General features: G+C 68.9%; 51 protein-coding genes, 9 tRNA genes and 2 pseudogenes (1 of these 62 running past the window's edge). 29 read left to right on the top strand and 33 right to left on the bottom strand.

Going from position 1 to position 55550, the window contains the following annotated elements; genetic code table 11:
- A protein-coding gene (locus ACZ3HL_RS27880) for an epoxide hydrolase family protein (protein ID WP_465534632.1) crosses the window boundary here: on the top strand, window positions 1-637 show its 3' portion. Its footprint begins 524 nt before the window's first position; only the last 637 of its 1161 coding nucleotides appear in the window; its start codon lies off the left edge, out of view; its stop codon occupies window positions 635-637.
- On the opposite strand, the gene ACZ3HL_RS27875 is transcribed toward ACZ3HL_RS27880, so the two are convergent.
- Window positions 634-1236 carry a bacterial proteasome activator family protein gene (locus tag ACZ3HL_RS27875; RefSeq protein WP_465534631.1) on the bottom strand — a complete coding sequence of 201 codons (603 nt, stop codon included), beginning with the start codon at window positions 1234-1236 and terminating at the stop codon, window positions 634-636. The two genes, ACZ3HL_RS27880 and ACZ3HL_RS27875, sit on opposite strands and share 4 nt — an antisense overlap.
- A gap of 134 nt (window positions 1237-1370) precedes the next feature.
- On the opposite strand from ACZ3HL_RS27875, the gene ACZ3HL_RS27870 reads away from it, so the two are divergent.
- Complete coding sequence (locus ACZ3HL_RS27870) at window positions 1371-2570, top strand: cysteine desulfurase-like protein (protein WP_465534630.1); 1200 nt, start codon at window positions 1371-1373, stop codon at window positions 2568-2570.
- Here the strand turns inward: ACZ3HL_RS27870 and ACZ3HL_RS27865 are convergent.
- Entirely contained in the window at window positions 2567-3544 is a 978-nt protein-coding gene (locus tag ACZ3HL_RS27865; RefSeq protein WP_465534629.1) for an NAD(P)H-quinone oxidoreductase, read from the bottom strand. The genes ACZ3HL_RS27870 and ACZ3HL_RS27865 overlap by 4 nt on opposite strands.
- An 80-nt stretch (window positions 3545-3624) precedes the next feature.
- Here ACZ3HL_RS27865 and ACZ3HL_RS27860 point away from each other — a divergent pair, with 80 nt between their 5' ends.
- From ACZ3HL_RS27860 to ACZ3HL_RS27850, 3 genes and pseudogenes are all read left to right on the top strand, one after another.
- On the top strand, window positions 3625-5166 hold the full coding sequence (locus ACZ3HL_RS27860; protein ID WP_465534628.1) for a M28 family peptidase: 1542 nt from the start codon (window positions 3625-3627) through the stop codon (window positions 5164-5166).
- An 84-nt stretch (window positions 5167-5250) separates the two neighbouring features.
- Window positions 5251-6038, top strand: a pseudogene (locus tag ACZ3HL_RS27855) (AraC family transcriptional regulator).
- A gap of 64 nt (window positions 6039-6102) precedes the next feature.
- A pseudogene (locus tag ACZ3HL_RS27850) lies at window positions 6103-6684 on the top strand (dihydrofolate reductase family protein).
- 4 nt (window positions 6685-6688) lie between these two features.
- Here the strand turns inward: ACZ3HL_RS27850 and ypfJ are convergent.
- Window positions 6689-7600 carry a KPN_02809 family neutral zinc metallopeptidase gene (ypfJ, locus tag ACZ3HL_RS27845; protein ID WP_465414770.1) on the bottom strand — a complete coding sequence of 304 codons (912 nt, stop codon included), beginning with the start codon at window positions 7598-7600 and terminating at the stop codon, window positions 6689-6691.
- A gap of 539 nt (window positions 7601-8139) precedes the next feature.
- Between ypfJ and ACZ3HL_RS27840 the strand changes: the two genes are divergently transcribed.
- Window positions 8140-8643, top strand: a complete 504-nt coding sequence (locus tag ACZ3HL_RS27840; RefSeq protein WP_465414772.1) for a MarR family winged helix-turn-helix transcriptional regulator — start codon at window positions 8140-8142, stop codon at window positions 8641-8643.
- On the opposite strand, the gene ACZ3HL_RS27835 is transcribed toward ACZ3HL_RS27840, so the two are convergent.
- The 3 genes from ACZ3HL_RS27835 to ACZ3HL_RS27825 all read right to left on the bottom strand — a co-directional run bounded on the left by ACZ3HL_RS27835 (window position 8633) and on the right by ACZ3HL_RS27825 (window position 10912).
- Window positions 8633-9775 (bottom strand): RNA polymerase sigma factor, encoded by a 1143-nt coding sequence (locus tag ACZ3HL_RS27835; RefSeq protein ID WP_465534732.1) that lies wholly within the window; start codon window positions 9773-9775, stop codon window positions 8633-8635. The two genes, ACZ3HL_RS27840 and ACZ3HL_RS27835, sit on opposite strands and share 11 nt — an antisense overlap.
- A gap of 8 nt (window positions 9776-9783) precedes the next feature.
- A complete protein-coding gene (locus tag ACZ3HL_RS27830) occupies window positions 9784-10191 on the bottom strand; it encodes a YciI family protein (protein WP_465534627.1) in 408 nt (135 codons plus the stop codon).
- A 439-nt stretch (window positions 10192-10630) separates the two neighbouring features.
- Window positions 10631-10912, bottom strand: a complete 282-nt coding sequence (locus ACZ3HL_RS27825; protein ID WP_465534626.1) for a DUF3892 domain-containing protein — start codon at window positions 10910-10912, stop codon at window positions 10631-10633.
- A gap of 300 nt (window positions 10913-11212) precedes the next feature.
- Here ACZ3HL_RS27825 and ACZ3HL_RS27820 point away from each other — a divergent pair, with 300 nt between their 5' ends.
- From ACZ3HL_RS27820 to ACZ3HL_RS27810, 3 genes are all read left to right on the top strand, one after another.
- Window positions 11213-11584 carry a helix-turn-helix domain-containing protein gene (locus tag ACZ3HL_RS27820; protein ID WP_465534625.1) on the top strand — a complete coding sequence of 124 codons (372 nt, stop codon included), beginning with the start codon at window positions 11213-11215 and terminating at the stop codon, window positions 11582-11584.
- Complete coding sequence (locus ACZ3HL_RS27815) at window positions 11584-12150, top strand: ImmA/IrrE family metallo-endopeptidase (protein WP_465534624.1); 567 nt, start codon at window positions 11584-11586, stop codon at window positions 12148-12150. The genes ACZ3HL_RS27820 and ACZ3HL_RS27815 overlap by 1 nt, the downstream gene beginning before the upstream one ends.
- 134 nt (window positions 12151-12284) lie before the next feature.
- Window positions 12285-12539 carry a hypothetical protein gene (locus tag ACZ3HL_RS27810; protein WP_465534623.1) on the top strand — a complete coding sequence of 85 codons (255 nt, stop codon included), beginning with the start codon at window positions 12285-12287 and terminating at the stop codon, window positions 12537-12539.
- 6 nt (window positions 12540-12545) lie between these two features.
- Here ACZ3HL_RS27810 and ACZ3HL_RS27805 read toward each other — a convergent pair.
- From ACZ3HL_RS27805 to ACZ3HL_RS27795, 3 genes are all read right to left on the bottom strand, one after another.
- A tRNA-Ser gene (locus ACZ3HL_RS27805) sits at window positions 12546-12634 on the bottom strand.
- 44 nt (window positions 12635-12678) lie between these two features.
- Window positions 12679-13023 carry a DUF4190 domain-containing protein gene (locus ACZ3HL_RS27800; RefSeq protein WP_410647091.1) on the bottom strand — a complete coding sequence of 115 codons (345 nt, stop codon included), beginning with the start codon at window positions 13021-13023 and terminating at the stop codon, window positions 12679-12681.
- A 24-nt stretch (window positions 13024-13047) separates the two neighbouring features.
- On the bottom strand, window positions 13048-13335 hold the full coding sequence (locus ACZ3HL_RS27795) for a DUF2277 domain-containing protein (protein ID WP_034309927.1): 288 nt from the start codon (window positions 13333-13335) through the stop codon (window positions 13048-13050).
- A 113-nt stretch (window positions 13336-13448) separates the two neighbouring features.
- On the opposite strand from ACZ3HL_RS27795, the gene ACZ3HL_RS27790 reads away from it, so the two are divergent.
- Window positions 13449-14393 carry an Ldh family oxidoreductase gene (locus tag ACZ3HL_RS27790; RefSeq protein WP_465534622.1) on the top strand — a complete coding sequence of 315 codons (945 nt, stop codon included), beginning with the start codon at window positions 13449-13451 and terminating at the stop codon, window positions 14391-14393.
- A 57-nt stretch (window positions 14394-14450) separates the two neighbouring features.
- On the opposite strand, the gene ACZ3HL_RS27785 is transcribed toward ACZ3HL_RS27790, so the two are convergent.
- Together ACZ3HL_RS27785 and ACZ3HL_RS27780 are read right to left on the bottom strand one after the other, a co-directional pair.
- The gene (locus tag ACZ3HL_RS27785) at window positions 14451-14669 is read right to left on the bottom strand and encodes an RNA-binding S4 domain-containing protein (protein ID WP_016330720.1); all 219 of its coding nucleotides are present in this window, start codon (window positions 14667-14669) and stop codon (window positions 14451-14453) included.
- Between the two features lie 7 nt (window positions 14670-14676).
- Complete coding sequence (locus ACZ3HL_RS27780; RefSeq protein WP_465414777.1) at window positions 14677-15408, bottom strand: trypsin-like serine peptidase; 732 nt, start codon at window positions 15406-15408, stop codon at window positions 14677-14679.
- A gap of 147 nt (window positions 15409-15555) precedes the next feature.
- Between ACZ3HL_RS27780 and ACZ3HL_RS27775 the strand changes: the two genes are divergently transcribed.
- Window positions 15556-16380: an SDR family NAD(P)-dependent oxidoreductase gene (locus ACZ3HL_RS27775; protein WP_465534621.1), complete on the top strand. Its 825-nt coding sequence runs from the start codon at window positions 15556-15558 to the stop codon at window positions 16378-16380.
- Window positions 16381-16476: 96 nt separating this feature from the next.
- On the top strand, window positions 16477-17139 hold the full coding sequence (locus ACZ3HL_RS27770; RefSeq protein WP_465534620.1) for a hypothetical protein: 663 nt from the start codon (window positions 16477-16479) through the stop codon (window positions 17137-17139).
- On the opposite strand, the gene ACZ3HL_RS27765 is transcribed toward ACZ3HL_RS27770, so the two are convergent.
- The gene (locus ACZ3HL_RS27765; protein ID WP_465534619.1) at window positions 17127-17975 is read right to left on the bottom strand and encodes a LysR family transcriptional regulator; all 849 of its coding nucleotides are present in this window, start codon (window positions 17973-17975) and stop codon (window positions 17127-17129) included. The genes ACZ3HL_RS27770 and ACZ3HL_RS27765 overlap by 13 nt on opposite strands.
- Before the next feature lie 76 nt (window positions 17976-18051).
- Here ACZ3HL_RS27765 and ACZ3HL_RS27760 point away from each other — a divergent pair, with 76 nt between their 5' ends.
- From ACZ3HL_RS27760 to ACZ3HL_RS27750, 3 genes are all read left to right on the top strand, one after another.
- Window positions 18052-18768 carry a CTP synthase C-terminal region-related (seleno)protein gene (locus ACZ3HL_RS27760; protein ID WP_465534618.1) on the top strand — a complete coding sequence of 239 codons (717 nt, stop codon included), beginning with the start codon at window positions 18052-18054 and terminating at the stop codon, window positions 18766-18768.
- Between the two features lie 72 nt (window positions 18769-18840).
- A complete protein-coding gene (locus ACZ3HL_RS27755; RefSeq protein WP_465534617.1) occupies window positions 18841-20103 on the top strand; it encodes an MFS transporter in 1263 nt (420 codons plus the stop codon).
- A gap of 253 nt (window positions 20104-20356) precedes the next feature.
- Window positions 20357-21532, top strand: coding sequence for a GGDEF domain-containing protein (locus ACZ3HL_RS27750; protein ID WP_465534616.1), 1176 nt, complete (start codon window positions 20357-20359; stop codon window positions 21530-21532).
- Window positions 21533-21607: 75 nt separating this feature from the next.
- Here the strand turns inward: ACZ3HL_RS27750 and ACZ3HL_RS27745 are convergent, their stop codons facing one another.
- From ACZ3HL_RS27745 to ACZ3HL_RS27715, 7 genes are all read right to left on the bottom strand, one after another.
- Entirely contained in the window at window positions 21608-26563 is a 4956-nt protein-coding gene (locus ACZ3HL_RS27745) for an RHS repeat-associated core domain-containing protein (protein WP_465534615.1), read from the bottom strand.
- Window positions 26564-26597: 34 nt separating this feature from the next.
- The gene (locus tag ACZ3HL_RS27740) at window positions 26598-27110 is read right to left on the bottom strand and encodes a YbaB/EbfC family nucleoid-associated protein (RefSeq protein WP_465534614.1); all 513 of its coding nucleotides are present in this window, start codon (window positions 27108-27110) and stop codon (window positions 26598-26600) included.
- Window positions 27107-27436, bottom strand: coding sequence for a type VII secretion target (locus tag ACZ3HL_RS27735; protein ID WP_465414797.1), 330 nt, complete (start codon window positions 27434-27436; stop codon window positions 27107-27109). Before ACZ3HL_RS27735 ends, ACZ3HL_RS27740 begins: the two co-directional genes overlap by 4 nt.
- Window positions 27433-29421 (bottom strand): hypothetical protein, encoded by a 1989-nt coding sequence (locus ACZ3HL_RS27730; protein ID WP_465534613.1) that lies wholly within the window; start codon window positions 29419-29421, stop codon window positions 27433-27435. The genes ACZ3HL_RS27735 and ACZ3HL_RS27730 overlap by 4 nt, the downstream gene beginning before the upstream one ends.
- 11 nt (window positions 29422-29432) lie before the next feature.
- Window positions 29433-29849 carry a hypothetical protein gene (locus ACZ3HL_RS27725; RefSeq protein WP_465414801.1) on the bottom strand — a complete coding sequence of 139 codons (417 nt, stop codon included), beginning with the start codon at window positions 29847-29849 and terminating at the stop codon, window positions 29433-29435.
- Between the two features lie 30 nt (window positions 29850-29879).
- Window positions 29880-30731 (bottom strand): ESX secretion-associated protein EspG, encoded by an 852-nt coding sequence (locus ACZ3HL_RS27720; RefSeq protein ID WP_465534612.1) that lies wholly within the window; start codon window positions 30729-30731, stop codon window positions 29880-29882.
- 432 nt (window positions 30732-31163) lie between these two features.
- Window positions 31164-34091, bottom strand: coding sequence for a helix-turn-helix transcriptional regulator (locus ACZ3HL_RS27715; protein ID WP_465534731.1), 2928 nt, complete (start codon window positions 34089-34091; stop codon window positions 31164-31166).
- A 473-nt stretch (window positions 34092-34564) separates the two neighbouring features.
- Here ACZ3HL_RS27715 and ACZ3HL_RS27710 point away from each other — a divergent pair, with 473 nt between their 5' ends.
- Window positions 34565-35659, top strand: a complete 1095-nt coding sequence (locus tag ACZ3HL_RS27710) for a S1 family peptidase (RefSeq protein ID WP_465534611.1) — start codon at window positions 34565-34567, stop codon at window positions 35657-35659.
- 101 nt (window positions 35660-35760) lie between these two features.
- On the opposite strand, the gene ACZ3HL_RS27705 is transcribed toward ACZ3HL_RS27710, so the two are convergent.
- A complete protein-coding gene (locus ACZ3HL_RS27705; RefSeq protein ID WP_034319994.1) occupies window positions 35761-36165 on the bottom strand; it encodes an SsgA family sporulation/cell division regulator in 405 nt (134 codons plus the stop codon).
- Between the two features lie 204 nt (window positions 36166-36369).
- On the bottom strand, window positions 36370-36843 hold the full coding sequence (locus ACZ3HL_RS27700) for an Lrp/AsnC family transcriptional regulator (protein WP_192747544.1): 474 nt from the start codon (window positions 36841-36843) through the stop codon (window positions 36370-36372).
- Between the two features lie 225 nt (window positions 36844-37068).
- Here ACZ3HL_RS27700 and ACZ3HL_RS27695 point away from each other — a divergent pair, with 225 nt between their 5' ends.
- The gene (locus ACZ3HL_RS27695; RefSeq protein ID WP_465534610.1) at window positions 37069-38067 is read left to right on the top strand and encodes a beta-ketoacyl-ACP synthase III; all 999 of its coding nucleotides are present in this window, start codon (window positions 37069-37071) and stop codon (window positions 38065-38067) included.
- Here ACZ3HL_RS27695 and ACZ3HL_RS27690 read toward each other — a convergent pair.
- Window positions 38054-39538 carry an adenylate/guanylate cyclase domain-containing protein gene (locus ACZ3HL_RS27690; protein ID WP_465534730.1) on the bottom strand — a complete coding sequence of 495 codons (1485 nt, stop codon included), beginning with the start codon at window positions 39536-39538 and terminating at the stop codon, window positions 38054-38056. The genes ACZ3HL_RS27695 and ACZ3HL_RS27690 overlap by 14 nt on opposite strands.
- An 84-nt stretch (window positions 39539-39622) precedes the next feature.
- Between ACZ3HL_RS27690 and ACZ3HL_RS27685 the strand changes: the two genes are divergently transcribed.
- Entirely contained in the window at window positions 39623-40123 is a 501-nt protein-coding gene (locus tag ACZ3HL_RS27685) for an FBP domain-containing protein (protein ID WP_465534609.1), read from the top strand.
- Between the two features lie 55 nt (window positions 40124-40178).
- On the opposite strand, the gene ACZ3HL_RS27680 is transcribed toward ACZ3HL_RS27685, so the two are convergent.
- A complete protein-coding gene (locus ACZ3HL_RS27680) occupies window positions 40179-40994 on the bottom strand; it encodes a class I SAM-dependent methyltransferase (protein ID WP_465534608.1) in 816 nt (271 codons plus the stop codon).
- Window positions 40995-41071: 77 nt separating this feature from the next.
- Window positions 41072-41764: a FadR/GntR family transcriptional regulator gene (locus ACZ3HL_RS27675; protein WP_465534607.1), complete on the bottom strand. Its 693-nt coding sequence runs from the start codon at window positions 41762-41764 to the stop codon at window positions 41072-41074.
- A gap of 74 nt (window positions 41765-41838) precedes the next feature.
- Between ACZ3HL_RS27675 and ACZ3HL_RS27670 the strand changes: the two genes are divergently transcribed.
- From ACZ3HL_RS27670 to ACZ3HL_RS27660, 3 genes are read left to right on the top strand one after another with little or no spacing between them, the layout of a single operon-like run.
- Window positions 41839-42465 carry a GNAT family N-acetyltransferase gene (locus ACZ3HL_RS27670; RefSeq protein WP_465415042.1) on the top strand — a complete coding sequence of 209 codons (627 nt, stop codon included), beginning with the start codon at window positions 41839-41841 and terminating at the stop codon, window positions 42463-42465.
- Between the two features lie 9 nt (window positions 42466-42474).
- Complete coding sequence (locus ACZ3HL_RS27665; protein ID WP_465534606.1) at window positions 42475-42891, top strand: VOC family protein; 417 nt, start codon at window positions 42475-42477, stop codon at window positions 42889-42891.
- A 7-nt stretch (window positions 42892-42898) separates the two neighbouring features.
- The gene (locus tag ACZ3HL_RS27660; protein ID WP_465414813.1) at window positions 42899-43660 is read left to right on the top strand and encodes a sulfite exporter TauE/SafE family protein; all 762 of its coding nucleotides are present in this window, start codon (window positions 42899-42901) and stop codon (window positions 43658-43660) included.
- A gap of 205 nt (window positions 43661-43865) precedes the next feature.
- Here the strand turns inward: ACZ3HL_RS27660 and hisC are convergent, their stop codons facing one another.
- Window positions 43866-44921 carry a histidinol-phosphate transaminase gene (gene hisC / locus ACZ3HL_RS27655; protein WP_465534605.1) on the bottom strand — a complete coding sequence of 352 codons (1056 nt, stop codon included), beginning with the start codon at window positions 44919-44921 and terminating at the stop codon, window positions 43866-43868.
- A 97-nt stretch (window positions 44922-45018) separates the two neighbouring features.
- Between hisC and ACZ3HL_RS27650 the strand changes: the two genes are divergently transcribed.
- From ACZ3HL_RS27650 to ACZ3HL_RS27615, 8 genes are all read left to right on the top strand, one after another.
- On the top strand, window positions 45019-45651 hold the full coding sequence (locus tag ACZ3HL_RS27650) for a dienelactone hydrolase family protein (RefSeq protein WP_465414817.1): 633 nt from the start codon (window positions 45019-45021) through the stop codon (window positions 45649-45651).
- A 49-nt stretch (window positions 45652-45700) separates the two neighbouring features.
- Window positions 45701-46180, top strand: coding sequence for a hypothetical protein (locus ACZ3HL_RS27645; protein WP_257483750.1), 480 nt, complete (start codon window positions 45701-45703; stop codon window positions 46178-46180).
- Window positions 46180-47313: a PPE domain-containing protein gene (locus ACZ3HL_RS27640; RefSeq protein ID WP_465534604.1), complete on the top strand. Its 1134-nt coding sequence runs from the start codon at window positions 46180-46182 to the stop codon at window positions 47311-47313. Before ACZ3HL_RS27645 ends, ACZ3HL_RS27640 begins: the two co-directional genes overlap by 1 nt.
- Window positions 47313-48074 (top strand): ESX secretion-associated protein EspG, encoded by a 762-nt coding sequence (locus ACZ3HL_RS27635; protein WP_465534603.1) that lies wholly within the window; start codon window positions 47313-47315, stop codon window positions 48072-48074. The genes ACZ3HL_RS27640 and ACZ3HL_RS27635 overlap by 1 nt, the downstream gene beginning before the upstream one ends.
- Window positions 48075-48093: 19 nt before the next feature.
- On the top strand, window positions 48094-50070 hold the full coding sequence (locus ACZ3HL_RS27630) for an acetoacetate--CoA ligase (RefSeq protein WP_465534602.1): 1977 nt from the start codon (window positions 48094-48096) through the stop codon (window positions 50068-50070).
- Between the two features lie 33 nt (window positions 50071-50103).
- Entirely contained in the window at window positions 50104-51753 is a 1650-nt protein-coding gene (locus ACZ3HL_RS27625; protein WP_465534601.1) for a phosphatidylglycerol lysyltransferase domain-containing protein, read from the top strand.
- Window positions 51754-51818: 65 nt separating this feature from the next.
- A tRNA-Ser gene (locus tag ACZ3HL_RS27620) sits at window positions 51819-51908 on the top strand.
- Window positions 51909-51950: 42 nt separating this feature from the next.
- Window positions 51951-52024: transfer RNA gene (locus ACZ3HL_RS27615), tRNA-Arg, on the top strand.
- Window positions 52025-52094: 70 nt separating this feature from the next.
- On the opposite strand, the gene ACZ3HL_RS27610 is transcribed toward ACZ3HL_RS27615, so the two are convergent.
- The 8 genes from ACZ3HL_RS27610 to ACZ3HL_RS27575 form a co-directional block, all read right to left on the bottom strand.
- Complete coding sequence (locus ACZ3HL_RS27610; RefSeq protein WP_465534600.1) at window positions 52095-53261, bottom strand: SRA domain-containing endonuclease; 1167 nt, start codon at window positions 53259-53261, stop codon at window positions 52095-52097.
- A 105-nt stretch (window positions 53262-53366) separates the two neighbouring features.
- Window positions 53367-53441 (bottom strand) — tRNA-Cys (locus ACZ3HL_RS27605).
- 4 nt (window positions 53442-53445) lie between these two features.
- Window positions 53446-53523: transfer RNA gene (locus ACZ3HL_RS27600), tRNA-His, on the bottom strand.
- A 2-nt stretch (window positions 53524-53525) separates the two neighbouring features.
- A tRNA-Arg gene (locus ACZ3HL_RS27595) sits at window positions 53526-53597 on the bottom strand.
- 3 nt (window positions 53598-53600) lie between these two features.
- Window positions 53601-53689, bottom strand: a tRNA-Ser gene (locus ACZ3HL_RS27590).
- Window positions 53690-53723: 34 nt separating this feature from the next.
- Window positions 53724-53797: transfer RNA gene (locus tag ACZ3HL_RS27585), tRNA-Arg, on the bottom strand.
- Window positions 53798-53919: 122 nt separating this feature from the next.
- Window positions 53920-53988, bottom strand: a tRNA-Trp gene (locus ACZ3HL_RS27580).
- A 321-nt stretch (window positions 53989-54309) separates the two neighbouring features.
- A complete protein-coding gene (locus ACZ3HL_RS27575; RefSeq protein ID WP_465534599.1) occupies window positions 54310-55320 on the bottom strand; it encodes a phosphorothioated DNA-binding restriction endonuclease family protein in 1011 nt (336 codons plus the stop codon).
- Window positions 55321-55550: the final 230 nt, after the last annotated feature.

The raw sequence follows: 55550 nt of genomic DNA, 5'->3' as shown, positions 1-55550 counted from the left end.
CCACGGGGGCGATTGGGGCGCGATCGTGTCGCGCGAGGTGGGGGTCCGGTCACCGGAGCGGGTGATCGGCGCGCATCTGACGATGCTGCCGCACGCGGTGCCGGAATCCGAGGCCGATCTCGCGGGGCTCACCGGTGAGGAACTCGCGCGGGGAGAGGCGGCGCTGGCGCGCGGGCGGGAGTTCCAGACCGGCGAGCTGGGCTACGCGATGATCCAGGCGACCAAACCGCAAACGCTTGCCTACGGGCTCACCGACTCACCGGCCGGGCAGCTCGGCTGGCTGGTGGAGAAGTTCAAGTCCTATTCGGACTCGCGGGACGTCCCGGAAGACGCGATCGACCGCGACGATCTGCTCACCAGCGTGATGCTCTACTGGCTCACCGGCACGGCGAACTCGTCTTCGCGGATTTACGCCGCGCTGGGCCCGGCCTGGGGCGAGGAACCGCCGAAGTCCACGGTGCCGACCGGCGTGGCCGTGTTCCCGAAGGACACGGGCCTGCCGATCCGGCACCTCGCCGAGCGCACCGACAACGTCGTGCACTGGTCCACTCCGGACCGCGGGGGTCACTTCCCCGGGCTGGAGGTGCCGGACCTGCTCATCGACGACCTGCGGACGTTCTTCCGCCCGCTGCGCTAGAGGTACTGGCCCGGCCCGTGCGACTCGCCGCCGGCCGCGTGCCCGCCGAGGGCGCCACCCGCGGAAGGACCGGCCGGGAGCCCGCGCCGCATCTGTTCCAGCTGCACCCGCGCGGCCATCTGCTGCGCGAACAGCGCGGTCTGGATACCGCTGAACAGCCCTTCCAGCCAGCCGACCAGCTGCGCCTGCGCGATCCGCAGTTCGGCATCGGACGGCGTCGAGTTCTCGGTGAACGGCCGCACGAGCCGCTCCAGCTCGTCCTGCAGCTCGGGCGCGAGCGCCTGCTCCAGCTCGCGGATGGAGGTCTGGTGGATCTCGCGCACGCGGTTGCGGCTGGCGTCGTCCAGCGGCGCCGCGCGGACCTCTTCCAGCAGCTGTTTGATCATCGTGCCGATGCGCATCACCTTGGCGGGCTCTTCGACGAGATCGCCGAGCGACTCCTCCGGTGCCGACTCGTCGCCGGAGCCGGGGGAGGCGACGCGTGCGGCGCCGACCGGGGTGCCGTCGGGACCGACGACCACCACATGGTGCGTGGAGTCTCCGCCGCCGTCACCGGGCGTGGTCGATTCGCGGGAAACTGGGTCGGTCATGTGCTCCATCCTGGCCTACGTGGGGCGCGAAGCGCAGTGTGGTTTTCGCCGCCGTCTCCGAGCGTAGCGGGAATCGTCGCGCCCCGTGTTCGGGCAGCCAACCCCGGGTAAAGCGCCAAACCGCACGTCCGTACGGTGTCCCCATGGCGTTCGACGTCGCTCGTATCCGTGGGCTGTTTCCCGCGCTGGGTGACGGCTGGATTCACTTCGACGGCGCCGCCGGAATGCTCGTACCTGAACAGGTCGCTTCGGCCGTATCCACGGCCATGCGCGCTCCGGTGTCCGGGCCGGGTGGGGCGTTTCCGGCCTCCCAGCGTGCGGAAAGCATCGTCGCGGCCGCTCGCCGGGCGGTCGCCGACCTGGTCGGCGCCGATCCGGCCGGGGTCGTGCTCGGCCCCAACGCGCCCGATCTCATCCGCCGTCTCGTCGACGCGATGGCCGACCGCTGGACGATCGGCGACGAGGTCGTCGTCTCCCGGCTCGACGAGGAGGCCAACCTCGCGCCGTGGCGCCGGGCGGCGAAACGCGTCGGCGCGGTCGTGCGCTGGGGCGAGATCGACATCGAGACGTGCGAGCTGCCCGCCTGGCAGTACGAGAACCTCGTCTCCGCGCGCACCAAGGCCGTCGCGGTGACGCTGGCGTCCGGTTCGGTCGGCACCCGGCCCGACGTCCCGACGGTGATCGAGTTCGCCAAACGGGTCGGCGCACTGGTGGTCGTCGACGCGACGTACGCGGCGCCGTTCGTCCCCCTGGACCTCAACGCGCTCGGCGCCGACGTGATGGTGGTTTCGGCGCAGGCTTGGGGCGGGCCGTCGGTGGGGGCGCTGGTCTTCCGCGACCCCGAGCTGCTCGAACGCCTGCCGTCGGTGTCGCTCGATCCGGCCGCGCGCGGTCCGGCCCGAATGGAGCTGGGGCCGCACGCGTATCCGTTGCTGGCCGGGTTGATCGCGTCGATCGACTATCTGGCCGGGTTGGACGACGCCGCGATGGGCTCGCGGCGCGAGAAGCTGGTGACGTCGCTGGGTTCGGCGAAGTCGTACCACGCGGGACTTCTGGCGCAGCTGTCCACGGAGCTGCGTTCGCTGCGGCACATCATGGTCATCGGCGACGCCATGCGCCGGATCCCCGCGCTCGCGTTCGCCGTCGCGGGCAAGAAGGCGCCCGAGGTCGCCGAATACCTGGCCTCCCAGGGGCTCTGCGCCTTCGCCGACGACGGCACGAGTGGTGTCTTCGGGTCGCTCGGCGCCGCCGAAGTCGGCGGCGCCGTCCGCATCGGACTCGCGCATTACTCGAACGTCTTCGAGGTCAATCAGCTCGTCCGGGTGCTGGAAGAGATCCGCTAGCTCTTGGCGGCAAGCAGAACCTTGCCGAAAACCGTGCCTTCTTCGAGCGCGCGGTGCGCCGAGGCGGCTTCGGCCATCGGGACGACCTGGCCGACGATCGGTTTCACCGAACCCTGCTCCACCAGCGGCCACAGGCGCTCGCGGACGTCGGCGACGATCGCCGCCTTCTGGTCCAGCGGCCGCGAACGCAGGCCCGCGCCGAACATGCTCGCGCGTTTGGTCATCAGCTTGCCGATGTCGAGTTCGCCCTTGACCCCGCCCATCATGCCGATGACGACGAGCCTGCCGTCCATGGCCAGCGCGTCGATGTTGCGGCCGAGGTACTTGGCGCCCATGTTGTCGAGGATGACGTCCGCGCCGCCGGTCTCGGCGCGCAGGACCTCGACGAAGTCCTGCTCCTTGTAGTTGATCGCGATGTCGGCGCCGAGCTGGCGGCAGCTCTCCAGCCGCTCTTCCGAACCCGCCGTCACCGCGACCGTCGCGCCGAGCGCCTTCGCGACCTGGATCGCGTGCGTGCCGATGCCGCCCGCGCCGCCGTGCACGAGCAGGACCTCGCCTTCGGCCAGCTTGGCGTGCATCACCACATTCGCCCACACGGTGCACGCGACTTCGGGCAGTCCGGCGGCCGCGAGCAATTCGACTTCGGCGGGAAGCGGAAGCAGTTGTCCGGCCGGGACGGCGACCTTTTCGCCATAGCCGCCACCGGCGAGCAATGCACAAACCTCGTCGCCGATTCGCCATCCTTCGACACCTTCGCCGATTTCGGCGATCGTGCCCGAACATTCGAGTCCGATGATTTCGCTCGCACCCGGCGGAGGTGGGTAATTTCCCTGGCGTTGCAGCAGGTCAGCACGGTTGACGGCGCTCGCGGCGACTTCGATGACGACTTCGCCCTCACCGGCCACGGGATCGGGGACCTCGGTCCATTCGAGAACATCGGGTTCGCCGGGCTCACGGATGGTGATCGCGTACATGCGAACGACCATATCCCGGTGTCGTAAAGTCCGCCGAACGTCGGTTGACCTGTGGCGTAAAGCACACAAGGGTGTCGCCCATGTCATATTCGCGAAGAAGCATTGTTCCCTCGATCGTGGTGGCGGCCACCGCCGCGCTCACGGTCGGAATGGCTCCCGCTGCGACAGCCGCCACGGGGATCGACGGTCCCGCGCTGGCGAAGCAGCTCGTCAAAAAGGTGAACGTGAACAACGTCAACCGGCACCTGATCGCGTTCCAGCGGATCTCGGACGCGACCGGTGGCCGCCGCGCCGCCAGCACCGAGGGCCACAAGCGGTCCGCGGAGTACATCGCCACGAAGCTGGAGCAGGCGGGCTTCGCGGTCACGCGGCAGGAGTTCCCCTTCACCTACGCGGAGACCCTCGCGGAGAAGCTGACCGTCGCGGGCGCCGACGTCCCGATCATCATCATGTCCTACAGCCCGTCGACGCCCGCCGGCGGAATCACCGCGCCGCTCGCCGTGGTCCCGGTCGACGACACCAGCGGCTGCGAAGCGGCCGACTACGCGGGCGGGGTCGCCGGCAAGATCGCGCTGATCCAGCGTGGTGGCTGCTCCTTCGCGCAGAAGCAGGCGACGGCCGCCGAGGCGGGCGCGCTGGGCGCGATCGTCTACAACAACGTCCCGGGCCCGGTCAACGGCACCCTGGGCGACCCGGCCGCTGGCAAGATCCCGACCGGCGGCATCACCCAGGCCGACGGCCAGGCGCTCGCCACCAAGGCAGGCGCCTCGGTCACTCTCGACCTGCGTGCCTTCCAGGAGGAGCGGACCAGCTACAACGTCCTCGCCGAGACCAAGACCGGCCGCAAGGACAACGTCGTGATGCTCGGCGCCCACCTCGACAGCGTCACCGAGGGCCCCGGCATCAACGACAACGGCACCGGTTCCGCCGCGCTGCTGGAGACCGCGCTGCAGCTGGGCAGCAAGCCCAAGGCCAACAACGCCGTCCGCTTCGGCTGGTGGAGTGCCGAGGAGTTCGGGCTCGTCGGCTCGACCCACTACGTCAACTCGCTGAGCTTCGAGCAGCAGCTCGACATCGCGCTCTACTACAACTACGACATGATCGGCTCGCCGAACGCGGCGTACTTCGCCTACGACGGTGACAACTCCGACGGTGTCGGCGAGGGCGCGGGCCCGTACGGCTCGGCCCAGCTGGAGAAGACCCTGGTCGACTACCTGCAGCTCGGCAAGGGGGTCCCGGTCGAGGGCACGGACTTCACCGGCCGCTCGGACTACCAGGGCTTCATCCGCGCCGGCATCCCGGCCGGTGGCCTGTTCACCGGTGCCGAAGGGGTGAAGACCGCCGCACAGGCCGCCAAGTGGGGCGGTAGCGCCGACGTTCCTTACGACAAGTGCTACCACCAGGCCTGTGACAACCTCGGCAACGTCGACCGCGTCGCGCTCGAGCGCAATTCGGACGCCGTCGCCTGGGCGCTGGGCGTGTACGCGACCAGCACCGAGAACATCAACGGTGTCTCGGGTGCCAAGGCCGCGAAGGCGCGGGAGCTTCGCGCGGCCGAGCGGTCGCAGCAGCGGAGCATGACGGCTTCCGTCCACGCTGACGATCACCACGTCGCCGCCTGATCCGAATACACCGAAGCCCCCTTCCTTGCCTGGCGCGGGGAAGGGGGCTTCGGCGATGCTGTGGGCGTGGAGTACGTGTCCAGAGTGCCGCGGCCGCCGCTGGACGGGCTGATCGACGACCTCTACCACCTGGCGGGCGCGCCGCCCTACGCCCGGCTGACGTTGCCGCCGATGCCCGGGGCGTTCCTCATCGTCAACCTCGGACCGCCGTTTCCGCATCCGCGCCGGCACCGAAATCGAGGCGGCCGAGTACGCCGACGGCTGCGTGGTCACCACGCCCACCCGCGCGGTGGAGTTCGGCTACCCGCCCGGGACCCGGTCGGTCGGCGTGCACTTCAAACCGTGGGGGCCGTCGTCGTTCCTTCCGATGCCCGCGGCCGAGCTGTGCGACCGGCCGGTGACCCTGGAGCAGGTTTGGGGCAGGCCCGCCGTCGCCGGGCTGCGAGACCGGCTGGCCACCGCGGGCGGACCGCACGAGATGCTGACGCTGCTCGAGGAAGAACTGATGCGACGGCTGCGCGAGACCGCCGGCCTGGAGCTGGTCCGCCAGACGAGCGGCGTTCTCGCGGCGACCGGCGGGGCGGTGCCGATCGGCGGCCTGAGCGCCGCGGCCGGGGTCAGCGGCACATATCTGGCACAGCGGTTCAAACAGCTCGTGGGCGTCACACCGAAGCGGCTGGCCCGCGCCTACCGCCTCACCGCCACCGTCTTCGCGATCGACCCCGCCGGACCGGTCGATTGGTGCGCCCTCGCCAGCGGGGCCGGTTACTTCGACCAGGCTCACGCCGACCCGGTATCTCGAAGTCCGGCGGCGGTTCCTGCGCGAACATCCCGGCCACGCGCTGGACGGCTGGCCGCTGCCAGCCGATTGATTTCTTACCAGAGCGACGGCGCACGACCCGCTAGTTTCGGGGCACCCCAAGCAGAGGAGGGCCCGTGGGCAAGGTGGTCATGTACGGCTCGGTGTCGGTGGACGGCTTCATCGCGGACGAGAGCGACCAGCCCGGACCGCTGTTCGACTGGTTGACCCGCGGTGACGTTCCCCTGGACGACAGCGGGGCGCTCAAGGTCTCGCAGGCCTCCTACGACCACACCCGGGCGTACTGGGACCAGATCGGGGTGACGATCGCCGGCCGGCACGTCTTCGACCTGACGGACGGCTGGGACGGGAAGCCGCCGAGCGGGATCGACCACGTGGTCGTCGTGACGCACCGGCCGGCGCCCGAGGGCTGGGACCCCGGGGCGCCGTTCCACTTCGTCGGCGGCGTCGAGGCGGCCGTGGCCAAGGCGCGGGAGCTCGCGGGTGACCGCGTGGTCGAGGTCGCCGCCGGTGACGTCGGTGGCCAGGCGCTCGCCGCCTGCCTGGTCGACGAGGTGCGCATGGACGTCGCACCCGTGGTGTTCGGATCCGGCAAACGCTACTTCGGGTCGGTCCGGGCGCAGCACCTGCTGTAGGATCCCGACGTGGTGATTCAGGGCGACCGGGTACTCCACCTGCGCTATCGGGTGCGCCGGTGAAGTCTCAGCCCAGGCTCTTGGTCGCGAAGGTGTCGCACCGCGCCGGCTCGCCGGTCTGGAAGCCGGTGGTGAACCACTTCTTCCGCTGCGCCGAAGTGCCGTGGCTGAACTTCGACTCGTCGACCCGGCCGCCGCCGAGCTTCGACTGGATGTAGTCGTCGCCGATCCGCGAAGCGGTGTCCAGTGCGGAGTCGATGTCCTGCTGGCTGATCTCGGTGATCAGCGGCCGCCCGGATTCGGCCGGGGTGGTCGTGGCGTGGTTCGCCCAGACGCCGGCGTAGCAGTCGGCCTGCAGTTCGAGCCGCACCGAACCGGACGTCGGCCCGCTCCCGGTGCCCTTTTTGGACACTCCGGTGAGGTTCTGCACGTGGTGCCCGTATTCGTGGGCCAGCACGTACGCCTCCGCGAACGGACCGCCCTGTGCGCCGAACCGGGTGCGGAGTTCGTTGAAGAAGCCGAGATCGATGTAGACCTCGGAGTCGCCCGGGCAGTAGAACGGCCCGACGTCCGAAGTCGCGTTGCCGCAGGCCGTGTTCACGCCGCCGTTGAAGAAGTTGGTGACGGCCTTGCGATAGGTCGACCCGGACCGCTGGAACTCCTGTGCCCAGTAGTCCTGGATCGAGTTGATCACGGCGACCGTCGCGCAGTCGTGGTTCCGGTTCGCGTCCGCGCCGGTCCTGCACTCCTGCGACAGCGTCGTGTCGTCCATCTGCTGCCCGGTGCCCACACCGCCAAGGCTGCCCGCAGACGGGTTCAGGCTCACGCCGCCGAACTGGGAGAGGAGGAAGTAGATGACCAGGCCGACCACGCCGAGCCCGCCGCCGCCGAGTGCCACCCGGCCGCCGACACCGCCGCCACCGCCACGCAGGTCCTCGACCTCGGAAGTGTCCAGGCCCGCGCCTTCGTCGAATCGCACGGGGGAAAGCGTAGCCGGAATACCCCGGATACGCCTGGGTGCGGCCACCCGCGGGCGCCGCACCCAGAACTACCGAGGTTGTCTTGTTCCGATCGCCGGTTGGCCGCGATCACCGGGCCGGCGCCGGGCACTGCCGAGGCGGTCGAAGAGGCCGCGAACCCGAAACAGGCCGGAGTGACGCCGAATGCGCGAGAATTGTCGAGCGCATCTTGAGATGCCCGCGTTCATCGCTGTTCGCAGTCGCGACCGACCCGGTCCTTTCCGTTCCGGTCGCGGGGACACAGCAGGCGGTCAACCGCGAGAATCACCCGCCATACCATCACCTGACCCTTCCCGGCTGGGGAGCAGGTCCGGCGACCTTCGAGGAGATCGCCCGCTACTTGCCCGACCATCCGCTGACAAGCAGAATGCGCCTTTTCTCGCCGAGTCTCAACCTTTTCGTAACCCTCCTTCGGGCGAATGTCCCGCCGGGTTTTTCACCGTCCGAAAAGTGACCGGTGGGTATGCGCCTTGTGCGATCAACGCTCTACTCTGCGTGGATGGCGGTGGAGCAGAAGGAAGTGCGCTGGCTGTCCGAGTCCGAGATGGTCGCCTGGCGCTCGTACATCGTCGCCACCATGCGGCTTCGGCAGCGCCTGCATCGCGAACTCTCCGAGCGCCACGACGTCACCCTCGCCGACTACGAGGTCCTGGTCTGCCTGTCGCTCCAGCCCGACCGGCGGATGCGGATGACGGAGCTGGCGAGCCTGCTCGGCTCGACCAAGAGCAGGCTTTCGCACCAGATGGTCCGGCTGGAGGCCGACGGGCTCATCCGCCGCACGCGCGACCCGGCGGACAAACGCGGTGTCGTCGCGGAGATGACGGAAAGCGGCGCGGAGCTGCTGGAGGGCGCCGCGCCGACGCATGTCGAGGGGGTCCGGGAGCATCTGATCGACCTGCTGAGCCCCGAAGAGCAGCGGGTGCTGGGGCAGGCCTTCGGCCGGGTGCTGGATCACCTGTCGGAGATCGACGGCCTTCCGCGCCTGCCGCCGATCACTTCCTGAGGGCGTTGAGCCGCGCCGCCTGACGGGTCAGGTGCGCGCGCTCGGCCAGGTTGGCCGCCTTGGCGGCGGCCTCGCCGTACAGCCGCGCCGCCGCCGACAGGTCGCCGTCGCGCTCGTGCAGGTACGCCGCCACCGCCGCGTGCCGCGGTAGAGAGTCGTCCAGTTCCGCGAGGGCGGCCAGCCCGGCGCGCGGTCCGTCCGCCTCGCCGACGGCCACCGCGCGGTTGAGCCGGACGACCGGGCTGCCGGTCAGGCGGGCGAGTTCGTCGTACCACTCGACGATCTGCGTCCAGTCGGTCTCCTCGGCGGTGGGCGCGTCGGCGTGGAGCGCCGCGATGGCGGCCTGCGCCTGGAACTCGCCCAGCCGGTCACGGGCCAGCGCCGCCTGCAGGATCTCGACGCCCTCGGCGATCAGGCGGGTGTCCCAGTCGCCGCGGTCCTGCTCGGCGAGCGGGACCAGCTCGCCGCCGGGCGCCGTCCGTGCGGCACGCCGGGCATGGTGGAGCAGCATGAGGGCGAGCAGGCCCGCGACCTCGGGATGGTCGATCGAGGCCGAAAGCCGGCGGGTGAGCCGGATGGCTTCGGCGGCGAGGTCGACGTCGCCGGAATAGCCCTCGTTGAACACCAGGTAGAGCACGCGGAGCACGGTGGCGACGTCACCCGCCTGGTCGAAACGCACGCCGGAGACGGTGCGCTTGGCCCGGCTGATGCGCTGCGCCATGGTCGCTTCGGGCACCAGGTACGCCTCGGCGATCTGGCGGGTGGTCAGCCCGCCGACCGCGCGCAGCGTGAGCGCGACCGCCGAGGACGGTGTCAGCGACGGGTGGGCGCACAGGAAGTACAGCTGCAGCGTGTCGTCGACCTCGGGAGCCGGACCGGGTGCGGGCTCCTCGTCGACGAGGTCTTCGCGACGGCGACGGGCGGCGTCCGACCGGGCCATGTCGAGGAACTTGCGCCAGGCGACGGTGACGAGCCAGCCTTTCGGGTCCTTCGGCCGGTCGCCTGGCCAGACGCGGACGGCTTCGATCAGCGCTTCCTGTACGGCGTCCTCGGCCGCCGCGAAGTCGGCGCCGCGGCGGCAAAGGATTCCGAGGACGTTCGGCGTGAGACTCCGGAGCAGGGCCTCGTCCAGCTCGGCGTTCACTCCGTGATGAGGAGCTGCTCGCTCAGGACCGGGCGCAGTTCGAGCCACTCGTGGATCGGTTTCCCGCCCGCTCCCGGCGCGGCCGACAGCTCGGCCGCGAGTTCGAGCGCCCGCTCGTGGCTGTCGACGTCGATCACCATAAAACCGGCGATGAGGTCCTTGGTCTCGGCGAAGGGGCCGTCGGTGACCGGCGGCTTGCCCTCGCCGTCGTACCGGACGAAGGTGCCTTCGGGGGCGAGAGCCTGCTCCTGGACGAACTCGCCGGTCTCCACGAGCCGGGCGGCGAAGTCCTTCATGTAGTTCATGTGCGCCGTGATCTCGTCCGGGGCCCAGTGGTCCATCGGCACGTCGTTGACCGCCGCCGGAGCGCCGCGGTAGTGCTTGAGCAGCAGGTACTTGGGCATGCCGGAAGGGTAGTGGCAATCCCAGCTCGACCGCTCGACCAGGGCCGAAGGGAGCTTTCACCCCGCCCAAGAACTTGCCACGTTCGACGAAGGAAGCTGGTCCGGACGACGGGCTGGTGAACGAGGGCGAGCAAGCCGGCGGATCCATGACAGCGGCCGCGACGGTGGGACCGTCTGGGGTCTCGTGTCCAGGTGAACGCGGACCCCCCGGGCCCGCGGACCTGGGGAGTCCGATCTCAAGACTGGCGGAGGTTTGCGAGTGTTTTCGAACCTTGAACCAAAAGTTCAACGCTTGCTGAATTTTCTTCGTAGTCGAACGCTATCCTGTGATGTCCGGTCGTATGCGCTGACAACGTTGGCGGAAAACAGTTAGCATCGCGAAAGAAGGACCACACCGGCTCCAACGGTGTGGTCCTTCTTTCGCGTCTAGCGGTTGGAGCTACTTACGCGGCAGGGCGAGCAGGTTGTTGGTCCACACGCCGTCGGCCTGAGTCTGCAGGTATTTCGACCCATGGGCCGGAGTCCGCACAAGGAGGTCAGCACGGTTGTTCCGCGCGTCCTCTGTGTAGGCCTTGCCGTTCTTGTCTTCGATCCACGTAACGACCTCAGCGCGCGTGTTGTCCCCGGTGTTCCCGGTGGCGGGATTGGTCCACCAGAGGCGGCTGATGTGTTCGTGTCCTTGTCCGCCCGAGAGGCGGATGGCAGTGATCTTGATGGCCATGACTACTTCTCCTTACGGACCCCCTTGAACGGGGTCCCATCCTTCTTGCCGTCCATGAACTGACCGTTCGGGCCGCGCTTGGTCCAGTCGCCAGTCCTAGGGTTCTGCGTCTGGCTACGACTGCGCACCGCGCCGGTACGTGATCTGCGCCCCGTGTTCGTGGCCATGTCGGCCTCCTAGATCAACTCGCTCGAGGTATTGCAGTACTGCAACACTGTGTCAGTCGAGACTGTAACACACGATGTTGCAGTAGCGACACACCTATGTCAGACTGCAAACCCCGCGTAACGGAGGGTAGTGATGAGCGGACGCATCGACACCAGACGCCTGTACAACGCCCTCGATGGCCAGCGTCAGGCACAGAACCTGTCGTGGCGCCAGACCGCCCACAGGGCAGGGGTCAGCCCATCCCTTCTCAGCCGGATGGGCAACGGCCATCGACCCGACCTCGACGGCTTCGTCGCGCTCGTGCAGTGGCTCGGACTACCAGCCGAGAGCTTCATGATCGAGTCAGGCCAAGAAGAGGAACCCAAGCCGGAACCCGAGTTTGAGGCCCAGTTCGCGCCGCTACTTCGAGCTAGGAGCGACTTCAATGAATCCGAGCAGGAGTACTTGATGGACATCGTAAGCGCGACAATGAAGAAGATCAGAGCGGACCGCCGGGGGAGATAGTGGCGCTGCCTCACGGGTTCAAGGCAAAAGCAAAGCGGCTAGCCCTTGAAGTGCGCAAGGAGATTGATCTTGGCCCTACGGTAGAAATCGATCCGTACGCCCTCGCTGAACTCTACGGAGTTGATGTATTCACGCTGGGGGAGGCTGGTCTCCCGGTCGAAGCCGCTGAGTACTTCACCACGCTTGGTAGCGCAAAGTTCTCGGCCGCCCTTGTGCCCATCGATACCGGCTGTTACATCATCGAAAACCACACGCACAACCCGTGTCGGCGCCGCTCGACGATGGCTCACGAGATGGCGCACGTGATCTTGGAGCACGAGTTCAAGCTTCTGATCACTGATGAGAAGGGATGCCGCTCTTCGTCGTCTGTTCCGGAGGAAGAAGCCGCCGAGTTCTCTGGCGAGCTGCTCATCCCTTGGGAAGGGGCAAAGTGGGCGGCATTCAAAAGGTGGGCCGACGATGACGTTGCCACCCACTTCAACGTGAGCACCGAGATGGCCCGGTGGCGCATGAATAGTACGGGCGTTAGAAAGTTCGCCGCACGTGCGAAAAAGCGCTATAGGTAGCCTCCTGCTTAAACAGATTCTTTAGCGGCCGACTCGACTCAAATAAGACAAATCGGGATCATGAAAATTTCCCGCGTCTGGCGACTCCTCAACCAGGGCTCTTCGAGAGGCTCTACATCAGCCAGGAGGGGGCCGTGGAACGAGTCGAACTGACGGAACCGTTCGCTGTGCTCCTGGCTGACGACAAACCAACGGGCCACGAGATGGCCGCAGAACGCACCGAAGCCGCCGCCAAGGAGGACGAGACGCCATCGGACGCCAATCCGGCCGTTGAAAGGCGTCCAGACGACGCCCGCGTCGCGATCATGGCCCGGTCAGTGATCACCATCGACGCCATCCCAGACGACGAAACCCCCGGTCAGGTGGTTCTAACCGGGGTTCGAAATTAATCCGTATGGCGGTAGCGGTGGGATTCGAACCCACGGAGGACAGAGCCCTCGCATGTTTTCAAGACATGTTCCTTCGGCCGCTCGGACACGCTACCGCTGTCGAGGGTATCCGACGGGGCTTCGCTGCAATGCTTCGGATCTAGTCGAAGTCCCAGTCGGTCAGGATCCCCACGAAGATGAAGCCCGCCAGGAGCAGCACGATGATGGCGACGCCGATGTAGCCGATGATGATCGCCGCGAGCGCCATCCCCTGGCCGCCCGCTTCCCCGCGTTTGGCCTTGGAATGCGCGATATGCCCCATGATGACACCCGCGATCGACGGCAGCCCGCTGCACGCGACGAGACTGGCGATCGACACGACGAGCGCCGCGATCGCCAGACCTTGTTCCTGCGGCGGTTGCGGCGGGCCGTACCCATAGCCCGGTTGCTGGTACGGCTGACCGTAGGGCTGCTGGTGACCGTAGGGGTCTTGCGGGTATGTCACCCGCTCACCGTAAACCGCCGGAGCTCAGGAAGCTTGGCTCTTCGCGGCCTTCGCCGCGATTCGCGCCTGGACTTCGGGACGGCGCAAGGGTGGCACCGTCGCCGGCGGCTGACGGCGTGCGGGCAGTTCGGTCAGCAGCCGGCGCGTGATCTCGGTGATCTCGGCGACGGCGGCCTCGAAGGGCTCGCGGGTGGCGTCGGACAGGCTCTGCACCCCGGACACCTTGCGGACGTACTGGCGGGCGGCGGCCTCGATCTCGTCCGGCGTCGCCGCCGGCTCAAGCCCTCGAAGCGTCGTGATGTTCCGGCACATGGCCCGATGGTACGTCCGCCCACCGACGTTTCCGAGTGCTTCGATCACACAGTCGGTTAGAAGCTGCCCTGGTTCGTTGACGCCGAAAAACGCGGTTGGGCACCCTCGGCGGAGTGCCCCTCAGACCCCGCTCTCTTCGCCGTGCGCCCGTCGAGCCGACCCCCGAACCGGCCGAACCCTCCCCGATTCCGGAACAGGTCTGGCAGCGCGTCCCGATCGACGCCCTGATCGACCTGGTCACCGAGGTCTTCACCGCACACGATCTGCCGTGGTCGCGCGCCAGGATGGCCGCCGAGGCGTTGTGCCACGGCGATCTCACCGGAACGCCGGAGTCCGGTGTCGCCGAGCTGACCCGGCTGCATCTGCCGATGCTGGCCGACGGCACGGTGCGGCCGAGGGCCGAACCACTGATGATCGCCGACCGCGGCGCCGCGGCCCTGATCGACTACCGCCGCGCGCCCGGGCTGTGGGCCGTCGGCGACGCGATGGACCGGGCGGTGTCCCGGGCGGGCCGGTACGGCGTCGGGCTCATGTCGGTCCGCGGCGTCGGTCCGTTCGGCCGTGCCGGGCACCATGCGGCGAGGGCGTTGCCGCACACCATGATCGGGCTCGTCATGGCGGCGGGCGGCGAGCTCGGGAAGGCCGCGAATCCGCTCGGGATGGCCGCCCCGGCCGGCGCGTACCCCGAATTCGTCCTCGACCTGGAAACCCTCGCCGACGTCGATAGTGCGGCCGTCGCCGGTTTCGCCCTGCTGGTGGAGATCTTCGCCGGGGTGCTGTCGGGTGTCGGTGACCACGATCACGACACCGGCCTGATGGTGATGGCCATCGCGCCGACGACGCTCCGCAGCGCGGACGGGTTCTACAAGGCCGCCAGCGCGTTGTTCGGCAGCCTGCTCGGCTGGGAGGGCGGCGCCCCGGTCCGCTATCCGGGCTGGCGTGAGGCGCAGTACCTCGAACAGTGCCAGGCGCTGGGGGTTCCGCTGAACGAGCCGGTGCATCGCGAGCTCGAAGCACTCGCGCGGGCTTTGCGCCTGGCGCCACTGCAGGGCCGCTGAAGGTGACTCTCCACTCGGCTGACGCGGTGAAGGCATCGCATGCGGGGAAAGTCCCCTTCAGCCCAGGACGACGCGGCCGCCTTCGCCGCCGACCTCCACGACGTCGCCGTTCGTCAGCTGACGGCCGCGCCGGACCTCCACCTCGCCGTTGACCGTGACCTCTTCGGCGTCGAGGAGGTCTTTGGCGTGCGAGCCGTCTTCGGCCAGGTTCGCCAGTTTGAGGAACTGGCCGAGGCGGATCGGCTCTCCGGTGATCGGGACGTCGTGGATGCTCATGGGGAGATCATCCCCGTGCGTCCATCTTCCGGTACAAGGTGGCGACGTCGGTGTCGAAATAGCTGCTGTAGGACGTGTCCGGATCGTCCCCGCCGTACAGGTAGCCGCCGATCACGCCGACGACGGTGCCCGGCCCGGCGCCGTCGCCGATCACCCACGGGCCGCCGCTGGTGCCGGTCGTGAAACCCGGGCACGCGACGCGCATCTGGTAGGTGTCGGCCTGGGCGCTCGAGCCGTGGCAGACGACCGGCGCGTCCTGTTCGTCGGGATAACCGGTCAGGGTGATCGCATGGGCGAACCCGCCGCCGGTCAGCAGTGTGTTGGCACCGGTGACGCTTTCGAGGGTCTTCGTGGTGCCCGCCTGATGGGCGGTCGCGAATCCGACGTCGAGGTCCGGGTCGGAGGACTCGGCCCAGCCGTCGGGGACCCGCGGATCCGAGACGTCCCAATAGCCGTAGGGCGCGACACCGTCGTGATAGCCGGGCGCGAACGAGATCCCCGTCGCGTAATCGCCGCCTTCGCCGTTGTGGAGGCAATGCGCGGCTGTCAGCAGGAGGTCGCCGGGAGCGCTGTGGACGACACTGGCCGTGCAGAAATGCGTTCCGTCGAGGAAGAGCGCGCCGATCGCCGGGTCGGTCCGTGGCCCGGCGGGGGCGCCGGCCACCGTCGCGGCGGGATCCGGCACGGCTGAGCAACCGGACAGAACGACACAGAGCGCGAACAACAGGGCGCGGCGCATCGCCTTCCTTTCGCTCGTCCACGGCCGTCGGAGTTCCAGATCACCATAAGTGGTACGCGAACACGGCCCGAATCGATCGACGCACAGCAAGCTCACAGCCGTAGTATGTGTTACCTCCGGTAACAGTCGAGCTGGTTGGGAGCGGGTATGAAGTCGTTCACGGACAAGGTCGTGGTGATCACGGGCGCGGGCTCGGGGATCGGCAGGGCGCTCGCGATCGAACTGGCGGGGCGGGGCGCCCGGCTGGCGCTGTCCGATGTCGACGCCGTCCGTGCGGCGGGCACCGTGGCGGAGTGTGAGAAGGCGGGCGCGACCGCGAAGGCGTACGCACTCGACGTGGCCGACCGCGACGCCGTTCTCGCGCACGCCGAGGAGGTCGCCGTGGATTTCGGCGGCGCCAACGTCGTGGTCAACAACGCCGGGGTCGCGCTCGGGGCCACGGTCGAGGAAATGACCTGGGACGACTACGACTGGCTGATGGGGATCAATCTCGGCGGCGTGGTCAACGGCACGAAAGCCTTTCTGCCCCAGGTGATCGCTTCGGGTGACGGGCATGTCGTCAACGTTTCGAGCGTGTTCGGCTTCATCGGCGTGCCCACCCAGAGCGCCTACAACGCGGCGAAATTCGCGGTGCGGGGCTTCACCGAGGCGCTGCGGCAGGAAATGCTGATCGCCCGGCATCCGGTCAAGGTCAGCTGCGTGCATCCCGGTGGGATCAAGACGAATATCGCGCGTGACGCGCGGGGCGGCGTCGAGCGGGACATCGGCAAAGCCGCCGAGGGATTCGAAAAGATCGCGAGGACGACGCCGGAGAAGGCCGCGCAGACGATCGTGCGCGGTATCGAACGGGGGACGGCACGCATCCTGATCGGTCCGGACGCGTACGCCATCGACGCGATTCCCCGCGTGCTCGGCTCCTTTTACCAGCGGCCGCTCGCCCTGTTGGGGCGCTTGGGAATGAAACGACTCTGAACGGAGTAACCCTCCGTGCTCCGGACGGCTCGGGATAACTCGATCGGGGTGCGTTACTTACGGCGGCGTCGGAAATGCACCACAATGCTCAAGTTCGTGATTCCGCTTCCGGAGGTCCCCATGCCGCGCGCCGCCCAGCGCCGTCCGTCGACCGACGCCTTCTCCGCGCCCGTCGAGACCGTCGAGCTCCTGGACCGGACGGGGATCATCGCGGCCAGCCTGCCGAAGCGGCGGCGCAGCCCGGAGAACGAGATCGAACCCGAGCCGATGCCGGTGCGGCCCCCGGTCTGCGAACCGGTCGTGGACAAGGATCTGCGGCCCAAGGCCGTCGTCATCCATCGCCGCGCCCGGTCGTGGCTGGCCGGCGGGGCGGGCGTGGCGCTGCTCGCGATCGGCTGGTTCGCCGGAACCTTCGCCGTCGAGCCGGTCGACGACACCGCCTTGCCCGAGCAGCCGCTGCCCGCCGTGGCGACCCAGCCCGCGCCGCCACCCGCCGCGCAGCCCGCGCCGCAGGCCGCTCCGGTGACCGTCTACGTCCCGGTCACCGTGAAACAGCAGGTGCCCGCGACGAAGAAGAAGCCCGCCAAGGAGCAGGTCGTCGCCCTGCCGCCCGCCGAGACGAAACCGGCGGAGCAGCCGCGTTCCGACCTCGGCTCGCGGGACAAGGCGACGGAGAGCCTCCGGAGCATGATGGATCCCGTCGTGGCGAGTTCGCTGGCGATGGAGATGGCGCAGGGAATGATGAGTTACGGCCGCTGACGCGTCAGCGCGGCGGCCAGCGCGGAGCCCTCTCCGGGGTCGCCGTGCACTAGTTCGGTGCGGTGCACCACGCGCGGCGAGGACAGGGAAAGGGTGCTCACGCCGGTGAGCACGTCCGCCGGGAGCAGCGCCAGCCCTTGCCCGGCGGCGACCAGGCCGAGCAGGCCGCGGACGTCGGTCCCGGTGTACCGCAGCCTGCCGCGGAACCCGTCGGTCGAGGCGGATTTCCTCAATCGCTCCAAGGGGATCGCGGTGTCCGGTGCGTCGATCCACCCGGCGTCGGCGAGTTCGGCCAGCCGGACGGATCGTCCCGTCATCGGATGGCCCGCGGGGACCGCGACCGCGAGCGGGCGTTCGCCGACGACGGTGGTGGTGAGCGGGCCGGCGTCGGGCAGCGGGAGCGGATCGCTCGGCGCGGTCATCCCGTCGACGAGACCGAGGTCGAGTGCGCCCGCCGCGATTTCCGCCAGGACGCCTTCCCGGCCGAGGACGCGTACTTCGGTGCCGCGCCGCACGGTGGCGGCGACTTCGGCGGTGAGCGACAGCGGGGTCAGCCCGAGGACGACGCGCCCGGTGGGGGCCGCGGTGAGTCTGGCGAGATCCGCGCGGGCGGCGTCGAGCCGGGTCAGCAGCGGGCCGGCGTGTTCGAGCAGCCGTTCCCCCGCCCGGGTCGGCGCGACCGGCCGCCGGGTCAGCAGCGTGGTGCCGAGATCCTGTTCGAGCGCGGCGATGTGCTGGGAGATCGCGGACTGCGTGTAGCCGAGCTCGCGGGCGGCCCGCGAGAACGAGCCGCCGCGCGCCACCGCGACGAAGGTGCGGAGCAGATGGGTCTCCATGGTCATCAGTATCGCTTATCGATCCAGCACGGATCATCGTTGGCGCTGAACTCGGTTCGCGGGTCAGGATGTCCGCATGACAGAGAAAGCCCGGATCGCCCTGGTCGGCGACCGTTCGGACGGCGTCCGCTCCCACGTCCGGATCCCGACGCTCTTCGCGCGTCTCGCCGAGCGTGACGGTCTCGAACTCGACGCCTACTGGCTCCCGACCGACGCCGTCGGCGACATCACCGGTTTCGACGGCGTCTGGCTGGTGCCCGGCAGCCCCTACCGGTCCGAAGCCGGCGCGGTGGAGACCGTGCGCGTCGCCCGCGAGAACGGTGTCCCGTTCCTCGGCACCTGCGCCGGTTTCCAGCACGCGCTGCTGGAATTCGCGCGGAACGTCTGCGGCCTCGGCGGGATCGGGCACGCGGAGAACGAGCCGGAGTCGGCCGAGCGGCTGATCGTCCCGCTGGCTTGTTCGCTCGTCGGGCACGAGGGCGCCGTCCACGTCACGCCCGGCACCCGCGCGGCACGGATCCTCGGGGCGGACCGATCCGTCGAGCGGTACCACTGTTCGTACGGCCTCGACGCCCGGCATCTGGACACCTTGGCGGCGAACGGCGTGGTCTTCAGTGGATTCGACGACGACGGCGACGCGCGGATCGCGGAACTGCCGGAGCATCCGTTCTTCGTGGCGTCGCTGTTCCAGCCGGAACTCGCCGGCGACGGAACCCGGCCGCATCCGCTCGTCGAGGCCTTCGCCCGCGCCGCCGTGGAGCACGCGAAACTGTCCGTCCACAGTGGACTTTGACGATCGTCGTGGTCCGGATGGACGCTGACACTGCGGAAGTGATCGACTACCGTGAGCCAAGGGGAGGGGCTCATGGCGAAGGGGGATTCCGCTCGGAGCACCGCGTTCAAGGCCGCTTTCGCGGTCGGCGAGTTCCGTGCGTTGTGGGCGGCCGAGGCGCTTTCGCAGGCCGGTGACCAGCTGGCAAGAGTGGCACTGTCGGTGCTGGTCTGGGAAAGAACGGCGTCGGCTGGGCTGACCGGGCTCACCTACGGCCTGACGTACCTGCCGACGCTGATCGGCGGCACCCTGTTCGCCGGTTTGGCGGACCGGTATCCGCGCCGGACGGTGATGATCGTCTGCGACCTGCTGCGCGCGGTGATCGCGGCGCTGATGGCCGTACCGGGAACGCCGCTCGTGGTGCTGGCGGGACTGCTGGTGGTCCTGACGATGGCGGGCGGCCCGTTCCGGGCGGCGCAGCTCGCGCTGCTTCCGGACGTCCTCGAAGGCGACCGGTACATCGCCGGGCTCGCGGTCCGCACGATCACCATCCAAACGGCACAGCTCGCCGGATTCGGCGGTGGCGGGCTGGTGATCGGGTTCGTGACGCCCTACTGGGGCCTGGTGATCGACGCGGTGACCTTTGTGGTCTCGGCACTGCTGGTGTCCACAGGGGTTCGCCGCCGGAGGCCCGTCGCCGCGGAATCTTCGGTGAAAAGCCGGGTGGCACGGGCTTTCAGTGGTGAAGGCGCCAGAGAACTGTGGCAGGGCAAGGGAATCCGGGTGCTCTTCGGGCTGAAGATGCTCGCCGGGTTCGCCATCGCGCCGGAAGGGCTCGCGGCGCCGCTCGCCGTCGGTCTCGGGGCGGGGACTTTCGCGGTCGGGCTCATTCTCGCGGCGGATCCGGTCGGTTCGGTAATCGGATCGTGGATCTTCACGAAATGGGTTCCGGCGCGACGGAAAACGCGAATGGTCGGCATTCTCGCCATCGCATCCGTCGTTCCTTTGGTCTTTCTCTTCTTTCGTCCGCCGCTGCCGGTCTGCCTGGTGTTGATCGGGCTCAGCGGGGCCTTCGCGGCGCCGTACCACCTGCAGGCGGTCGCGTTGATGGCCCGCGCGGTGCCCGATGGGGTCCGGGCACAGGTGATGGGCCTGACCTCGACGAGTTTGGTGACGGTGCAAGGAATCGGGATCATGCTCGCGGGCGGTCTCGCCCAGCTGACCGGTCCGTTCGTGGCCGTCGGGGTGGCCGCGACGGTGGCCGTGGCCTCGGCGGGACCGATGGCGATGGCCTGGAAACGCGCCATCGCCACCGGCCCCGATGTCTGGCTCCCGGCCGGGAGCCGGACCGGATGAATTGACGGGATCAGTCCTCGCGACCGTTCATGATGGTCCTCCCTCCCACTGCTCCATCTGTGTGTTCCGGAATTGACTCGAGCCACCCTCAGTACTACCTCGGATACATTGAAATGTGTACGGAAGGGGGCCGGTGACGATGATTATGGGGGATGTTGAACTCGCCGGAGAAGGGACCGGTACACGTCTGAGAGCCTGGGTCCGACACTGGGAGTTATGGTCCGGACCACGCGGTGTTCCCGCGGTTTTCCTTGTGGTGGAAGGACTTGCAGCGGCAGTCGCGGTAGTCGCCCTGCTCCGATCGAACTACGAGACTACGGAATTCGTCCGATTCGGATCACTGCTCGGCCTCGCCGTCCTGCAGGCCGAGCTTTCGCGTTCGGTGGAACGGTTACGGCGCACGCTTTGTGACCGGCCGCATATCAACATGACTTCGGTGTGGACGTTCGCGGGGGTGCTCGTCCTGCCGCAGGGGCTCGCGCTGGCCCTCGGGCTGCTCATCTACCTGCATCTTTGGCTCCGGGTGTGGCGGGGGATGAGCCACCGCCCGGCGTATCGCGTGGTGTACTGCGCGGCGGCGATCGTGATCTCCTGCCTGGCTTCGGGAGCCATCGTCTCCGGATGGAACGGGTTGCCCGTCGGGTTCGCCGGCTCGCTGAAGATCGTCGAGGCGGCGGCCGTGTTCACCGTGGTCAACGCCTTCGTCGTGGCGCTCTCGGTGTACCTGCACACCGGGGCGAGGGCCCCGCGTGCGCTGTTCGGCACCGGCGACGACAACCTGCTCGAGATCACCACGCTGGTGCTCGGGACCTCGACCGCGCTGGGCATCGTGCACGCGCCCGCGCTCGTCCCGTTCGTCCTGCTGCCGGTGCTGGTGCTGCACCGCAGTGTGCTGGTGCGGCAGCTGGAGATCGCGGCGAACATCGACGGCAAGACCGGTGTCCTGAACGCGCACGCGTGGCACGCGCTGGGCGAGCGGGAGCTCACGTCGGCGGCCAGGGCGAAGAGCAAACTCGGTGTGCTGATGCTCGACCTCGACCATTTCAAGCAGGTCAACGACGTCTACGGGCATCTCGCCGGCGACGTCGTGCTCAAGGCCGTCGCGAAGACTATCTCCGAGCACGTACGCGACTACGACTCCGTCGGCCGCTTCGGTGGGGAGGAGTTCGTGGTGCTGCTTCCCGGTGCGACGGAGACCGACGTGCTCCCCGTGGCCGAGCGCGTGCGGCGAGCGGTGATGGCGCTCGAAGTCGAGGTCGCGACCGCTTCGGGGCCGGGTGTCGTGCGGGGGCTTTCGGTGTCGATCGGCGCCGCGGTCTACCCGTCCGGCGGGACCGTGCTGGAACGGCTGCTGCACGTCGCCGACTCCGCGCTCTACCAGGCGAAGAACAGCGGGCGGAACCGCGTCGTCGCCCTCGCCGCCGCCTGACGACCCGCATTTCGTCCTCTGGATGCGGTAGTTGCACACGCAAGGACCGCATCCAGAGGACGAAACGCGACGGGGTCAGTCGACGTCCATCGCGTTCGGGTCCTTCTTGCCGTAATCCAGGTCGCCCCAGCCGCCTTCGCCGGTCTGGTACTTCGCCCGGTCGGCCGCGCTCGGCTCCGGGTAGTTGTCGTGGATCCGGTCGACTTCCTGCTCGTAGGTCTCGCGGTTCTGCCGCTTCATCTCCTCGGGCCAGTCCCCGTCCCGGATGGTGTCCCGGGTCATGTGCAGTTCCTTGACGTCGTGACTGGACAGCGGCGGTGTGGTCGCGGTCGTACCGGGACCGGTCGAGTAGGTGAGGCCCTTGCCGCTGGCGTGCGCGTCGTCGATCATCTTGTGGTACGAGTCGTCCGCGATCTTGCCGTCGAGGGTGCCGTCGGTGTTCTTGAACCCGTCCCGGAACGCGTAGTCGAGCTGGTTGAGCTGGATCGCGGTGTTCGCGTCGCCGCCTTCCATCGCGTTGCGCTCGGAGTCGCGGTACTCCTGACTGTTCTTGAAGCCGCTCGGCTTCGCCGAACCTTCGGTCAGGTCCTGGTCGCCCTTGTTACCGGTACCGATATGCGACGCGTGCGCGGGTTTGGCCTCCTGATACGCCCAAGCGTGGTTCTCCAGGTCCTTTTGCTCGTGACTCGAACCCCGTGCGCCGCCACTGCCACGGCCGATCGCCTCGTACGGGACCGGGTGCTCGGACTCGTGGGAATCTCCGGAGACCTTCTCCCGGCCGTCGGCCTTGAGCTCGTTGTCGTACTTCGCCGTGAGCCGGTTCTGCTCACGCTTCTTCGCGCCGTGCGTGCCGTCGAGGTAGCTCTGTGGCGGGCGCCGCGGCTTCTTCGGACCCGGCGTCGGTTTCGGCTTGGTGACCCGGTTGCCCGACGATTTCGTCTTGCCGCCGCCCCCGCGGGTCCCCTTGCCGCAGGTGCCCGTCTTCGGTTTCGTCGGTGCCAGGCCGAGCGGGTCGATCATGTCCGTCGGGTTGCCGACGTAGGCCAGCGAGTCCGACGCCGGTTCGAGGCCGAGCGGGTCGTGCGAGAGGTACCGCCCGGTGGCCGGGTCGTAGTAACGCTTGAAGTTGTAGTGCAGCCCGGTCTCCGGGTCGTGGTACTGGCCGGGGAAGCGCAACGGCGTGTATGCCCGCCCCGGCGGCGAGAGCACCTTGCCCCACAACGAAGTGTGCAGATGCCAGGCGACATCGCCCGACTCGTCGAGCAGTTCGCTCGGTGATCCGACGAGATCGGTGACGATGGCGTGGAACCGGGCGTCCTGCCCGGGGATCCGTTCGATCTGCGTGATCGGCCGTTCCGTGCCCGGCTCCAGGTCCCAGACGACGGCGATGCCGCCGCGGATCTCCTCGGCGAGGTTCGAGCCGTCCCAGGTGAAGTCGATCTGTTCGAGGATCCGGCCCTGGACGTCGAGGTGCTGCTTGGCGATCCGCCGTCCCAGCGCGTCGTAGTGGTAGAGCCAGCGTTCGCCGTCCGGGGTGACCACGCCGGTCAGCCGGTCGTCGGAGTTCCATTGGTACGTCCAGGCGCGGCCGGGTTCGCGGCGCGCGATCGTGCGGCCTTCGGTGTCGTGCAGGTACGACGTCGTCCCGGCGCCGGTCGTCAGGGTGCCCTGGTAGCGCCGCGGTCCGACGGCCGGATCCGCGCCCGGCCAGCCCGCCTGCGTGATCGCGCCCGCGAGGTTGTAGCCGTAACTCTCCCGCCAGCCCTGACCTTGGACGTCGACCACGCGGCCCGCCCGGTCGACCCGCAGCGACCGCGGCCCGGACAGCGAATCCGAGATCGACGAGACGAGTCCGTCCAGCAGATAGCCGTACTCGCGATGCTGCACGACACCCCGGCCGGTGGACACGGTCTGGGAGGTCAGCCGGTCGGCGGCGTCCCAGCCCTGGCGCAGCTCGACCGGCGTGCCTTCGAGCCGCCGGGACACTTCCCGGCCAGCCGAGTCGTACTCGAAACGCAGGGTGCGCCCGGCGGTTCGCAGTGCGACGGGGCGGCTCGCCGCGTCGTAGGCGAAGAAGGACTCGGCGCCCGACGGCGTGCGCCGCGCGACGCGACGGCCGATGGCGTCGTACTCCGAGAGGACGGCCCGGCCGTTGAGCGCTTCCGAGACGATGCGGCCCAGCGCGTCGTAGGCGATGGTGACTTCGGAATGCGCGTTGCGCGCCGAGGTCATCCGGTCGGCGCCGTCGTAGGTGAAAGTCGCGACGTCGTCGCCCGCCCGGCGGCCGACGACGCGGCCAAGCGCGTCGCGTTCGATGGCGACCGTCTGGCCGAGACTGTTGGTGCGCGACACCAGTTGTCCCGTGGCGTCGTAGCCGTAGCGGGTGGTGCGGCCGTTGAAATCGGTCTCGCCCACCAGGTTCCCGGCCGGGTCGTGGTCGTAGCGCCAGACGAGTCCGTGTTCGTTGGTGACCGACACCAGCCGCAGCTCGGTGTCGTACACATAGGACAGTCGATCGCCGTCCGGGCCGATTTCGGCGGTGGGCAGGTCGAACTGCGAGTACTCGGTGCGCACGGCGTGCCCGCGGGCGTCCACGGCTTCGTCGGCCGAACCCGCCGTGGTGCGGTTCCAGCGCCACACCGAACCGTCGGGGTCGATCTGCTCGGCGATCTCACCGAAGCCGTCCCACTTCGTCCGGGTGACGCCGCCGAGCGGGTCGGTGACCGAGGTGGTCTGTCCGAATTCGTCGTAGGTGTACCGCGTCACCGCGCCGAGCGGGTCGGTGACCCCGACCGGCAGGCCCGCCGCGTTCGACTCGATCAGGGTGACGCCGCCGAGCGCGTCGGTCACGACCGCGACGTTGCCCGCGTCGTCGTAGCCGTAGGTGGTGATGGCGCCGGTCGGATCCGTGGCCCGCACGAGCTTTCCCCGCTCGTCGTACTCGCGGCGCCAGACCGCGCCGTCCGGCCCGGTCCTGCTGGTCCAGCGGCCGGGCGCGGAGTACTCGGCGAGCGCGCGGCCGCCGCCCGGCTGCAGCACGGTGACGACGTTCCCGTCGTCGTCCATTTCCCATCGCGTGGTGCGGCCCAAGGCGTCGGTGTGGCTGAGCAGCTTGCCGAAGCGGTCGATTTCGTACCGCGTGGTGTTGCCCAGCGGATCGGTCTCCGCGACGATCCGGTGCAGTTCGTCGAGCTGATACCGGGTGACGTGCCCGAGCGAGTTCGTGACCGAGGTGACCAGGTTCTCCCGGTCGTACTCGATGTCGACGTCGAGGAAGCCGCCGGTGCCCTGCGCCCGCACGACGCGGCCCGCGGAGTCGAAGCCGTATCCGTACCAGCGCCCGTTGACGTCCTCCCAGCGCACGATCCGGCCTTCGGCGTCATAGGTGAACCGCAGGGGCTGCCCGGCGACGTCGGCGATCTCGACCAGGCGGCGCCGCTCGTCGTACCGGTAGCTCCGCAGCGCGGTTTCCGCTCCAGGAAGCCGAAGCGCGGTGATGAGCCCGTCCTTCGACTCGACGAGCAAGCGGTAGCCCGCGGAATGCTCCAGCTCCCGGGGGACGCCGTTGTCGTCGTAGTGCACGGAGATCCGGTGACCGTCGCCGTCCGCGATCGCGCGCAGCGGAAGGGTGTCCCCGGGGCCGGAGAAGAACAGCATCCCGTCCGGAGTGGTCACCGCGTAGCCGCCGTCTACTTTGGACAAGGGGAGCCGCTGCCCGAATTCCGGGAGGACGGGACTGGAAACCGGTACCGGGTAGGAAAGAAGTGTCCCGTCGGCGAGTGCGAGATGCAGGCCGTCGGCCTCGACCTCGATCCGCTGGTCCACAGTGGACGCCCAGGACGCGCCGAAGAACCGGCCGAGACGGTACGACGAGAGGTGCGTCCGCGACACGGTCAGCGGGAGGACGCCGGCGAACACGACGTCGTCCTGCGTCAGCATCATCGAGCCGGTCGCGACGTCGATCGGGTCGCCGCAGCCGCCGCGCTCCTTGGGCGGGACGCGGTCCCCCGGAGTGGTTTCGTTGTCCTTGATCCGGTTGGTGGTCTCGGGCTTCTGGGCGCCGCGGTCCCTGGGTGGCGGAGGCTGCGAGCCGGACGGCGTGGTCGGCCCGTCCGTCGTCTCGTTCTTCGGCGGCGGAGGCGGATCCGATTTCACCGGCGGCGGATCGCTCTTGCCGGGCCCCGCGCCGGACGGTGAAGTACCACCGCCGTCGGGGCTGCTCTTGGGTGTCGTGCCCTCGTCCAGCTTGTTCGGCTTCGGCGCGGGCGCGCCCTTGCCCGGCTGGAGCTTCTTCAGCGCCTTCGCCGCGCTGTCGAACAGGTCGTCCGCTCGCTTCAGCAGCGGCATCAGCGCCTGGAGCGCCTTGACGGTCTTCTTCGTCAGGTTCGCGATCTTGCTCGCGGTCTTCGCGACGGCGTTGACCACCTGCGGGACCACCCAGGTCAGCCCGATCCCGAGGGTGAACAGCACCTGGAGCGCCCAGCTGATCAGATGCCCGATCAGCTCGGCGATGATGTCGCGCACCAGCGCGCGGATGGCGGCGACGACCTCACCCGCCGTCTTCACCCCGCTGGAGGCGCCTTCGCAACCCGCCTTCGCCGACTCCAGCAGGGTGACCGTGTCCTTGGCCTGCGCGCGGTACGCGTCGGCCGAAACCCCGGTCCAGCTCTGCAGGTCGGCGGAGACCATCCCGGCCAGATCCGCGCCGACGTCACCGAGTTCGGTCGCGATGTTCATCCAGGTCTCGGCGTTCGCGGCGATCTCGTCGGCGTTGCCGGTGAGCGCGTCGAGCGCCTCCTTGAGCGGGCCGACGTGTTCCATCAGCCAGCCGACACCGTTCGCGAGGATCGCGCCGAAGGGGTCCATCGCCATCGACAGCGCGTCGAGCGCGGTCCCGACCGCGCCCAGCGCCACCGAGGCCCAGTCGCCGCTTTCGATGGCCGACTTCAGTTCGAACGCCGACTCCAGCAACGACGAGCCGGTGTACGCCTTCGTCGAGTCCTTTACCTCGGCGACAAGCGGGTTACCCACGACGACCTTTCTGGTGATTCAAGGGACGAGGAACTCACCAGGGCGAGTTTTCCTCGTCGTCCGGCGCTTCGTGACGCTTGTCGCGAGGCGCGGGCGGCGTGTCGGCGGACGGAGCGGGGGGAGCGGGCGGGTCCGGGGACTCTTCCTCTTCCATCTCGGGGAAGCGGCTGCGCAGGGTGCCGATCATCAGCGCCCTGGTCTCCTGGTCCTCGTCGCCGAGCGATTCCTGCATGACCTCGGCGACCTGGTTCGCGATCCCGGACTGGGCCTGGTGCATGGTCTGGAGGATCTGCCGCGACAGTTCCTCCAGCGGATACGTCCTGGCCTTGTTCCCGAACTCGAGATCCGTCACGCCGCCGTCCGCCCCGACGGTGACCTTCACGGCGCCGTCGGAACTGGACGCGGTCAGCCGCAGCTGTTCCGTCCGTTCTTGCGCGGCCGCGTAACGCTGGGCCTTTTCTTCCAGCCCCGCGGCCCATCGGTCCATTTTCCGCTGGGCCTCGTCGGGGTCGGTCATGAGCTCGCCGAGCTCGTTCCCGCCGGTCACTGCTTTCCTCCGATGTCCAGGGCCTTGAAGTCCGCCTTGAACGGTTCCGCGTTGGTCTTGTCACCGTCTACATAGGACTTGGCCGCGGTGCGGACGTTGTCGGCCGTCGACTGGATGCCTTCCGCGGCCGCCTTGATAGTCTCCGCCGCGCGTTCGCCCGCCGGGTTGACGATCGGCGGCAGGAACGCGCACAGCAGGCCGTACGCGTCCGGAGACATCGCCGAACCGGTCGCGCCGTGCGCGGTGTTCAGCCGGTCGACGAGCCCTTCGAGATGGCTCGCGTGCGCGGTCAGATCGTCCGGATCGACCTCGAACGAAGCCGTCATTTCCAGTCCTTGTTCTTCCAGTCACCGATCACCGGCGGCGCCACGACCTCGTCGGCGGCGAAGAAGGACGGGTCGTCGGACTCGACGTAGTCGGCGACCTTGTGCTCCTTGTCCTCCTGGCCCTGTCCCTTGCCGGCACCGGGGGCCATGCCGCCCATCGGCCCCATGCCGCCGGGCGTACCCGGCTTGCCACCGGAGCCTGCCGCACGGGCCGCGGCCGCCTCGGCGTCCATCGCGCCCGCGCCGAAGGCACCGCCCGTGCCGAGCGAACCCGTCGCCCGGCCGGCACCGCCGAGCCCTCCGGCACCCGCGCCACCGGCGCCGGCACCGCCGCCACCACCACCGAAGCCGCTGGCACCGCCGGTGCCGCCACCGCCGGTGCCGCCGGTGCCGCCACCGCCGGGGATGTTCGGCATGCCGAGCTTGGGCGCGTTGTACGGCGTGCCCTTGTAGGAGTTGCCGTCCGGGAACGAGGGGCCGGTGAGCCGCTCGCCGATCCCGCCGGGACGCGTCACCGGCGGGATGTTCGGCAGGTTCGGCCTCGGACCGCCGGTGGGCCCGTTGGGGACGGGGATGCTGGGCGGCGTGAACGGAAGACCGCTACCGGGCCGGGGGCCGCCGCCCTCCGGGATGGGGATGTTCGGCGGGGTGAACGACGGCGGCGTGACGGACGGCGGGGTGTAGCCCGTGGTGCGCGTGGTGTCGTCGATCTTGGGCAGGTTCGGGAGGTTGGGGCCCGCCGAGGCCGCGGGCTTGTAGGTCTCGCCGCCCGTCGGCCCGTTCGGGACGCCGATGTTGGGCATGACCGGGCTGGAGCCGGGACCGCCACCGCCGGGGAAGCCACCGGGACCACCACCGGGGCCGCCGCCGGGACCGCCACTGCCGGGGAAGCCGCCACCCGGTCCGCCGGTCGGCGAGTTGAACGGCGACACACCGCCGGGGCCACCGGCCCCGCCCTGCGGCGTGCCGTCCATCGAGGCGACGAGGCCGTCCGGGCGAGTACGGTCCGAAACCGCTTCGAAGGGGGTGCCTTCGGGTGACATCCGGTCGCGAAGCGTGCCGGCGGGCGAACCCGCGCCGCCGCCCGCGGGGCTGCCTTGCAACTGCCGGGACGCCTGCGCGGTCGCCAGCTTCGGCGGGGCGGGGAAAGCCGGGGTGGCGATCGCCGAGCCGACCGTGCTGTCGAAGTCGGTCATCACCTTCGCGGCCTGGTCCCGCGCGTCCTGCTGCTTCTTGAAGGTGCTGAGGTCTTTCCCGAGCTGCGCCATGTACACGTACGGGTCGGTGATCTTCTGCAGGTTGGCGTTGGCCTCCTGCACGCTGAACGCCACCGGCGGATTCGCCGCCATCTGCTTCTGCGTCTCATTGAGCGTCTGCGAATGGATCTGCTGCTGCCGCCCGGCCAGCGTCGCGCCGTTCGCGGTCGAGCCGAGCCATTTGCCGACCCCGGCGAGGTGCTCGCGGGCCGCGTCGCCGCCCTCGCCCTCCCAGTTGGCCGTGCTCGCGCTGATCGCCTTCGCCAGGTTGCGCTGATGCGAGGCCAGGTCGTTGCCCGCCCGGATCCACTCTTCGGAGGTCTCGCCCACCGCGGCCGGATCCGCGTTGTCCGCGATCGCGGTCTGCATCTGCTCGTGGGTGGCGTTCGCCCAGACCGTGGACGGCGGCTCGCCGGGCTTGCGGAGGTCCAGGTTCTTGTCGAGACCTTCGCGCGCCTTCTCCAGCTGCGCCTCGTACATCTTCTGCGTGAACTGGTCCTTCACGAGGACGAGCGGCGTCTGCCCCCAGCCGAGGATGTCGAAGAGGGCGTCCGTCCCGGCCGTGGCACCGGCCCGGATCTCGTCGCCGGAGGCGGCCTTGTCCGCCAGCGGCCCGACGTAGTAGTCGGACGAGGAGTCGGCCGTCGGGTCGTAGTGCGGGTCGAGCTGGTCGTAATCGGGCGAGTTCGGGTCGGAGACCTTCGCCGTCTTCTCCTCGGATTCGGTCACGGGTCTCTCCTTCAGATCTCGGTGTCGATCTGCTTCAGGTCGCGCTGGTTCTGGGTGTCGCGTTCCCGGTAGTTCCGCTGGGCGAGTTCGATCGCCTCGATGTAGGTCGGGAACTCGGCGCGAGCGGCCTGGAGCTGGGTGAGCAGACCTTGCGCGTCCGTCGCGGTGCCGTGCATGTGCTCGGACACCCAGCGGGCGGTCGCGGTGGAGCTCATCGGCGGCGACTTCTGCAGCTTGGTCAGCGCGCTCCAGCGCTCTTCGAGGCTGTCGATCACACCCTGGAGTGAACGGATCATCTCCTGGCCGGTGGTCTCGTCGACGGCGAAGCCGCCTTGCACCGCCATGCGCTTCAGCTGCGTGCCCGAGAGCCCGACCTTCATGGGGGCCCACGCCGCCGTCGGCTGCAGTTCTTGTGCTTCCTCGGTCAACGGAGGATCCTCTCGCCGGATTCAGGAAGGTCAGTAGATGTCCGCGATGGCGTCCCGGATCGCGTTCGCCACGCCCGACTGACTCGCCGGGTCGTAGTGACCGATCACGGCGCCGGAGGCTTCGTCGGTCTCGGTCCGGATCAGGTACCGGCCGTCTTCGGTGTCGAGCCAGCTCAACGGTGTCGACCGGAGCCGTTCGCCGCGGCGGCCGATCCCGCTCACGATGATGTACCCGCCGCCGAGGCGGGTCCCGGACAGCACCTTCTCCAGGACCTCGACGTCGCTCTCGTCGTTGCGCGGCGCCGGGGCCTCCGGCCGGGCGCGGACGACGCCGGTGAACTGGAGGTTGCCGAACGCGTCGGTCTCTTCCTCGTCGAACTCGGCTTCGGCCTGGCGGCGCGCGGCCATCGCGGAGACGGCGCGCTCCTCCTTCTGCACGAGTGTGCGGCGGCCGGTCGACGCGGGGCGCATCCGGGGCAGCACCCCGGAGAGGACCTCGACCAGCTCTTCGTCGGAGAAGAGCGCGAACTGCAGGAGGTCTTCGCCGTGGGCCTGCGTGATGCCGAGCGCCTGCCTGCCGTCGGTGAGCGCGAGGACGGCGATGTCCTGGCCGATACCGTCGATACCGTTGATCGAAACGGTGATCCGGTGGTTCCCGAGCAGCGCGAACGCGGTGCGGACGGCCTGGTTCAGCTCGCCGTCGATCGACAGGCGGCGCCGTTCGAGATCGGTGTAGACCTTCCGGACGATCGCGGCGTACCGCTCCGGGTCGATCGAAGTGTTCTGGATGCGCAACGGAAACAAGCGGGCGTCGACGCCAAGCGCCTGCCCGACCACTGTCGCCTCGACCGTCCCCAGCGCGAAATCGGCTCGCTCAGCCATGCTTCTGCGCTACTCCCTCACGGGGTCGGGCCCCGACTTTGTTAATGGCCAAAACAAACTAGCACAGCGCATGAACCTACGAAACCATACGTACACCGGTGAACCCGATGGAATGGATCACCATGCCCGATCGGGCACTTTTCTTGCCCCTAAAGGAATAACGGGCACGGTGATCGGCCTGCTCAGCCGGCCTCCGGGCGGGTACGGGCCCTCCGGGCCGGGGGTGCCGCGAAAGCCACTTTCGCGACGTCTGGCACGGGCACGCCCTTCGGGTCGAGCGGGCCGCCGCTCTGTCGTCAGTCCCTGGGCGCCTTGCTTGCGGGGCCGCCGTTGCGAAGGCCACTTTCACAACCTTGATGGTTGCGAAAGTGGCTTTCGCAACACCCCAGCCGGGGCTCACCACGGTGGCGACTGTCCACAGGGGACGACTCCTCACCGGTCGGCTGAAGCGGGCGCGTAGGTCGTCATCCGGCGGGCCACGTCCGTCCGTGACCGGGCCCCGAGTTTCCGCAGCACCTTGGCGACATGCTGCTCGACCGTACGCGGGGAAAGGAACAATCCGTCCGCTATCTCCCGGTTCGTCCGTCCGTCGGAAAGCATTCGCGCGACCTCGAGTTCCCGGGGCGAAAGCTCCTGGCCGTAGCCACGCCGTCCGCGCTGCGAGGGGGCCCACGCGCCGTGTTCCCGCAGCTGGTGACGGCAGCGGCCCGCGTCCCTCGTCGCGCCGAGCCGTTCGTAGGCCTCCGCGGCCGACGCCAGTTCCTCGATCGCCTTGCGGTCGCCCGCGGTGTGACGGCCCGCGTTCAGCCGCGACAGCGCCGCCCGTTCCCGGGCGCCGATCGCCTGGTAGGGCATCGGCAGTGCCTCGTAGCCTGCCGCCGCCTCGTCGAAAACCGTTGCCGCGGCGGGATGTTTACCGCGCGCGTCGAGCAGGATCGCCCGGCCGGCGAGCAACGCGACCCGGGAGACCGGCGAGTCCTTGCCGTCGATCCCGCGGGCGAATTCCTCGACCACGGCGTCCGCCTCCGACCAGCGCCCGGCCCGCGTGTAGGCCTCGGCGGCGGCGGGAACCAGCGCCGCCGCCCACACCCAGACGCCCTTGCGCCGGGCCGCCGCGACGGCGTTGTCGGCCGCCGCGCACGCGCCGTCGACGTCGTCCGTCGCGAGGAGCACCCGGATCAGGACCCCCGCGGCCGAGAGGACGACGGGGATGGGCCCGTGTTCGGGGGCGTGGACGCTCGCCGCGGCCAGATGTCGTTGCGCGGCGGCGAATTCCCCGCGAACGGCGGACAACCCGCCGAGGACGAGCGAGCACTCCATGACTATCGGGCCGAGGTCGGGGTAGGCGTCGCGCAGCTGTTCGGTGGCCTCCGCGAGGCCGGACCAGTCACCGCGCACCCAGTCGAGCCGGACCCGGGTGCCCTGAGCGAGCCCGGCGGCGTACAGCGCGCCGGCGTCGGTCGCGCGACGGATCCCTTCCGTGACCAGCTTTTCCGCCCTGGTCAGATGGCCTGCCCAGGACTGCGCGTCGGCGAGGTTGCACCACAGCCGCGCCAGCTGAACCCGTTCGGCGACGCTGCCGCCCTGGTCCGGCAGCGCGGTGAACTCGGTCCAGGCCGACCCGTCGCCGATATGCGCCTGGGTGGAGATCCGGTCGCCGAGCAGCGCGAGCCGCAGTTCCGGGTCTTCGATCCGGCCGAAGACCTCGCGGGCCCGCCCCATCCAGACCTCGTGCCAGGACAACGGGGTCAGCCCGTCGATCGGCTGGGCGAGCAGGTTGATCCCGCGGGCGGCCAGCTCCGGCTCGTCGACCAGTTCGGTGATCGCCTTCTCCACCTCGACCCGGCCGCGGCCGAGGCGCCCGATCGTGCGGACCAGCAGCATCCCGAGGCTGAGCCGGATCGTGCCGCGCACGCTCGGGCGCAGGTCGGCGAGGTCTTCGAGGATCCGCTCCAGTGTCTCGATGACGTCCGGGCGGAACCCGCGCAGCGCGACCTGGCTGAGCTTCGTGGCCAGCCGGGCGATGTCGTCCTCGCCGAGCCCCGCGTCGGCGAGCACGGACTGGAGCAGGTCGATGGCCCGTGACGTGTCCCCGCGGGCGATGGCCTCGTCGGCGGCGGCCTCGGCGTAGTGGCGCCACTGTTCCGTCCGGCCGGCCGCGCGCGAGTGGTTCGCCAGCAGGGTGAGCGGCGGGACCGGCTGATCGGCGAGCACCTGGATGGCGCGGGAATGCAGCAGGGTGCGCTCCGGACCGCTCACCGTGTCGTAGACGGCCTTACGGGCCAACGGATGCCGGAAGCCGTAGCGGTCGCCGCCGAGTTCACCGAGGACACCGCCATCCAAAGTGGACAAAAGGGCGGCACGGAGCTCGTCGCCGTCGAGACCGGCGAGTTCGCCGATCACCGCGGGCTCGGACGGGACGGCCAGCACCGCCGCGGCACGAGCCAGCCGGACAGCGGGCCCGGGGAGCGCGTCGAGCCGTTCGGTGATGGCCTCACGCAGGGAGATCGGGACTTCGAGGCTCTCCAGCAACCGGTCGCTCAGCACTTCGCCGATCGGCAGGCGGCCCGCCGCGTCCCGCAGCGCCCGCAGGGTCTCCTCGACCACGAACGGGATCCCGGCGGTGCTTTCGTGGAGTTTCGCGGTGAACGGCGCGGAAACCCGCGGCAGGTCCAGCAGTTCCTCGGCCAGCTTCCCGACGGCTTCGACGTCGAGCGGGCCCAGCGTCACGCGGGCGGTCTGGACGTTCGCCCGCGTGCGGAACGGGATACCCGCGCTGCCGTGTCCCGACGGCGAGCCGGTCCGGTACGCCGCGACGACGGCCAGTTCGGCGGGCATGGCCGCGGCGAGGAAGCGCATGAGGTCACGGGTGCCTTCGTCGGCCCACTGGAGGTCGTCGATCAGGACGAGCGCGGGCCCGCAGGCGATCAGGAGTTCGCGGACGGCGCGGAACTGGCGGTGCCGTTCGGCGCACGGGTCGGCGAGTGGTTCCGGTTGGGGCGGAAGGCTTTCCGCTAGTTCGGGCAGTAAGGGTCTCAGCACCCCGGCGACCGGGCTGAGCGGACCGAGCGGCCGGTCGCCCGCCGAACGCAGCGCTTCGAGCACCGGCCCGAACGGGAACGGCTCGCGCATCGGCTGGCAGGCACCCCGGAGCACCCGGGCGGCCGCGAATTCACGGCGTCCGGCCAGCTCGTCGAGCAGCCTGCTGCGGCCCATCCCGGGTTCGCCTTCGATCAGCACGGCGGCGGGACGGCGCAGCAGGATCTTCACGATCGCCGAGACCTCGACGTCGCGGCCCACGAGCGCCGTCGATCCGGCGCGGACCGAAACCGAGGTCGGGCGAGGGGTGGCAAGCCACATCATGCGCTCCTCGGTGGGGAGTTCCCGCTGAGCCCGACACGATCTTGTGCGTTGTCCTGCGGAGCCTAAGCACTGCCTACTCGGTCGTAAACCACCCAACCCGGACACCACGGGCACCCCCCGGGGCCGTCTGCCGACGCAGCGTCACCGGTTGGCTGACGGATCGTCGGTTGGAAAATCACTGGACACCCGAAACGTCGGCGACAAACCCGATTCAGCGATTCATCCCACGTTCAGGGGGTGGCAATGACTACGCAAGGTATTTGCTTCGAAACCCTACTTACGGACGTGCCCGACCGGGTGCCCGCACTAGGTGGCCGCCCGTGGAGCAGGGGATCCGGCTCCCGAAGAATGGGTATACCTATCCCGCGCCGACCCGGATTGCGGCCTTCGTCCGAGTCCAGAACGCTCACCCGTCAGGGGAGGGACATCGCATGGCGAACCGGAGCCGTGCGTGATGACGAGGGAGAAGCATGAAGATCACGAAGCTCCTCGGTGTGGCCGCCACGGCAGCACTGGCCACCGGCGCGCTCGTCACGGGTACCCCCGCGGCAGCGTCCTCGGAAACTCTGCTCAACGCCGAGATGGTTCCCGCCCTGCAACGGGACCTCGGCCTGACCGCCGACCAGGCACTCGCCCGGATCCAGAGCGAGACCGCCGCCGGCGCGCTCGAACAGTCACTCGCTTCGGCGCTCGACGGCAGCTTCGGCGGCGCCAGCTACAACGCGGCCACCGGCAAGCTCCGCGTCGGCGTCACGGACGCGGCGAAACTGGGCCAGGTCCTCGCCAGTGGCGCGGAAGCGGAACTCGTCCGCTTCTCGGCCGCCCAGCTCGATTCCACTGTGGACAAACTGAACGCGAGTGAGCGCGCGGCGGACGGCGCGATCACCGGCTGGGGTGTCGACACCAGGACCAACCGCGTGACGGTGAACGTCCTGCCGGGCAAGAGCGGCGTCGTCGACTCGTACCTGGAGAAGGCCAAGGTGGACAAGACCGCCGTCGCGGTGGTCGAGACCACTTCGGTGCCGACGCTGAAGTACGACGTCCGCGGTGGGGACGCCTACTACATCAACAGCTCATCCCGCTGCTCGATCGGCTTCTCGGTCAACGGCGGCTTCCTCACCGCCGGCCACTGCGGCCCCGGCACGGTGGCCGGCTACAACCGGGTCGCGATGGGCTCGTTCGCCCGCGCCAGCTTCCCCGGCAACGACTACGGCCACGTCCGGGTCAACAGCAACTGGGTGCCGCGCGGGGTCATCAACAACGGCACCCGCGTGAGCGGTTCGACCGTGGCCGCCACCGGCGCGTCGGTCTGCAAGTCGGGTTCGACCACCGGCTGGACCTGCGGCACCGTCGGAGCCAAGAACCAGACCGTCCGCTACGCCGAAGGCACGGTCTACGGCATGACCGCCACCAACGTCCGCTCGCAGGCGGGCGACTCCGGCGGCTCGTTCATCGCGGGCAACCAGGCCCAGGGCATGCTGTCCGGCGGCAACAGCTCGGTGACGTACTTCTTCCCGGTGCGGCCGGCGTTGTCCGCGACCGGGACCTCCCTGGTCCTCGGCTGACCTCAGCCCCGGTCAGCGGGAGACCGTGAAAAGGACGAAGGGCGGACCGAGTGCCTCCAGCGCACTCGGGCCGCCCTTCGTCTTCGTGCCGCGGGAAAGTCTCAGACGTTGCTGATCTCCTCGATCAGCGCCTCGACGTCGAAGTGCTCGCTCTCGGAGCCGAGCGGGACGAGCTCGTAGGTGGACTCGAGGAACGTCTCGACGTCCTCGCGTTCGAGCTCGAACGACGCGTAGCCGTCGGGCGACTCGATTTCGAGCGTCAGCAGAGCCTCGTCCTCCGAGAGGTCGGGGCGGACGCGGACGTCGCCGAGCCCGGCGGGGTCGGTGAGGCCGGTGACGAGGAGCTCACGCGCGAAGGTCCACTCGACCCACCGGCCGCGCTCCGTCCGGAACGACACGGTGACCGCGAACGGTTCGCCGGCGTGGAAGGACAGGCGGGAAAGAACGGGCGTGCTGCTGTTGTTCAGCAGAACGAACTGGCTCTGGTGAATTGCGTCGGTGTGCACGGCCACTCCTCGGTGCTCGTGGTTCGCGCGGCGCGAACTTTTCGTCTCGGGGAGGAGATGGCCGGACCTGCGCCGGATGACGCGACTGCGACGACGTTCACGCTATCGGCTGCATCTGTCCATAGTGGTGTAACGCCGGGCACAGACCCCTTGCGTCCGGGTGGATACCCGTGGTGACGAGGCCGCGGTGTCCTTTTTGGACCCTCAGGGCTCCAGCGGCAGCGACAGCCCGGTCTTGACCCGGTCCATCGCGACCGACGTCGTGAAGTGCCGCACGTTCGGGTTGTCGAAGAACATCCGCCGCGTGAACGTCTCGAAATCCGCCATGTCCCGGCAGGTCACCACGAGCACGAAGTCCGCGTTGCCGGTGACGTAGTAACACTGCTGGACGTTGTCGTCCGCGAGCACCTGGCGCCGGAACCCGTCGAGGACCGCGAGGTTCTCGCGTTCCATCTCGACCATCACCACGAACGTCATCGACAGCCCGAGCGCCCGCGGCGACAGCACCGCCACCTCGCGTTCGATCACCCCGGTCTCCCGCAGCCGCTTGATCCTCCGCTGTACGGCGGCCGCCGACAGGCCCACCTTCGCGCCGATGTGCTCGGCGATCGTGCGGGCGTCGGACTGGAGACAGGCGAGGATGGCGACGTCCATGCGGTCGAGGTCGGGTGTGTGCACCAGGTCAGGCTAGCCGGACGGCTCTCCCGGGCGCCTGTTCTCCGCTCGCGCCGAGACGCGGTGTACGTCACCCGTTCGGGTGGTCGGCCCGTGTGCCCGGTCACTCCCGGAAAGAAGATGAGAATTCTTTGAATTGTGACCCGGAACACAACTGACGGGTCTACTGAATGGTAGCGCTTACAAGTGAATGGCAGACCTCTCATTTCCCCGCGAAAGGATTCCTTGGTGCCCTCATCTCAGGCCGCCGTTCTCGCCGGTCTCGGCTCGTGGCTGCCTCCGCGCGTGGTGGGCAACGAGGAGATCGCCCAGCGGCTGGACACCTCCGATGAGTGGATCCGCTCGCGGACCGGCATCGCCGAACGCCGGGTCGTCGACCCTGGGACGTCCACTGTGGACCTCGCGGTCGAGGCGGGCCGCCGGGCGCTGGCGTCGGCGGGGGAGACCGCGGCGGACGCCGTCGTGCTCGCGACGTCCACGGCCGACCAGCTGTGCCCGGCCAGCGCGCCGCAGGTCGCGACCGGGCTCGGACTGAACGGTGTCGCCGCGTTCGACGTCAACGCCGTGTGCAGCGGGTTCGTCTACGGGCTCGCCACCGGCGCCGGGCTGATCGCCGCCGGGATCGCGCGGCGGGTCCTGGTGATCGGCGCCGACGTCTTCACCTCGCTCATCGACCCCGAAGACCGCGGCACGGTGCCGATCTTCGGCGACGGCGCGGGCGCGGTCCTGCTGCGCGCCGGCGACCCGGACGAGCTCGGCGCGCTCGGCCCGTTCGATCTGCACAGCGAAGGCGCGCTCGCGGAGCTGCTCTGGGTCGAGGCGGGCGGCGCGAAGAACCGCCGCTCGGACGACCCGCGCGACCACTACCTGGTGATGCAGGGTCAGACCGTCTTCCGGCACGCCTGCGCCCGCATGGCCGAATCGGCGCGCGCGGTGCTCGACTCCGTGGGCTGGGCGGTCGGCGACATCGACCGGTTCATCGGGCACCAGGCGAACATCCGCATCCTCCAGACCTGCGCGAAACAGCTCGGGCTCGCGGAGGACGTGATGTACTCGAACATCGAGAAGGTGGGCAACACGAGCGCCGCCTCGATCCCGATCGCGCTGGCCGACGCGGCCAAGGACGGGGCGCTCCAGCCGGGGCACCGCGTCGTGATGGGGGCCTTCGGCGCCGGACTGACCTGGGGCTCGACGCTACTGCGCTGGCCGGACGTCATTCCGGGCTGAGCACGCTCGCCTCCCAGGCGTGCGTCGGCTCCTGGCGGCCGCGCAGCTCGAGTTCCGCGTACGGCTTCCAGTGCGCGCGCTCGCTCTCCAACGCGGCCTCGAGTACCGCCTCGCTCGCCAGGATCCGGCCGTCGGCGGATTTCGCGTCCTCGGTCAGGCGTGCGGCCTCGTTCACCGCGTCGCCGATGACGGTGTACTCGAACCGGCTGCTGGTCCCCAGCTGACCGGCGAAGACCCGCCCGCTCGCGACACCGATGCCGAGGTCCAGCTCACCGGTCTCCTGAACGGCGTCCCGGATGGCCCGCGCGGCCGAAAGGGCGGCCGTCGGCGCGTCCGCGAGCCTGGTCGGGGCGCCGAAGACGCAGAGCGCGGCGTCACCCTGGAACTTGTTGACCAGCCCGCCGCGCGCGCCGACCGCGTTCACCACGCTGGTGAAGAACCGGTTGAGCATCTTCACGAGGTCTTCGGGCGGGGTGCGGCTCGCCAAGGCCGTCGAATCGACGACGTCGACGAACAACGCCGTCACCTCGCGCACGTCGCCCGACAGGGAGGCGCCGTACTCGAGCGCGTGCCGCGCGACCTCGTCCCCGACGTGCCTGCCGAAGAGATCCCGCATCCGCTCCTGCTCACGGAGCCCGGCGGCCAGGTCGTTGACCGACGTCTGGAGCAGGCCGATCTCGCTGGAGTCGTCGACCTGGACCACGACCTCCTTGTTGCCGCGCGCGATCTCGTCGAGGGCGACCCGCAGCCGGTGCAGCGGCGTCGCGACGGCCTTCGCGAGCAGGCCCGTCCCGATCGCGCCGACGCCCAGCCCGATCGCCGAAAGCATGATCAGGCTCGCGACGTGGTCGCCTTGGCCGAGGTCCGGCGGGGCGGCCACCAGCAGCACGCCGAGGAACGGCACGCCGCTCGCCAGCGACCAGGTGACGACCACCCTGGTCCGCACGGTGACCCTGAGCGTCCCCTTCGGCGGGGTCACCTTGAGCGCGATCGTCATCACCGGCCGCGCGACCCATTCGGCGGCGAGATAGGTGAGGCCGACCGTGGTCAGCCCGCCGAGCCCGATCACCAGCGCCATCCCGAGCGCGTCCATCCAGGACCCGAGTACCCGCGCGAGCGCGCCGAGCACGATCGTGCCGATCAGCCAGAGGGTCCCGCTGACGATCCCCATGTCGACCGGCAGCCGGAGCGCCCGCTCGGCCTCGGCCTTCGTCGGCGGGCGGCCGAACACGAACCAGACCGCCGTGCGCCGCTGGAGCCAAGCCGTCCACAGGGTGCCGACGATCAGCGCCAGCGCGACGATGCCGGCCGCCGTGACGCCGAGGATCCAGCCGCGATCGCCGACCTCGCTCGGCAGACCCTGCAGGAGCAGCAGCAACGCGACCACTCCGGCGCCGCACACACTGGATCCGACGCCGAGCGCGGCGAACCCGAGACTGGTCCGGAGCACCAGCCGGAACCGGCTCGACATCGTCATCCCGCGCACCCGGTGATCGTATGACCTCCGGCGGAAAACGGTTCGCCCGTTCCCGGGTGCCGTGGCTACCGTGCGGGTATGGAACCGCTGGGCCAGGACGAGATCAGGGCGTCCTTCGTGAACTGCACCCGAGGCGAGGCCAAGGGAGTCACGCTTCCCACCCGGCCCGACGAGATCCCTTGGGAGGACAGGGAATTCCTCGGTTGGCGCGATCCCAAGGCCGCCTCCCGGGCGTATCTCGTGCTGCCGTACCGCGGCGAAACCGTCGGGCTGTCCCTCCGGGCCGCTCCCCGGCCGAAGGGCCGTGTCCTGCTGAGCAACATGTGCGGCCTGTGCACGACGACACATCCGCTGTCCGACATCGCGCTGTTCTCCGGCCGCCGCGCCGGGAAATCCGGGCGGGAGGGGAACACGCTCGGCATCTACGCGTGCGCGAACCTGGCGTGCAGCCAGTACATCCGCGGCGAGCTGAAGTCGGACGTGCCGCAGCCGTTCGAGTCCCTGACGCTGGAGGAACGCGTCATCCGGCTGGAGGACAAGCTGCACCGGTTCGTCGAGCGGGTGCTGGAGTCCCGCTGACGCCTCGTGAGTGGTTAGGACGGTTAGAACCGTCCTAACCACTCACGAGACCGGCTCAGAACCGCATCCGCAGGATCCGCCCCATCTTCTTGAACGCCGGGAACAGCCCCGCGAACCACAGCTGCGTCCGCATCGACGGCGAAATCCGCGCCTTCACCTCAGGCGTCGCGTAATCCGTCGAGTCGAGCTTCGAGACCAGCGTCAAGCCGAGCCGCTCCAGTTCGGAGATCTCGTCGATACCCCAGTACAACGTCGCCTCGGCCTTGCGGACCACCGGATTCAACTTCTGCAGCTTGATCCCCAGCCTGCTGAAGACGTCGAAGACCATTTCGCCGCCCTGCGGGAAATGCGCGATCAGCCGGCGCAGCAATTCCTCGCCTTCGGCCTGCCGCAGGTACATGGTCAGCCCCTCGGCGATCACCAGACCGGGTTTGTCCGACGGGATCTCGTCGAGCCAGCCGAAATCCGTCACGGACGAGCCGATGGCCCGGTAGCCGTCCCGGGCGGGGTAGATCCGGGCGCGCAGATCGACGACGTCGGGGTAGTCGATGTCGAACCACCGCACCGAAGGCGGCGGGTCGACGCGGTACACGCGGCTGTCCATCCCGCAGCCGAGCTGGACGACGGTCGCGTCCGGATGCTCACGGAGGAACGACGCGGCCCAGTCGTCCATCGGCTTGGCCCGCATCGCGACGGTCAGCCCCATGTCGGCGTTCACGCCGAGCGAAGCGAAGTCGTAGTCGATCTGCTCGACGGCCTCGTCGGCGGCCTTGTCCCCGAGGATCGGCCGAGCACTGCGGGCGTCGAGCGCCCGCCCGTACAACGTGGCGAGCATCGTCGCCTTCTCTTCGGTGAACCGGACCTTCTCCACCGCACACCCCCGTCAGAAGTTTCACAAACTTCTGAAAATAGTACTCGCGCGAGGGTGCTCGCGCCATCAAGGAAGCGTCAGTCCCCGGACGTGTAGTCGTGGACGTAGGTCTTGGCGTCGAGCAGATGCCGCAGGGTGATCTCCCGCGCGGCCGCCGCGTCCGAACCGCGGATCGCCTCGAGGATCGCGCGATGCTCGTCGACGGCCTTCCGGATCTGCCCCGGAAGCCGCAGCGCCGCCCGCCGCTCCTCGCCGACCAGCGACAGCACCGAACGCAGCAGATCGGTGACGTCGTCGTTGCCCGCGTTCTCCGCGATCACCCGGTGGAATTCGGCGTCGGCCGCGATCACGCGCAGCATGTCGCCGTCGGCCGCGGCCCGGTCCATCTCCTCGACGGTGCCCGCCAGCCGCTCGAGGACCCGCGGCGTGTGGTCGAGCGCGAGCCGCTCGGCCAGCGTCGGCTCGACGGTGGTCCGCAGGTCGAACAGCTTCTCGACCAGTTGCTCGTGCTCGGAGAACCAGCCGCGCAGGGGTTTCTCGTCGAGCGTCTCGCGAACGTAGGTGCCCGACCCCGGCCGCACCTGCACGTAACCGATGGAATCCAGCACCCGCAACGCCTGCCGCAGCGAACCGCGGCTGATCCCGAGCTGTTCGCAGAGCGCTCGTTCGGCGGGCAGTCTCGAGCCGGCAGGGAGCCTGCCCGAGTCGATCATCGTGCGCAGATGATCGACCGTCGCACTCCACACCTGTTCGCGCTCGTCGCCCGCCACGGTGCCATCCTCGCAGGTGCGGCGGAACGCCCGGAATTGTCGGTGCCGGGTGTCATCATCCGAAGATGACTGGGGTGGCAGGACTGATCAAGGCCTGGGTGCACGGCTGGGCGCTTTCGCGCGGTGTCGGGCTCCCGGTCGCCGAGCCGGACGGCTACCGGCTCGACGTCGGGCGCCCGGGGCACCGCGTGCGATATGTGCTGGCGGACGCCGGATCGGTGGAGCGCCGGGCGCGTTCGCTGCACGAGCCGGGAACGTGGTTGAAGGTGAGCGGATCGCGGGACGAGGTGGCGAAAACGGTGCCGCCGGAGTGGGCGGTCGGCCCGCCGGAGTACCTGATGAGCGCTCCGATAGCGCTGCGGCCCGTGATGGCCGCGCCCGAGCCGTACCGGGCGGAGCTGGTCGGCGACGGCGTGGTCACCGACGTGGTGGTGCGCGCGCCGGACGGTTCACGCGCGGCCACCGGCCGGGTCGCGATCGCCGGCGGCACGGCGGTGATCGATCAGGTCGTGACGGAGCCCGAGCACCAGCGGCGAGGGCTGGGCAGATTCGTCATGCGCAGGCTCGACGAGGTGGCGGCCGCCGCCGGCGCGGAGCGAGCGGTCCTGGTCGCGACGGAGGAGGGCCGCGCGTTGTACTTGGCGCTCGGCTGGACGGTCGCCGCGGAGATCACCGCGGCCCATCTCCCGGAGGAGGACTGAACGGCCGCGGTGTTCAAGGAGATCTGTCTCGGCGCGAACGACCACCAGGCCCTCGCCGACTGGTGGTGCGCCGCGATGGGCTACGTCCGCCGCCACCGGGACGAGCGGCCGGTGGAGTGGCCGGTGGCGATCGAGGATCCGGCCGGTCGCGGCCCGCTGATCTGGATCAACCCGGTGCCCGAAGCGAAGACCGTGAAGAACCGCATACACATCGACGTCTTCGGCTCCACGGCCGAGCTGGTCGCCTCCGTGGCGACGCTCGTGCGGGCCGAGAGCGGAGCCGTCGAGTGGGACGTTCTCGAGGATCCCGACGGCGGCGAGTACCCGTGTCTTCCCGTCGAACGAGACATAACGGGCTCGTTGAATGTTCGACTAGACACATCCGGAGCGCGAAAGGAGGTAACGGTGCTTAGGGTGCGGACGTGAGCGCTTTATGACGTGGTGGCACGCTGTCGTGATCTTCGTCGCGGGGCTCTGGGCGGGCACCATCAACACGGTCGTCGGCTCGGGCACGCTGGTGACCTTCCCGGTTCTCGTCGCCCTCGGCTACTCGCCGCTGACGGCGACGACGTCCAACGCGATCGGCCTCGCCCCCGGCACGGTCAGCGGGGCGATCGGCTACCGGGAGGAGCTCAAGGGCTACTGGCCCCAGGTCGCCAAACTCGCCGTGGCGTCCTTCCTCGGCGCGATCTGCGGGACGATCCTGCTGCTCTCGCTGCCGAAGGACGCTTTCGAGACCGTCGTACCGGCACTGGTCGGCCTCGCGGTAGTGCTCGTGATCGTCCAGCCGCGGGTGGCCGCCTGGGTCGCGAAACGCCGCGAGGAGAACGGGACGGTCCACAAGATCGGGCCGCTCCTGCTGTTCCTGATCTTCTTGATCGGCATCTACGGCGGATACTTCACGGCCGCGCAGGGCGTGATGATGATGGCCGTGATGGGGATGCTGATGTCGGAGTCGCTGCAACGGCTCAACGGCGTCAAGAACGCCCTGTCGGCGGTCGTGAACATCGTCGCGGGCGCGATCTACGCCTTCATCGCGCCGGTCAGCTGGCCCGTGGTCGCGCTGCTCGCGGTCGGGTCGACGATCGGCGGCCAGATCGGCGCGAAGATCGGCCGCAGGCTCTCGCCGAAGGTGCTGCGCGGCGTGATCGTCGTGATCGGCCTCGCCGCGATGGTGCAGCTGCTCCTCAAGTAGGGATGGCCCGCATTTAGCCGACTAAATGCGGGCTTTCCTTCGCGGCCTGGGCCCGTGCTCGTGTCGCGAAGGCCACGTTCGGGACGTCAGGCGTCGCGAAGGTGCCTTTCGGGACAAGCGCTCTCACCCTTGCCCCTCGAAGGGACCGGCCCGCACTTAGCCGACTAAACGCGGGTCGACGAAGCGCGGGCCGGTCGAAACGTCCTCAGCGCGGGAAGTCCCCGGCCGCTTCGAGGAAGAGGTCGTTCTCCTCAGGCGTCCCGATGGTCACTCGCGCACCTTCGCCCGCGAAGGGGCGCACGATCAGCTTGCGCTCCAGCGCGTGCTCCGCGAACTCGGTCGTCCGCTCGCCCAGCGGCAGCCAGACGAAGTTCGCCTGCGTCTCCGGCACCTCGTAACCCTTGGCCACCAGGGCATCCCGGACGCGAGTGCGCTCCGAGACGATCTCCTTGCAGCGTTCCAGCAGCTCGTCGGCCGCGTCGAGCGAGGCGATGGCCGCCGCCTGGGCGATCATGTTCACCGAGAACGCGACGTAGACCTGCTTCAGCGCGACGGTGATCGCTTCCGGCGCCACCGCGTAACCCACGCGAAGGCCGGCGAGGCCGTACGCCTTCGAGAAAGTCCGCAGTACCGCGACGTTGTCCCTGCCGCGCGCGAGTTCGACGCCGTCCGGCACCTCGGCGTCGGTCACGAACTCCTTGTACGCCTCGTCGAGCACGACGAGCACACCGGAAGGCACAGCGTCGAGGAAACGCTCCAGTTCCGCCCGTCGCACCACCGTCCCGGTCGGGTTGTTGGGGTTGCACACGAAGACCAGCCGCGTCTTGGGTGTGATCGCGGCCAGCATCGCCGGCAAATCCAACCCATGTCCCGCTGTCAGCGGCACCGTCACGCTGACGGCGTTCGCCACCTGCGTGACGATCGGGTACGCCTCGAACGAACGCCACGGGAAGACGACCTCGTCGCCCGGGCCGCACAGGGCCTGGATCATTTGCTGGCAAAGGGAAACCGAACCGCAGCCGACGGCGATCCGCTCGACCGGCTCGTTCAGCTCGCGGGCCAGCCGCTCGACGAGCCCGGAAGCGGTGATGTCCGGGTACCGGTTGATGCCCTGCGCCGTCTCGGCTATGGCCTGCGCCACACTCGGCAGCGGCCCACCGGGGACCTCGTTGCTCGCCAGCTTGATCGCGCCCTGGATTGTCCGGCCAGGGACGTACTTCGGCAACGATTCGAGATCCGCACGCGGCGAAACAGGTGACATCTTCGGCGCTCCTACGTCTGGGGGACGGCTCCGACACCGTATCCTCCCGCGTCGGCGCAAGCTCCGAATATTTACCTAAGAGTGGTCTGATGGAGGAATGACCCTGACGACCACCGTGGAACACCAGCACGCCGACGGCCACACGCTGCGCCTGACCTTCGCCGAACCGGATGGTGTCGTCCGCGGCGGGCTCGTGGTGCTGCACGAGGAGGCCGAGGAGGTCGAAGAGGGTCTGGGCCTGCTCCTGGCCGGTCTCGCCGGTGAAGGCTGGCTCACCGTCACCCCGCATCTCGACCGAGACGACCTCACGCAGCAGGACCTGCTCGAAGCCACCGACGCGACGCTCTCGTGGCTCGCCGAGCGCGGTGTCCAGGCGGATCTCGTCGGTGTCGTCGGTTTCGACCTCGGCGGGACGGCCGCGCTGGTCGTGGCGTCGAACCGCAGACTGGGCGCGGCGGTCAGCGTCGGCGGGCAGGGCGTCACCGGTCTGCCGGTCCTGGTCGAGATCGCCGGACGGCTCACCAGCCCCTGGCTCGGCATGTACGGCGACGCGGGAGACGAGGCCGGAGGCGCCGAAGTCGAGCAACTTCGCGACGCGGCGGCGACGGCGAACGTCGCGACGAACGTCGTCCACTACCCGGGCGCCAACCACCGTTTCGACGCCGACCCCGACGCGGCCGCGGAGGCCTGGCAGCGCACCCTGAATTGGTTCGACGCCCACCTGCGATGACCCCGTTCGCGCTAGCATTCCCCTTCAGATGTGACAGGGGAGGGGTCCGATGGCACAGTCACCCGAAACGCGCGTGACGGCACAGGCCGCGTTCGGAGCTTCGGCGCCGGCCTTGGTACCGCTGGCGAGCAAGGTCCGGGCCGCCAAGACCGATGCCAAGAAGGGGACCGTCAAGGTCACCGAGGACGCCGCCAAGAAGCTCATCGACGCGCTGGTGAAGGCCCGTCAGGAGCTCGATGCCCTGATCAAGGGTTCGACGGAGCTCAAGGCGCCCTTGAAACTGGGTGACAACTTCGTCGGGCACACGATGAGCGAGCGTTTCCAGGGCGCCGCGACCAAGGGGACCGAAGCCGCCGTCCCCGTCCTCACGGACTTCGCCGGTGTCCTCGAAGACTTCCAGCTCACGGTGAAGGCCGCACGGAAGTTGTACGTCGCCGCGGACGAGGAGGGGCAGGAACGCATCGAGCGGATCGCCCGCCGGTTCGACATGGAGGACGTCGTCGACCACGAGCGGAAGGACGAGCGCTGATGCGGATCCTGCCCATGCCGTGGCCGCCGCGCGAGCCCGACCCGGAGCCCGGCCCCGACAGCCTCTACGCCGACATCGACTACATGACCATCCCGCACCGGCAGCTCTACGAGATGGTCCACAACGAGCTGGACCTGGCGAGCGCGGAGGCCGTCGCCGGGCAGTGGGCGACCATCGGGGTGGTCCTCGACCGGATCGGTTCCGAGCTGAGGGCGGCCATCATCGCGACCGCCGACGGCTGGACGGGCGAGGGCGCGGAGCGGGCACGCGACGTCGCGATCAAACTCGTCGACTGGGCGAGTGAGACGAGCCTGCGCGCCGACAACGTCGCGAACTGCGTGCGCCGCCAGGCGGACATCGCCGAAACCGCGCGGCGCACGATGCCCGAGCCGCCGGGATACGCCCCGCTGCCCAAGCCGCCGGAGCGGCCGACGCGCCGCCCGATCCCGGTCGCGGATTCCGATTCGACGCAGGCCATGTCGGCCGCGCCGCCGTCGGGAGGCGGTTTCGCCGAAGCCGGCCGGATCGTCGCCGAACCCACCGACGGGAACGCGCAGGACCTGCACCGTCAGGCCGCCGACGTGATGACGCGGATGCAGCGGAGTTCCGGCGAGGTCTACGAGAAGGTTCCTCAGTTCGTCTCGTACGGCGAACAGCCGAAGATCCTCGAGAAGCCCGAAGAACCGAAGCCGGAACCCGACCCGAAGCCCGATCCGAAGCCGGAGACGCCGCCGGACGATTCCACGAGCAGCAGCGGCGTAGATGACGCAGCCCCGATCCAGGTGCGGGAGCCGGTCGAAGCGCCGCGTCAGCCCGGCGCGAGCAGTGGTGCAGGCGTACCGCCGCCCGGCGTCGCCGGCACGGCCCAGGACCTGGGGCAGGGCAGCCGGTCCGGGGTCGGCGGGTTCGGCCCGTCCGGACAGCAGCCCGGTCAGGTCGCCGGGACCCGGGCCGCGGCGGCGGGGATCGGAGGCGTCGGCGGGATGCCGATGGGCATGATGCCGCCGCAAGGGCAGCAGGATGGCGAAAGCCGCAAGTCCCCTGGCTATCTCGTCGAAGATTCCGACGTCTGGGGTCTCGGCGGGCACGTGACCCCGCCGGTCATCGGCGAAGAGCCGAGGACCGAACGCTGATGGACTGGATCCGGTTGCACGTCGGCGAGCTGTTCCTCCTCTGGTCGGCGCATGGACGCGACGAACTGCCCGCGGTGCTGGAGGTCCCGCACGTCGGGCGGACACCGGAGTTCCGGGCGGAACTGGTGGCCACGGCGAGCGCGACGCTGTCCGAACGCGGCCTCGGCACGGTGGACGCGCCCGCTCCCGAGCTGGTGCGGCTGTTGCACACCGTCGCGAACAGCGAACTCACGCTCGATCTGCGGCTCGACGGCGACCCGTCGTACCGGGCCGTCGGTTGCGTGTCCGAGCGCGGCGCGGTCGCGATCGGGGTTTCGGGTACCGACGTCGAGTTGTCCGCGCTGCGGGAGCCGCTCGTCGCCGCGACCCTGCTGCAGGCGCTGCCGCCGTGCGAGCAGGGGCGCGGCCTCTCGGTCAACCTGCGTGTCGATGACTACACGGCCGCTTGCGAGGCGGGGGAGCGCGGCGGGCAGCCGGCGTTTTCCGACGTCCTGCGCGACGCCGGGCTGCGGGAACCCGAGGTCATCGTGCTGGTCCGGATCGCGACGCGGCGGATCGGCGGCGGACGGCTCGGCGCGGCCAGGAAGTCGTGGGAGGGCCGCTGGGTGCGCGGCGAAGGGACGTTGACCTGGGTGGACACCCCCGACGGCCGCTACGGGCTTCGCCGCGATCGAGGGTGGCTGACCGTCACCCCGCTCGACACGTCGCGGCTGAAGTCGATGGCGTACGAGCTGTTCACGGGGGCTCGCCAGAGCGGTTAACGAGGGTTAACATCGCGGGGTGACGCACACCGCCGACGCCCCAGAAGTGCTCTGGCGCCCTGAGCCGAGCCGCCTGCCCGACACCAAGATCGACGTGTTCCGCCAGTGGCTGCGCACCGAACGCGGCGTGGAGGTCGACGACTACAACGCGTTGTGGGAGTACTCCGTTCAGCGCGGGCCGGAGTTCTGGTCCGCCGTCGCCTGCTTCCTCGGCGTGCGCTGGCACGACCAGCCCGGTGAGGTGCTCACCAGCGAGATGCCGAACGCCCAGTGGTTCGCGGGCGGCACGCTGAACTACGCCGAGCACTCGCTCATGCCCGGTGTCGCGGGCGCCGCGAAGGCCGACGACGAGGTCGCCGTGATCTTCCACCGCGAAGACGGCCTCTCGTCGCAGCTGACGTACGGCGCTCTGCGGTCAGCCGTAGCCTCCGCGCGCGAAGGGCTGCGCAAGCTGGGAGTGTCCAAAGGGGACAGGGTCGTCGCGCTGGCGCCGAACTGCCCGCAGACGCTGATCGCCTTCCTCGCCACCGCCAGCCTCGGCGCGATCTGGTCGTCGTGCTCGCCGGACTTCGGCGTCCGCGCGATCACCGACCGCTTCGCGCAGATCGAGCCGAAGGTGCTGATCGCGGTCAACGGCTACGTCTACAATGGACGGTGGTTCGACAGCCGGTCGACGGTGAACTCCCTGCGGGACGAGATCCCCACGCTCGAAGCGACCGTGCTCGTCGACTACGCCGGCGGCCGCCTCGACGGCACGCTCGACTGGGACGAGCTGCTCGCCGACAACGCGGGCGCCGAGCTGGCGTTCGAGCCCGTCGACTTCGCCCACCCGCTGTGGGTGCTGTACTCCTCGGGGACCACCGGCCTGCCGAAGGGCATCGTCCACGGACACGGCGGGATCACCCTCGAACACCTCAAAGCCCTCGCGCTGCAAAGCGATCTCGGCCCCGGCGACCGGTTCTTCTGGTTCACCACCACCGGCTGGATGATGTGGAACTTCCTCATCTCCGGCCTGCTGACCGGCACCACGATCGTGCTCTTCGACGGCAGCCCGGGCCATCCGGATCTGAACGTGTTGTGGCATTTGGCCGAGCAGCACCGCGTCACCTACTTCGGGACGTCGGCGCCGTACATCCAAAGCTGTCTGAAGGCCGGTATCAAACCAGCCGAGCGGTACGACCTCACCGCGTTGCGCGCCTTGGGATCCACCGGCGCGCCGCTCAGCGTCGAGGGCTTCCGGTGGATCGTCGACGAGGTCGGCAAACGCGTCCAGATCTGCTCGGTGTCCGGCGGCACAGACCTGTGCGCGGCGTTCGTCGCGTCGGCCCCGGACGTCCCGGTCTGGCTGGGCGAACTCTCGGTCCGCGCCCTCGGCGCCGCCGTCGCCGCGTTCGACGAGGCCGGGAAACCCGTGGTGGAGACGGTCGGCGAACTGGTGATCACCGAGCCGATGCCGTCGATGCCGGTGTTCTTCTGGAACGACCCGGACGGCTCGCGGCTGCGCGAGGCGTACTTCGAGATGTACCCCGGGATCTGGCGGCACGGCGACTGGATCCGGATCACCGGACGCGGCTCCGCCGTCATCTACGGGCGCAGCGACTCGACGTTGAACCGCGGCGGCGTCCGGATGGGCACGGCCGAGTTCTATCGCGTCGTGGAGTCGTTCGACCAGGTGGCGGACTCGCTGGTGATCGACACGTCGGCGGCGGGCAACGAGGACGGGCAGCTGCTGTGCTTCCTCGTGCTGGCCGAGGGCGCGTCGCTCGACGAGGTCGAGCCCGCCTTGCGCAAGGAACTGCGCGGGGCCCTCTCGCCGCGGCACGTGCCGGACCGGTTCGTCCAGGTGAGTGAGGTGCCCCGGACCCTCAACGGCAAGAAATGCGAGGTCCCGGTCAAGAAGATCCTTTCGGGTGTTTCACCTGACCGCGCCGTCAGCCGGGACGCCCTGCTGAACCCCGACGCCCTTGTACCGTTCGTGGAGCTGGCGAGGAGCTGAACGTAGGGGCGGGACTTGGCGGGCGCTTGGCGGGTGGCGGGAGCCACCTCGGTGGCGGTGATCACCTGGGTGACGCGGCTGGCCGGACTGCTGGCCGTGGTCTCGGTGCTGGTCCCGGCCGGCCGGCGCGCCCTGCGCGGGCGCGTCGCCGATTGGCTGGAACTGCCGCACGAGGCCACGGTCGGCGCGGCGACGGTCGTGCTGGTGACCGGTGTGCTGCTGATGCTGCTCGCCACCGGTCTCAAGCGGCGCAAACGCCGGGCCTGGCAGCTGGCGGTCGCCGCCGCCGCGCTGCTGACCGTGTCGCACCTCGGGCTACGGCACGCCTTCGGCGCGGGTCTCGTGTCGCTCGCGCTGCTGATCGCCCTGATCGCGACGCGGCGCCACTTCATCGCGCTGCCCGATCCGGTCACCGGCCGGTGGCGCGCGGTCCGGGTCTTCCTGCAGCTGGCGGTCGCCGGGGTCGCGATCAACTTCGTGCTGCTTTCGGTCGCGCTCGGCTCATTGGGTATCGGCGACCGCCTGGCGCAGTCGACGCTGGCACTGGTCGGCGTGAGCGGTCCCGTGGTGTTCCCCGCGCTGTGGCTGGAGGACCTGTCGGCCGCCGTCGGCCTGCTGTTCGGGATCGGCGCGGTGCTGCTGGCGGCGTACTTCCTGCTCCGCTCGGCCGAACCCGCACCGGAACTGACCGACGACGAGATCGAACGGCTCCGAGGGCTGCTGGGGGAGCGGGACTCGCTGGGGTACTTCGCCCTGCGCCGGGACAAGTTCGTGGTCTTCTCGAAGTCGGGGAAGGCCGCGGTGACCTATCGGGTGATCGCCGGGGTCGCGCTGTGCTCGGCGGACCCCCTCGGTGACCCGGAAGCGTGGCCCGGCGCGATCGAGGAGTACCTGGAGGTCTGCCGTCGGTACGCCTGGAGCCCGGCGGCCATGGGATGCTCGGAACTCGGTGCGACCGTCTGGGCACGCTTCGGGCTCGAAGTGCTGGAGATCGGCGACGAGGCGGTCGTCGACACGGACACCTTCACCCTGGAAGGCCGCGTCATGCGCGGAGTCCGCCAAGCCGTCTCACGCACGAAGCGCGCCGGCTACACCGCGCGCATCCGGAAAGCCGAAGATCTATCGCCTGGGGAGCTCGACGAACTCCGGGCCGTCGCGGCCACCTGGCGCGGCACCGACACCGAACGCGGCTTTTCGATGGCACTCGGCCGCATGGGTGACCCAGGCTCGATCCTGGTGACCGCCGAACACGACGGCCGAGTGCGCGGAGTCCTCCAGTTCGTGCCCTGGGGCGAGAAGGGCCTCTCCCTGGACGTCATGCGCCGCGACCGGACCGCCGACAACGGCGTCAACGAACTGATGATCTCGGAGCTCCTTCAGACGACCCCCGCCCAGCACGTCTCCCTGAACTTCGCCGCCTTCCGCGCGGTGTTGGAGCAAGGACAGCGCATCGGCGCCGGCCCCGTCGCCCGCCTGTCCGCCCGGACGTTGCGATTCTTCTCACGCTGGATCCAGATCGAGACCCTGTACCGCTTCAACGCGAAGTTCCAGCCCCGCTGGGTCCCGCGCTACCTGGCCTACCCCGCGGCCCGCGACCTCCCCCGAGTCGGCGTCGCCGTCTTCGAAGCCGAAGGACTCGGCGGGCGCCCATATCGCCTGCTCAGAGCCCTGCGGCGCGTCTAAGGGGGGTGCCTTCCAAGGGGGTCCGCGGGGTGTGTAACCTATTTGAGCAGTGGTCGTTGGGCCTGGGAGGCTTCGCCTAGTCTGGTCTATGGCGCCGCACTGCTAATGCGGTTGGGGGTAACCCCCCCTCCCGGGTTCAAATCCCGGAGCCTCCGCTGGTACCTGTTCCGGCAGGTGCTAGATTGATAACTGAACAAGCGCCCGTAGCTCAGCTGGATAGAGCATCTGACTACGGATCAGAAGGTCAGGGGTTCGAATCCCTTCGGGCGCACGTCTGGTTGAGACAGCACTAAGGCCCTCCCGTTCGCGGGAGGGCCTTTTTGTCTGTCCGTTGTGGAGCGTTACTGGTCAGCCTCGCGGTGCAGTTCGGCAGCCCTGGCACGGAAGTGACGCTTGATGGCAGCACGGTTACCACCGCGGGTCTTCGCCGCATGGCAGTTCGGACATAGCGCGATCATGACTGACGGGTGGTCAAGTCCGTTGAGGGCGAGATCGTCTACGTGGTCCACTTCGAGGATCGATTCACCACCAGGTGCGGTGTCGAAGGGCATGCCTGTGCACTCGTCGTTCTCGCAGTCGCCGTCCGCGCGGACGAGCACCGCATCGCGTACGGCGCGACTGCGGGGATAGACATTGCGAGTTCCCTTGGACGGCCTGCGTCCATCGCCACCAGCCTTCGATGACTTATCGATAAGGCGGAGATAGTCCCGGTAGGTTTTCCTTCGCTGGCTACTCGTGGCTTTCTTACCTGGGGGTGGCGGCGGAGGTACGTCTTTGATGTCTTGGTCGTCGATGAGCTTGCGCACACGAGCTGGCCAAGTGTCTAGCTCGGGGCCGGGAACTGCCATCACCTGGAATGCGTACTCGAGACGGAGTTGTTTGTTGTCGTCAGGTGACCACACCTGCGCTCGGCTAAGGATTGCTACCCAGGTGGTGAACCTGAAGGTGCCGCCTGCCGGTCGGTACCAGTACCGCACCGCCTCAAGATTCCGGCGAGCGCTGTCGAGCGCCTTGTTTCTTCGTACCAGCTTTTGGTCGCCCTTGCGCCCCTCGCCGCGATACTCAAAGGGGTTTACCGCGTCTGGTGGTTCGTCGGCGTATGGCCCCTCTTCGTCCGAGAAGATGTTGATGACGCTGTCGCCAGAAAAACTAGTGATCCCCGCAACCCCGTTGCCGCCAAAAATTTTCCGGATGGCAGTTCGGTTGGGGTACTCCGCTCCAAGACGCGGCGGCCATAACTGGGCAGTTGTGGAGCTCGTGAAACCGAGTCGGCGGAGGCTGCGTGCTGCGGCTTCTCCGGCGAGAGCGGAGGCCGGAAGGTTGTTGCGGTCTGGGTGCTGAACGTTGTAGGCGAGACTGACGACTTTCCGGGCGTGGTAGTACTTGCCGTCGAGTTCGAGGACCAGCGCGCGGGAGAGCCCGGACTCGGGTGCTCCCAGGTCGATGACATCGCACTGCTGTGCTGCCTTGAGCACTGCGTCGCGACTCGTGAGCTCCTTCAAAGACACCTAGTCACCCCATTCGAACGTACGTCCGAATGTAGCGCAGAGGCTTGCGGCGGTGGAACTTTTTGCCACGCATGCAACCGTGTCGCCAGAAAGATCGCACTGTGGTGGAGGCCCACCCGGGAGTCGAACCCGGAGTCCAACGGCTTTGCAGGCCGCCGCACGACCGTCGTGAAGTGGGCCAAGCTGGGGTGACCGACCGGACTTGCACCGGCTAATGCCCGGAGTCACAATCCGGGGCCTCGTCTCCTTCGGCTTCGGTCTCCGTGCCCCCGGCAGGAGTCGAACCTGCGTTCCCGGCTTCGGACGCCGGCGTCGTATCCGTTGGACCACGGGGGCTTGCGGAGGATGCAGGATTCGAACCTGCGCGACGCTCTCGCGCCGACCGCCGTTTTCAAGACGGCTGCCTTACCGGGCTCGGCCAATCCTCCAAGCCGGCGTATCCCCCTCGAACACGCCGACCGGTGCCCGTGCCAGGACTCGAACCTGGGACCTCCGCATTCGTAGTGCGGCGCTCTGTCCAACTGAGCTACACGGGCGAGGTGAAGACGTAGACACGCCTCCACCGGCGCTCGACCTGGCAGCCTCGTTCGGCGACGGGGACGAGCTTGGAGAAAAGTCTTCGGCTATCAAGGTTCGCACTGAAATGGGCAGCGTCGAGCACCGGCGGAGGGAATTGAACCCTCTCGCGACGGTTTTGGAGACCGCGCCGCTTCCTGAGCTCGCCGATAAAGAAATTCTTGGGTGCGTAAAAAGAGAAGCCGCCCGGATCGGTTTCCCGATGGGCGGCTCCCTGGCATGACAAACACTATGGCGTCATGATGGGGAGCCTTCGCAGGCCAGAATCCGCTGGCTAGGCCACGATGAGGATCGTCGGCCACAGGTCGACGTACACGCGGCGGCGAGCGCAATGGCCGAATGCCGGCGCTGCGCCTTTCGCTCGTGCATGTTCGTCATGGCTGCTCCTCTGGGTGTTTGAGTGCACTCACTATGACGCAAGGATCGCTGCAGCGCAACGCCTTTGTGGCGGCGTAGCCCGAGTTGTGGGCAGCTAGTCGTTGGGAGGACCGTCGAACGACACCTCAAACAGGTGCTGCTCCGGCCTCTCTGCGGTGAGCCAAAGCGGGAAGTGAGCTTCGTAGTTTGCGTGGGGATCGACGCCCCTAAGCCAGAACAGAGGAAGCTTCAGCTCCATCGCGGTCCGCAGCGCGACGTTATCGGAGTGAAGCGGGTCTTCTCCTCGATACTTGTAGCGAAGAATGCGGCCACTCTCGTCGAGTTCATCCTCGTACGGACGTTCCTCGTTAGGGCGCCTGTATACTGTCTTGATTGACAACGCGCTGCCGAGCTTTGCCGGCTTGTGAATTCCAGACTGGGGATTGAGGACTGGGATGCGAGTGCCGTCGTAGATGAAGTTGGCCAGTTGTGCGAACGGGATTGGACCGCCGTTCTGTGCGGTTAAGCCTTCAAGCCAGTCGAAGACTGCTCTGCGGACTGACCTTTCGTACTTGAGAGGAACCTCTCGGTTCTTGCTTCGCGGTGTTCGAGGCAGCTTCGTGGTGGCCGTAGTCGGCGCTTCCCGCTTCAGTGCAGCCGGACGCAAGAACACTGGTGGCACCAGCCTGACGGCGCTACGAAGACGACCGACGTAGTTGCGAGGGAAGTACTCGTAGAGCACGTCGGCCGCTGCGAAGACGCCATGAGGTTGATCGAGCACGTTCACCACTTCGTCGCGGAGACTGCCTCGTGCTCCGTTGTCCCGCAGCCACTTCGCTGAGTGAGGCGTTTCGGCGATAGCTGAGCCGTCCGCAGTGAGAGGGGTCCACAGCGTTCGTTCGAGTTCCCAGAAGGGTTCCGCTGCGGAGACCTTGCGAAGGCTGAACTGATCAATCAAGTCCGTGAGGGGAGCCTCCGCGGCTTCGAACGTCGTGGCCGAGGAGCGCTCATCGAGGTACCGACCGAAGAGCCAGAGAAGTAACAAGGGCTTGTGTAGTGCCTGTTCGCCTCCGACCATCTTGGTCTGAAGCTGGCGAAGCTGCTCGTGCAGGCCGTTCTCGTCCACAACCACCCCTCCGTGTGACGCAGACGACTAAGTGTAGTGGCGCGAAGGTTGCGTACGCGCAACTCCCGACGTGAAGCATGTCCGCCTAACGGGAAGGCTTGCGCGGGCGATGACCACCGCGCGTGGCGTTGTCGGCTAGGGCCTGTATCGAAGTAGTTCAGAGCCACTCGTTGATCGCGGCGATGTGCGCGGTGGCTTCGTAGCGGACGGCGAGTTTGTCGTAGCGGGTG

Source organism: Amycolatopsis sp. NPDC000009, from assembly GCF_055563465.1.
Note: the sequence above shows the minus strand (reverse complement) of the source record. Positions and strands in the feature narration are given on the sequence as shown.

Bases quoted from the DNA above. Each gene is read 5' to 3' on its own strand.
- ACZ3HL_RS27755 (WP_465534617.1), top strand. From the start codon at position 18,841: ATGGCGAAGGGGGATTCCGCTCGGAGCACCGCGTTCAAGGCCGCTTTC.
- ACZ3HL_RS27870 (WP_465534630.1), top strand. From the start codon at position 1,371: ATGGCGTTCGACGTCGCTCGTATCCGTGGGCTGTTTCCCGCGCTGGGT.
- ACZ3HL_RS27775 (WP_465534621.1), top strand. From the start codon at position 15,556: ATGAAGTCGTTCACGGACAAGGTCGTGGTGATCACGGGCGCGGGCTCG.
- ACZ3HL_RS27645 (WP_257483750.1), top strand. From the start codon at position 45,701: ATGGCACAGTCACCCGAAACGCGCGTGACGGCACAGGCCGCGTTCGGA.
- ACZ3HL_RS27710 (WP_465534611.1), top strand. From the start codon at position 34,565: ATGAAGATCACGAAGCTCCTCGGTGTGGCCGCCACGGCAGCACTGGCC.
- ACZ3HL_RS27820 (WP_465534625.1), top strand. From the start codon at position 11,213: ATGAGCGGACGCATCGACACCAGACGCCTGTACAACGCCCTCGATGGC.
- ACZ3HL_RS27830 (WP_465534627.1), bottom strand. From the start codon at position 10,191: ATGCCCAAGTACCTGCTGCTCAAGCACTACCGCGGCGCTCCGGCGGCG.
- ACZ3HL_RS27825 (WP_465534626.1), bottom strand. From the start codon at position 10,912: ATGGCCATCAAGATCACTGCCATCCGCCTCTCGGGCGGACAAGGACAC.
- ACZ3HL_RS27640 (WP_465534604.1), top strand. From the start codon at position 46,180: ATGCGGATCCTGCCCATGCCGTGGCCGCCGCGCGAGCCCGACCCGGAG.
- hisC (WP_465534605.1), bottom strand. From the start codon at position 44,921: ATGTCACCTGTTTCGCCGCGTGCGGATCTCGAATCGTTGCCGAAGTAC.
- ACZ3HL_RS27635 (WP_465534603.1), top strand. From the start codon at position 47,313: ATGGACTGGATCCGGTTGCACGTCGGCGAGCTGTTCCTCCTCTGGTCG.
- ACZ3HL_RS27865 (WP_465534629.1), bottom strand. From the start codon at position 3,544: ATGTACGCGATCACCATCCGTGAGCCCGGCGAACCCGATGTTCTCGAA.
- ACZ3HL_RS27860 (WP_465534628.1), top strand. From the start codon at position 3,625: ATGTCATATTCGCGAAGAAGCATTGTTCCCTCGATCGTGGTGGCGGCC.
- ACZ3HL_RS27765 (WP_465534619.1), bottom strand. From the start codon at position 17,975: ATGGAGACCCATCTGCTCCGCACCTTCGTCGCGGTGGCGCGCGGCGGC.
- ACZ3HL_RS27715 (WP_465534731.1), bottom strand. From the start codon at position 34,091: ATGTGGCTTGCCACCCCTCGCCCGACCTCGGTTTCGGTCCGCGCCGGA.
- ACZ3HL_RS27840 (WP_465414772.1), top strand. From the start codon at position 8,140: ATGGCGGTGGAGCAGAAGGAAGTGCGCTGGCTGTCCGAGTCCGAGATG.
- ACZ3HL_RS27760 (WP_465534618.1), top strand. From the start codon at position 18,052: ATGACAGAGAAAGCCCGGATCGCCCTGGTCGGCGACCGTTCGGACGGC.
- ACZ3HL_RS27875 (WP_465534631.1), bottom strand. From the start codon at position 1,236: ATGGAGCACATGACCGACCCAGTTTCCCGCGAATCGACCACGCCCGGT.
- ACZ3HL_RS27785 (WP_016330720.1), bottom strand. From the start codon at position 14,669: ATGAGCATCCACGACGTCCCGATCACCGGAGAGCCGATCCGCCTCGGC.
- ACZ3HL_RS27690 (WP_465534730.1), bottom strand. From the start codon at position 39,538: ATGTCGAGCCGGTTCCGGCTGGTGCTCCGGACCAGTCTCGGGTTCGCC.
- ACZ3HL_RS27685 (WP_465534609.1), top strand. From the start codon at position 39,623: ATGGAACCGCTGGGCCAGGACGAGATCAGGGCGTCCTTCGTGAACTGC.
- ACZ3HL_RS27720 (WP_465534612.1), bottom strand. From the start codon at position 30,731: ATGGCTGAGCGAGCCGATTTCGCGCTGGGGACGGTCGAGGCGACAGTG.
- ACZ3HL_RS27795 (WP_034309927.1), bottom strand. From the start codon at position 13,335: ATGTGCCGGAACATCACGACGCTTCGAGGGCTTGAGCCGGCGGCGACG.
- ACZ3HL_RS27735 (WP_465414797.1), bottom strand. From the start codon at position 27,436: ATGACGGCTTCGTTCGAGGTCGATCCGGACGATCTGACCGCGCACGCG.
- ACZ3HL_RS27780 (WP_465414777.1), bottom strand. From the start codon at position 15,408: ATGCGCCGCGCCCTGTTGTTCGCGCTCTGTGTCGTTCTGTCCGGTTGC.
- ACZ3HL_RS27650 (WP_465414817.1), top strand. From the start codon at position 45,019: ATGACCCTGACGACCACCGTGGAACACCAGCACGCCGACGGCCACACG.
- ACZ3HL_RS27660 (WP_465414813.1), top strand. From the start codon at position 42,899: ATGACGTGGTGGCACGCTGTCGTGATCTTCGTCGCGGGGCTCTGGGCG.